This is a genomic window from Acinetobacter sp. ABJ-A23_2 (genome assembly GCF_044538765.1).
Lineage (GTDB): Bacteria > Pseudomonadota > Gammaproteobacteria > Pseudomonadales > Moraxellaceae > Acinetobacter > Acinetobacter nosocomialis_A.
In genome coordinates this window covers 1-57,671 of the sequence record NZ_JBIUCP010000018.1, presented here as the reverse complement: position 1 = coordinate 57,671, position 57,671 = coordinate 1, and the positions used below count along the sequence as shown (strand labels likewise).

General features: G+C 37.4%; 53 protein-coding genes and 1 pseudogene (1 of these 54 running past the window's edge). 23 read left to right on the top strand and 31 right to left on the bottom strand.

The annotated features are described in order from the left end of the window. Positions 1 to 835, bottom strand: partial view of an HlyD family efflux transporter periplasmic adaptor subunit gene (locus tag ACH63V_RS08410; RefSeq protein WP_396463231.1) — the 5' portion only. 185 nt of this gene lie to the left of the window's left edge; 835 of the gene's 1,020 nt are visible here — the first part of the coding sequence; the start codon lies at positions 833 to 835; the stop codon falls past the left edge of the window. 118 nt (positions 836 to 953) lie between these two features. Here ACH63V_RS08410 and ACH63V_RS08405 point away from each other — a divergent pair. Continuing rightward, positions 954 to 1,600 (top strand): annotated as a pseudogene (locus tag ACH63V_RS08405) (CerR family C-terminal domain-containing protein). Here ACH63V_RS08405 and lpxB read toward each other — a convergent pair. Continuing rightward, positions 1,597 to 2,772, bottom strand: coding sequence for a lipid-A-disaccharide synthase (gene lpxB, locus ACH63V_RS08400; RefSeq protein ID WP_396463230.1), 1,176 nt, complete (start codon positions 2,770 to 2,772; stop codon positions 1,597 to 1,599). The pseudogene ACH63V_RS08405 and the gene lpxB sit on opposite strands and share 4 nt — an antisense overlap. 220 nt (positions 2,773 to 2,992) lie before the next feature. Here lpxB and ACH63V_RS08395 point away from each other — a divergent pair, with 220 nt between their 5' ends. From ACH63V_RS08395 to ACH63V_RS08370, 6 genes are all read left to right on the top strand, one after another. Then, positions 2,993 to 5,128: a TonB-dependent siderophore receptor gene (locus tag ACH63V_RS08395; RefSeq protein WP_396463229.1), complete on the top strand. Its 2,136-nt coding sequence runs from the start codon at positions 2,993 to 2,995 to the stop codon at positions 5,126 to 5,128. A 62-nt stretch (positions 5,129 to 5,190) separates the two neighbouring features. Then, complete coding sequence (locus ACH63V_RS08390; protein WP_311087742.1) at positions 5,191 to 5,490, top strand: hypothetical protein; 300 nt, start codon at positions 5,191 to 5,193, stop codon at positions 5,488 to 5,490. Beyond that, positions 5,483 to 7,039, top strand: coding sequence for a PepSY-associated TM helix domain-containing protein (locus ACH63V_RS08385; protein WP_396463228.1), 1,557 nt, complete (start codon positions 5,483 to 5,485; stop codon positions 7,037 to 7,039). Before ACH63V_RS08390 ends, ACH63V_RS08385 begins: the two co-directional genes overlap by 8 nt. Beyond that, the gene (locus tag ACH63V_RS08380) at positions 7,036 to 7,332 is read left to right on the top strand and encodes a DUF1634 domain-containing protein (protein ID WP_396463227.1); all 297 of its coding nucleotides are present in this window, start codon (positions 7,036 to 7,038) and stop codon (positions 7,330 to 7,332) included. Before ACH63V_RS08385 ends, ACH63V_RS08380 begins: the two co-directional genes overlap by 4 nt. Positions 7,333 to 7,470: 138 nt before the next feature. After that, entirely contained in the window at positions 7,471 to 8,358 is an 888-nt protein-coding gene (locus tag ACH63V_RS08375; RefSeq protein ID WP_396463226.1) for a sulfite exporter TauE/SafE family protein, read from the top strand. 96 nt (positions 8,359 to 8,454) lie between these two features. Further along, positions 8,455 to 9,564: a 3-deoxy-7-phosphoheptulonate synthase gene (locus ACH63V_RS08370; protein ID WP_009504867.1), complete on the top strand. Its 1,110-nt coding sequence runs from the start codon at positions 8,455 to 8,457 to the stop codon at positions 9,562 to 9,564. A 69-nt stretch (positions 9,565 to 9,633) separates the two neighbouring features. On the opposite strand, the gene ACH63V_RS08365 is transcribed toward ACH63V_RS08370, so the two are convergent. The 8 genes from ACH63V_RS08365 to ybaK form a co-directional block, all read right to left on the bottom strand. Continuing rightward, entirely contained in the window at positions 9,634 to 10,383 is a 750-nt protein-coding gene (locus ACH63V_RS08365; RefSeq protein ID WP_396463225.1) for an adenosylcobinamide-GDP ribazoletransferase, read from the bottom strand. Positions 10,384 to 10,489: 106 nt separating this feature from the next. After that, positions 10,490 to 12,058, bottom strand: a complete 1,569-nt coding sequence (locus ACH63V_RS08360; protein WP_396463224.1) for a histidine-type phosphatase — start codon at positions 12,056 to 12,058, stop codon at positions 10,490 to 10,492. A 124-nt stretch (positions 12,059 to 12,182) separates the two neighbouring features. Continuing rightward, the gene (locus ACH63V_RS08355; protein ID WP_396463223.1) at positions 12,183 to 12,782 is read right to left on the bottom strand and encodes a histidine phosphatase family protein; all 600 of its coding nucleotides are present in this window, start codon (positions 12,780 to 12,782) and stop codon (positions 12,183 to 12,185) included. Further along, positions 12,775 to 13,830 (bottom strand): nicotinate-nucleotide--dimethylbenzimidazole phosphoribosyltransferase, encoded by a 1,056-nt coding sequence (cobT, locus tag ACH63V_RS08350; RefSeq protein WP_396463222.1) that lies wholly within the window; start codon positions 13,828 to 13,830, stop codon positions 12,775 to 12,777. The genes ACH63V_RS08355 and cobT overlap by 8 nt, the downstream gene beginning before the upstream one ends. A 1-nt stretch (position 13,831) precedes the next feature. Continuing rightward, positions 13,832 to 14,350: a bifunctional adenosylcobinamide kinase/adenosylcobinamide-phosphate guanylyltransferase gene (cobU, locus tag ACH63V_RS08345; RefSeq protein ID WP_039251341.1), complete on the bottom strand. Its 519-nt coding sequence runs from the start codon at positions 14,348 to 14,350 to the stop codon at positions 13,832 to 13,834. Next, on the bottom strand, positions 14,338 to 14,964 hold the full coding sequence (locus ACH63V_RS08340) for a 2'-5' RNA ligase family protein (RefSeq protein ID WP_396463243.1): 627 nt from the start codon (positions 14,962 to 14,964) through the stop codon (positions 14,338 to 14,340). Before ACH63V_RS08340 ends, cobU begins: the two co-directional genes overlap by 13 nt. A gap of 105 nt (positions 14,965 to 15,069) precedes the next feature. Continuing rightward, positions 15,070 to 17,217 (bottom strand): bifunctional mannitol-1-phosphate dehydrogenase/phosphatase, encoded by a 2,148-nt coding sequence (gene mtlD / locus ACH63V_RS08335; RefSeq protein ID WP_396463221.1) that lies wholly within the window; start codon positions 17,215 to 17,217, stop codon positions 15,070 to 15,072. A 430-nt stretch (positions 17,218 to 17,647) separates the two neighbouring features. Then, complete coding sequence (gene ybaK / locus ACH63V_RS08330; protein ID WP_396463220.1) at positions 17,648 to 18,112, bottom strand: Cys-tRNA(Pro) deacylase; 465 nt, start codon at positions 18,110 to 18,112, stop codon at positions 17,648 to 17,650. A gap of 191 nt (positions 18,113 to 18,303) precedes the next feature. Here ybaK and ACH63V_RS08325 point away from each other — a divergent pair, with 191 nt between their 5' ends. The 4 genes from ACH63V_RS08325 (at position 18,304) to ACH63V_RS08310 (ending at position 22,953) form a co-directional block, all read left to right on the top strand. After that, positions 18,304 to 18,606 carry a hypothetical protein gene (locus ACH63V_RS08325; RefSeq protein ID WP_039251345.1) on the top strand — a complete coding sequence of 101 codons (303 nt, stop codon included), beginning with the start codon at positions 18,304 to 18,306 and terminating at the stop codon, positions 18,604 to 18,606. 234 nt (positions 18,607 to 18,840) lie between these two features. Continuing rightward, complete coding sequence (locus ACH63V_RS08320) at positions 18,841 to 20,214, top strand: AarF/ABC1/UbiB kinase family protein (RefSeq protein ID WP_288421022.1); 1,374 nt, start codon at positions 18,841 to 18,843, stop codon at positions 20,212 to 20,214. A 228-nt stretch (positions 20,215 to 20,442) separates the two neighbouring features. Then, positions 20,443 to 21,726, top strand: coding sequence for an acyl-CoA dehydrogenase family protein (locus ACH63V_RS08315; protein WP_396463242.1), 1,284 nt, complete (start codon positions 20,443 to 20,445; stop codon positions 21,724 to 21,726). Between the two features lie 21 nt (positions 21,727 to 21,747). Beyond that, the gene (locus ACH63V_RS08310; protein ID WP_396463219.1) at positions 21,748 to 22,953 is read left to right on the top strand and encodes an acyl-CoA dehydrogenase family protein; all 1,206 of its coding nucleotides are present in this window, start codon (positions 21,748 to 21,750) and stop codon (positions 22,951 to 22,953) included. Positions 22,954 to 23,068: 115 nt separating this feature from the next. On the opposite strand, the gene ACH63V_RS08305 is transcribed toward ACH63V_RS08310, so the two are convergent. Then, a complete protein-coding gene (locus ACH63V_RS08305; protein ID WP_396463218.1) occupies positions 23,069 to 24,292 on the bottom strand; it encodes an alkane 1-monooxygenase in 1,224 nt (407 codons plus the stop codon). A 171-nt stretch (positions 24,293 to 24,463) separates the two neighbouring features. On the opposite strand from ACH63V_RS08305, the gene ACH63V_RS08300 reads away from it, so the two are divergent. Continuing rightward, entirely contained in the window at positions 24,464 to 25,429 is a 966-nt protein-coding gene (locus ACH63V_RS08300; protein WP_396463217.1) for an AraC family transcriptional regulator, read from the top strand. Between the two features lie 39 nt (positions 25,430 to 25,468). Here ACH63V_RS08300 and ACH63V_RS08295 read toward each other — a convergent pair whose 3' ends face one another. The 3 genes from ACH63V_RS08295 to ACH63V_RS08285 all read right to left on the bottom strand — a co-directional run bounded on the left by ACH63V_RS08295 (position 25,469) and on the right by ACH63V_RS08285 (position 28,363). Beyond that, on the bottom strand, positions 25,469 to 27,334 hold the full coding sequence (locus ACH63V_RS08295) for a SurA N-terminal domain-containing protein (protein ID WP_396463216.1): 1,866 nt from the start codon (positions 27,332 to 27,334) through the stop codon (positions 25,469 to 25,471). Between the two features lie 131 nt (positions 27,335 to 27,465). Then, a complete protein-coding gene (locus ACH63V_RS08290; RefSeq protein ID WP_001043034.1) occupies positions 27,466 to 27,738 on the bottom strand; it encodes an HU family DNA-binding protein in 273 nt (90 codons plus the stop codon). 169 nt (positions 27,739 to 27,907) lie between these two features. After that, entirely contained in the window at positions 27,908 to 28,363 is a 456-nt protein-coding gene (locus ACH63V_RS08285; RefSeq protein WP_304400635.1) for a phasin family protein, read from the bottom strand. Positions 28,364 to 28,573: 210 nt separating this feature from the next. Between ACH63V_RS08285 and ACH63V_RS08280 the strand changes: the two genes are divergently transcribed. The 8 genes from ACH63V_RS08280 (at position 28,574) to fdx (ending at position 34,687) form a co-directional block, all read left to right on the top strand. Continuing rightward, positions 28,574 to 29,221 (top strand): hypothetical protein, encoded by a 648-nt coding sequence (locus ACH63V_RS08280; RefSeq protein ID WP_311087750.1) that lies wholly within the window; start codon positions 28,574 to 28,576, stop codon positions 29,219 to 29,221. 110 nt (positions 29,222 to 29,331) lie between these two features. Further along, the gene (locus ACH63V_RS08275; protein WP_004701912.1) at positions 29,332 to 29,805 is read left to right on the top strand and encodes an Rrf2 family transcriptional regulator; all 474 of its coding nucleotides are present in this window, start codon (positions 29,332 to 29,334) and stop codon (positions 29,803 to 29,805) included. A 1-nt stretch (position 29,806) separates the two neighbouring features. Beyond that, positions 29,807 to 31,024, top strand: a complete 1,218-nt coding sequence (locus ACH63V_RS08270; RefSeq protein WP_002050229.1) for an IscS subfamily cysteine desulfurase — start codon at positions 29,807 to 29,809, stop codon at positions 31,022 to 31,024. Between the two features lie 66 nt (positions 31,025 to 31,090). Continuing rightward, positions 31,091 to 31,477, top strand: a complete 387-nt coding sequence (iscU, locus tag ACH63V_RS08265) for a Fe-S cluster assembly scaffold IscU (protein WP_002049835.1) — start codon at positions 31,091 to 31,093, stop codon at positions 31,475 to 31,477. A 30-nt stretch (positions 31,478 to 31,507) separates the two neighbouring features. Continuing rightward, positions 31,508 to 31,828, top strand: coding sequence for an iron-sulfur cluster assembly protein IscA (iscA, locus tag ACH63V_RS08260; RefSeq protein WP_002050042.1), 321 nt, complete (start codon positions 31,508 to 31,510; stop codon positions 31,826 to 31,828). 85 nt (positions 31,829 to 31,913) lie between these two features. Beyond that, positions 31,914 to 32,432: a Fe-S protein assembly co-chaperone HscB gene (gene hscB, locus ACH63V_RS08255; protein ID WP_151793645.1), complete on the top strand. Its 519-nt coding sequence runs from the start codon at positions 31,914 to 31,916 to the stop codon at positions 32,430 to 32,432. Between the two features lie 38 nt (positions 32,433 to 32,470). Further along, complete coding sequence (hscA, locus tag ACH63V_RS08250) at positions 32,471 to 34,330, top strand: Fe-S protein assembly chaperone HscA (RefSeq protein ID WP_396463215.1); 1,860 nt, start codon at positions 32,471 to 32,473, stop codon at positions 34,328 to 34,330. 18 nt (positions 34,331 to 34,348) lie between these two features. After that, entirely contained in the window at positions 34,349 to 34,687 is a 339-nt protein-coding gene (gene fdx / locus ACH63V_RS08245) for an ISC system 2Fe-2S type ferredoxin (protein WP_002049779.1), read from the top strand. Between the two features lie 50 nt (positions 34,688 to 34,737). Here the strand turns inward: fdx and ACH63V_RS08240 are convergent, their stop codons facing one another. The 8 genes from ACH63V_RS08240 to ACH63V_RS08205 all read right to left on the bottom strand — a co-directional run bounded on the left by ACH63V_RS08240 (position 34,738) and on the right by ACH63V_RS08205 (position 43,996). Next, positions 34,738 to 36,207 (bottom strand): adenylate/guanylate cyclase domain-containing protein, encoded by a 1,470-nt coding sequence (locus ACH63V_RS08240; RefSeq protein WP_396463214.1) that lies wholly within the window; start codon positions 36,205 to 36,207, stop codon positions 34,738 to 34,740. 52 nt (positions 36,208 to 36,259) lie between these two features. Next, positions 36,260 to 36,694 carry an HIT domain-containing protein gene (locus ACH63V_RS08235; RefSeq protein ID WP_004701924.1) on the bottom strand — a complete coding sequence of 145 codons (435 nt, stop codon included), beginning with the start codon at positions 36,692 to 36,694 and terminating at the stop codon, positions 36,260 to 36,262. Positions 36,695 to 36,895: 201 nt separating this feature from the next. Continuing rightward, positions 36,896 to 40,357, bottom strand: a complete 3,462-nt coding sequence (gene mfd / locus ACH63V_RS08230) for a transcription-repair coupling factor (RefSeq protein WP_396463213.1) — start codon at positions 40,355 to 40,357, stop codon at positions 36,896 to 36,898. 134 nt (positions 40,358 to 40,491) lie between these two features. Further along, positions 40,492 to 40,848, bottom strand: coding sequence for a hypothetical protein (locus ACH63V_RS08225; protein ID WP_396463212.1), 357 nt, complete (start codon positions 40,846 to 40,848; stop codon positions 40,492 to 40,494). Between the two features lie 83 nt (positions 40,849 to 40,931). After that, on the bottom strand, positions 40,932 to 41,864 hold the full coding sequence (locus tag ACH63V_RS08220) for a Dyp-type peroxidase (protein WP_396463211.1): 933 nt from the start codon (positions 41,862 to 41,864) through the stop codon (positions 40,932 to 40,934). A 143-nt stretch (positions 41,865 to 42,007) separates the two neighbouring features. Next, positions 42,008 to 42,787, bottom strand: coding sequence for a glutathione S-transferase N-terminal domain-containing protein (locus tag ACH63V_RS08215; protein ID WP_396463210.1), 780 nt, complete (start codon positions 42,785 to 42,787; stop codon positions 42,008 to 42,010). A gap of 24 nt (positions 42,788 to 42,811) precedes the next feature. Beyond that, positions 42,812 to 43,318, bottom strand: coding sequence for a ribonuclease E activity regulator RraA (gene rraA / locus ACH63V_RS08210; protein ID WP_311071290.1), 507 nt, complete (start codon positions 43,316 to 43,318; stop codon positions 42,812 to 42,814). A gap of 12 nt (positions 43,319 to 43,330) precedes the next feature. Further along, positions 43,331 to 43,996 (bottom strand): NAD(P)H-binding protein, encoded by a 666-nt coding sequence (locus tag ACH63V_RS08205; protein ID WP_396463209.1) that lies wholly within the window; start codon positions 43,994 to 43,996, stop codon positions 43,331 to 43,333. A gap of 212 nt (positions 43,997 to 44,208) precedes the next feature. Between ACH63V_RS08205 and rpsT the strand changes: the two genes are divergently transcribed. Further along, positions 44,209 to 44,475: a 30S ribosomal protein S20 gene (gene rpsT, locus ACH63V_RS08200; RefSeq protein ID WP_002117906.1), complete on the top strand. Its 267-nt coding sequence runs from the start codon at positions 44,209 to 44,211 to the stop codon at positions 44,473 to 44,475. 57 nt (positions 44,476 to 44,532) lie between these two features. Here rpsT and ACH63V_RS08195 read toward each other — a convergent pair whose 3' ends face one another. Together ACH63V_RS08195 and ACH63V_RS08190 are read right to left on the bottom strand one after the other, a co-directional pair. After that, positions 44,533 to 45,267, bottom strand: coding sequence for a phosphoglycerate mutase family protein (locus tag ACH63V_RS08195; protein WP_311071295.1), 735 nt, complete (start codon positions 45,265 to 45,267; stop codon positions 44,533 to 44,535). A gap of 57 nt (positions 45,268 to 45,324) precedes the next feature. Next, positions 45,325 to 46,182 carry a 3'(2'),5'-bisphosphate nucleotidase CysQ gene (locus tag ACH63V_RS08190; protein ID WP_396463208.1) on the bottom strand — a complete coding sequence of 286 codons (858 nt, stop codon included), beginning with the start codon at positions 46,180 to 46,182 and terminating at the stop codon, positions 45,325 to 45,327. A gap of 310 nt (positions 46,183 to 46,492) precedes the next feature. On the opposite strand from ACH63V_RS08190, the gene ACH63V_RS08185 reads away from it, so the two are divergent. Then, positions 46,493 to 46,861 (top strand): hypothetical protein, encoded by a 369-nt coding sequence (locus ACH63V_RS08185; RefSeq protein ID WP_263613610.1) that lies wholly within the window; start codon positions 46,493 to 46,495, stop codon positions 46,859 to 46,861. 53 nt (positions 46,862 to 46,914) lie between these two features. Here the strand turns inward: ACH63V_RS08185 and ACH63V_RS08180 are convergent, their stop codons facing one another. The 7 genes from ACH63V_RS08180 to ACH63V_RS08150 form a co-directional block, all read right to left on the bottom strand. After that, on the bottom strand, positions 46,915 to 47,574 hold the full coding sequence (locus tag ACH63V_RS08180; protein ID WP_263614969.1) for an SOS response-associated peptidase: 660 nt from the start codon (positions 47,572 to 47,574) through the stop codon (positions 46,915 to 46,917). 107 nt (positions 47,575 to 47,681) lie between these two features. Further along, positions 47,682 to 49,412, bottom strand: a complete 1,731-nt coding sequence (locus ACH63V_RS08175) for an ABC transporter ATP-binding protein (RefSeq protein ID WP_396463207.1) — start codon at positions 49,410 to 49,412, stop codon at positions 47,682 to 47,684. Between the two features lie 12 nt (positions 49,413 to 49,424). After that, a complete protein-coding gene (locus tag ACH63V_RS08170) occupies positions 49,425 to 50,567 on the bottom strand; it encodes an ABC transporter permease (RefSeq protein ID WP_068934581.1) in 1,143 nt (380 codons plus the stop codon). 7 nt (positions 50,568 to 50,574) lie between these two features. After that, entirely contained in the window at positions 50,575 to 51,513 is a 939-nt protein-coding gene (locus ACH63V_RS08165) for an ABC transporter permease (RefSeq protein ID WP_039251373.1), read from the bottom strand. Between the two features lie 12 nt (positions 51,514 to 51,525). Beyond that, positions 51,526 to 53,559, bottom strand: a complete 2,034-nt coding sequence (locus ACH63V_RS08160) for a M3 family metallopeptidase (protein ID WP_396463206.1) — start codon at positions 53,557 to 53,559, stop codon at positions 51,526 to 51,528. After that, a complete protein-coding gene (locus ACH63V_RS08155; RefSeq protein WP_396463241.1) occupies positions 53,560 to 55,383 on the bottom strand; it encodes an ABC transporter substrate-binding protein in 1,824 nt (607 codons plus the stop codon). It abuts the gene before it with no gap. A gap of 15 nt (positions 55,384 to 55,398) precedes the next feature. Beyond that, complete coding sequence (locus ACH63V_RS08150; protein WP_396463205.1) at positions 55,399 to 57,189, bottom strand: ABC transporter substrate-binding protein; 1,791 nt, start codon at positions 57,187 to 57,189, stop codon at positions 55,399 to 55,401. A gap of 142 nt (positions 57,190 to 57,331) precedes the next feature. Here ACH63V_RS08150 and ACH63V_RS08145 point away from each other — a divergent pair, with 142 nt between their 5' ends. Beyond that, positions 57,332 to 57,445, top strand: a complete 114-nt coding sequence (locus ACH63V_RS08145; protein WP_396463240.1) for a hypothetical protein — start codon at positions 57,332 to 57,334, stop codon at positions 57,443 to 57,445. Positions 57,446 to 57,671 lie beyond the last annotated feature (226 nt).

Below are 57,671 nucleotides of genomic sequence, written 5' to 3'. Positions count from 1 at the left end.
CATTAATGCGCTGATTAGGATCAGAATCACGAATAACTTGGGCCGTGCCACCCATTTTAATAGAGCTTAAATCTTGTTCGTTTACATACACACGAATCCATTTTGGATCTGTTAAAGCCAATGTATAAACGGCCTTTTGCGCAGTTGTCATATCGCCAACTTCTTGTAACCGCGCTCGTACCACTGCATTTACAGGAGACTTTAGTTCAGCTTGAGTAAGGTTATAGTTAATTAGATCTAAATTAGCCTTAGTTACTTCATACTGTGCTTTGGTCGCTTCACGATCTTCTTTTCTAGCACCTTTAATGATCAATTCTAAATTAGCTTGTCTTTCACGGACCGCTGCCTCGGCACTATCTTTATTACTTTTGGCATAGTCTAGCTCTTGTTGGCTAATGGCCCGACCATCCGTACTACTTACCAAAATTTGTAAGCGTTGCAAATTTTTGTTGGTTTTATCAAGCTCGGCTTGGGCAGATGCAAGTTGTGCTTTTGCTTGACTAATTTCTTCTGGGCGAGCTCCCACATCTTGTTTAACAATTGCCTCTTGTTGAGCTTTAAGTTGTGCTTGAGCTTGCTTTGCCTGAATGTGTAGTGCATTGGTATTAAGAGCCGCTAGTACTTGCCCTGCTTTAACTTTATCGCCCTCTTGAACTAACAGTTTCTCTATACGACCAGACTGTTCAAATGCAAGTGAAACTTGGCGAATATCAACATTTCCATATAAAGTTAATAAATTATCTTTTTGATTTTTATTATTATATTTCCATGCCCCAAAGCCGATGATAACCACAGCTATAACAACCAAGACGACGGCAATCACTTTTTTATTCATCTTATTAGCCTTCTTATTAAATTCAAATTTTATTAGTTTAAATTCAATTTAAATTAAAATTACTCCAATCTTTGAATAAAAGATATACTTTTATGGTGAGTGAAAATTAGGGTTAAACATGTCCAGATCTAGACGAAGTGATGGTGACTTAACCAAGTCTAAAATTATTGAGGCAGCAGGACCTTTAATTGCCCAATATGGTTTTCAAAGACAGCGAACAAAACAATTGCTAACGCTGCGAATGTCGATTTGGCTGCAATTAATTATCACTTTGATGGTCGAGACGGGCTATATCAAGCTGTGTTAGTGGAAGCTCACGCTCACTATCTAGATGAAAAATATTTACTAGAACTTGTTGAAAGCACTCGGTCACCAGAACAAAAGCTAAGCTTATTACTTGAGACCTTGCTGCATAAGTTAACTGAAAAAGATGTTTGGCATGGCAAAGTCTTTATTCGTGAACTCTTTTCACCTTCTGAGCATTTATTAAATTTTATTGAATTTGCAGGTATGAGAAAATTTTTTCTTATTCGTAAGCTCATTAGTCAAGTTGCTGGTTTAGATGAAAATGATCCAGCTGTTTTGCCTTGTATTTTAAGCGTGATGACACCTTGCATGATGCTCATTATTGCTGGACCAAATGCTCAAGCACCTGAGCCGCTTAAAAATATTGCCCAGATGCCATTACACGGTTTAGTTGAACATTTTAAGAAATTTTCTTTAGCTGGCTTAAAAGCAATTAGCCAAGCAAATATTAAAAATTAGCTATTTAAACATTGCAGAATTGCCTGTACTGGATCTTCTGTATTTCCAGAAATAAGTTGTTTATGCATGGTTAAATGTTGCATCACTTGAATTTGAGCTGTCTCAACATTCATTAGTTTTTCTATTTCACTTGCTAAATGTTCTGGTGTGGCATCAGCTTGAATCAGCTCTTCAATGACTTTCTTACCCGCAATAATATTAGGCAAAGAATAGTAAGGAATTTTCACCAAAAGCTTAGCAATTATATAGGTCAACCAATGCAATTTATAGAAAGTGACCATTGGTCTATGCATTAACATGGCTTCTAATGTTGCAGTTCCAGAAGCTAAAGCAATAATATCACTTGCATTCATGACCATACGGCCAACTTTTGATTCGCTGTCTGTATTTTCTAAAATATGAATTACAGTTTTCAAATTAGGTGCTAATTGTTCAACACCCTGCTCAATCTGTTGTTTTCGTGCATCGTTAATCGCAGGAATTAAAAATTGAATATCAGGATATTTCTTATGCAGAATATTGGCAGTTCCAAGCAACATAGGCAAAAGTCGTTCTACCTCACCTTTTCGGCTGCCTGGTAATAACGCAATATGTTTTTGATTTTCATTAAGACCTAATTGCTGTTTGGCAATTTGGATTGGATTTTCAAGTGGCAATTGTTTGGCTAATGGATGACCTACAAATGCTGCTGGAACTTCATATCGTTCATAAAAAACTTTTTCAAAAGGAAATAAACAAAGTACTAAATCTATGCTCTGCTTAATGCCATGAACACGTCCTTGGCGCCACGCCCAAACAGATGGACTGACATATTGAACTGTTTTTATTGGAAGATTCTTTTCCTTAATACTTTTCGAAAGTCTAAGATTAAAATCTGGTGCATCAATACCAATAAATATATCAACTGGATGCTGAGTCCATTGGTTAATTAGACCATCCCGCACAGCGAATAGCTTTTTTAAGTCTTTTAATACCTCAACAATCCCCATTACAGACAGAGTTTCCATTGGGTAATAACTGTTAAAACCTTCAGCAATCATTTGGGGTCCACCAATTCCTTCAAACTCAGCATCGATTCCTTGCTCACGGAAACTACGCATGAGTTTCACACCCAGTGTATCTCCAGAAACTTCCCCAACCACAATGCCTATTTTAAGTTTTCGATTTGCCAAGGCGAGTTACCCAAAAATTAGAAATAATGCATTCTAGCATAGAGGCTTATTAATCTTGAACTTGCTAAATACATGTGGCTATAGCCAATGAAAGCACACCACAATCTAAAATTACATTCATGCCCTATCTTTTAATCTAAATTAACAATGTGATTTGAATTGTAGCTTAGATTTACAAATAATAAAATAAATGAGAATTATTTACATTATCTTTACTATTATGACCATCCCACCTCGACCATTTAAACTTTCTGTAATCGCCTGCGCGATTTGTTATGTAAATCTCACTTATGCTCAAGACGCAGATATACAAGCTTTGCAGACGATTCAAGTTAAAGCGACAAGTACAGAACAATCTTCTGAACAAACCAAAGCATATAATGTTAAAAACTCGAGTAGCGCAACCAAGCTTAATATTGAGGCTAAAGAAACTCCTCAAACTATTAATGTCGTTACTCGTCAACAAATTGAAGACTTTGGTCTTACCAGCACCCGAGATGTTCTAAACAATACACCTGGGGTAACAGTAACCAATCAGGAAACAGAGCGAACTACTTATATGGCTCGTGGCTTTGAGATTTCAAATATATTGACTGACGGCGTAGGTTTCCCCCTCTCTGGTTATAACTATAACAATACCAATCCTGATACTTATTTTTATGATCGTGTAGAAGTCGTTAAAGGTGCTGACTCTTTAACGAACGCATTTGGTGACCCAAGTGCAACCATCAACAATATTCGAAAGCGTCCAACTCAAGAATTTCAAGCAAGCGGCGGTGTAAGTTATGGGTCTTGGGATACTCAGCGTTATGAAGCAGATGTATCTGGCTCAATTCTACCGAGTGGAAAAGTCCGTGGCCGTATTATGGGTTATGAGCAAACTGGTGATTCTTACCTTGACCGATATTCTTCAGAAAAAAATGGTTTCGCTGGTATTGTTGAAGCTGATTTAACAGATACCACGTTACTTACCGTAGGTTATAGCCAAGAAAAAAATAAACCGAATGCAAACAACTGGGGTGCTCTACCTTTATTGGATGCCAACGGCAAACAAATTTCTTATGATCGCTCATATAACCCAAACCCTGACTGGGCGCATTGGGATAATGAAACACAAAATGCTTTTGTTGAATTAAAGCAAAAAATTAATGAAAAATGGGCAGCTAAACTGACTTATAACTATCTGGATAACAAGCATAATAGTCGCCTCCTTTACTATTATGGTTATCCAAAAGCTGATGGTTCAGGAGTGTCTTTGACACCATGGGGTGGTCAAGAGCATCAAGAACAACATGCTGTAGATTTTAACCTTGAGGGAACTTATAAGCTCTTTAACCAAGAGCATGAAGCAACTTTAGGCTATAACTATGTACGTAGTCGTCAGCACGATAAACAATCTACAGGAACAATTAACGACAGTAATGTTATCAATTCGACCACTACAAATTGGGCCAGCTGGACGCCTCAATCTATAACGTGGTCAGATTTCACGGAAGCCGCGAACTATACGCAAAATATAGATTCAGTCTATGCTGCTACACGTTTACATCTTAATGAAGATTTAAAACTTTTACTTGGTGCAAACTATGTGAGAGCCGAGAGTAAGGGCGAAAGCTATGGTTCACCCATGGCATATAGTGAGAGTAAAGTTTCACCCTATGCTGGCTTAACCTATAACTTTACGCCTGAATATACAGGTTATATGAGTTATACCTCAATTTTCCGTCCACAAACTGGTATTGATCAAGATACCAACCAGGCTTTAAAACCTGTTGAGGGTAAAAGTTATGAAATGGGGGTAAAAAGCTCGTGGTTAGATGACCGTTTAACCGGCACTCTTTCAGTATTTAAAACCGAACAAAACAATTACCCACTACGTAACTCGGACGGAAATCCACTTAATCGAAAAGTACCAACCAGTGATTTAGAGTCACAAGGTGTAGAAGTCGGCTTATCTGGTCAAATCACTGATAACGTCAATCTTGCTTTTGGCTATGCTCAATTTAGTATTAAAGATATTAAAAATGGTGGTGAAGCGAGAACGTATAATCCGAACCAAACCCTTAACTTGCTGACGACCTATACACCATCAGTTTTACCTAAGCTAAAAGTTGGTGCAGGCTTACAATGGCAAGACGCCGTGAAACTGTATGACTCGACAGCAAACAGCACCATTAAACAAGATTCTTATGCTTTGGTGAATTTAATGGCGAGCTATGAAGTGAATGACCACATTACGCTTCAAGCCAACGGTAATAATATTTTCGATAAGAAATATTTATATAGTTTCCCTAATGGTCAAGGCTTTTATGGACCCTCAGCTAACTATACAGTTGCTGTAAAGTTTAAATATTAATCGCACAGCCAACTCCAGTTTAGGCGTTGGCTTTCTTTTTATTTTTTTATGTGCCAGTAAAGATGTCCAAAACTTTAAACCTCCCTATGTCATATCGCATAAAAGTTTTCTATCGATTCTTAGTCGTTTTCGGTATGGGTTATGCCTGTATGGCTTATTTAAGTCTTGGTCTTACTGGCATTTTTCATTTGACTCTAGACAAACCTGAAGCCATTTATTTGGCAGCATTTATCTCTATTTTGTTTTATGTACTTTTCGTGCTTTTAGGTTTCTGCATCCAATCATTATGGAAATTGACTGGACTATCAATTGCGCTATGCGCCCTTTTCTTTTTTGTGACACGGATGGTGAGTTATGCATAAAGGTATACGCCAATCTATGGCATGGCTCCACTCATGGACTGGCTTAATATTTGGATGGCTCGTATTTACTATTTTTTTAATGGGTAGTTTGTCGTATTACCGCCATGAAGTTAATTTGTGGATGCAACCACAACTTGCACAATATGAAATAAAACAAGATGTAGCAATTAAAACGGCATATCAATACTTACAGAAACACGCTCCAGATGCCAAATCTTGGTATTTAACTGTTGCTACCGTAGAAAGCCCCGTTAACACCATGTATTGGGAAAAATCTGACGGTGGTTATGGAAATGCCACACTCGATGCAAACACAGGTCAACAACTAAAACTTTCGGTAACCGAAGGTGGTGACTTCTTTTATCGTTTCCATTATCAACTTTTTGGTGTTCCGATATTAATTGGACGGCTAGTTGTATCTTTAGCAGCTTTTATTATGTTGATCGCCTTAGTCTCGGGCATTATTACCCATAAAAAAATCTTTACCGATTTTTTTACCTTACGCACCTTTAAGTCTCAGCGTTCATGGCTAGATTTTCACAATGTATCATCTGTTCTTGCATTACCATTCTTTTTGACTATTACTTTTACAGGCTTAGCTATTTTCTTTTATTTATATCTACCTTGGGGAATGCAAAAACTCTATCCAGAGAATCCATATCAATATTTTACAGAAATTCGCACAAAGACTGTCTCTGAGAACCAATCGATTCAACCTGCTCAAAACTTAGCGATTGAGAAGTTATTGAGTCAAGTTCAGCAACGTTGGGGAAATCAAACTTTAGAAACTATGAGCGTTAAAAACCCAAATACTAATCAGGCTCAAATTACGTTTATTCAGCAAGAAGATCGCTCTATTACCCGTAATCAAGCACAAATCACCCTAGACGCTACAACCGCTAAAGTCTTAAGTGATACGCGTAATCATAGTGCCGTTGCCACACTTTATGCGGGAGTATATGGTTTGCACATGGCAACTTTTGCTCAACCTTTACTTCGCTTAGGATTGTTTTTTTCTGGCATTTTAGGTTGTGTGATGATTGCGTCTGGCTTATTACTTTGGAGCCTTAAACGCCAACTTCAAAATAAAAATACTAAGTTTCATTTCGGGCATTATTTAGTTGACCGTTTAAATGTTGCCACATTTGTAGGCTTGCCTTGTGCAACCATTGCTTATTTATATGCAAATCGATTATTTACCATCACCACAACTACAATCAATTATGAAATTTATAGCTTCTTTTTAGTGTGGCTGATGAGCTTAGTTATTGCCTTAATCACTAAAACGCAGCATTTGTGGCGAACTCAACTGAGTATTTTTATTCTGCTTTGTATTGCACTTCCAATCTTAAATCTAAGCTATTTATTCAAATATGATTACATTCAAAGCCTCAGCGACTATTGGATCTTTGTGCGTATAGACGTATTTTTATGGATATTTGCAGCTTTGGCACTTTTCATATTCTGCAAAATTAGACCTATTCAGCATAAAGCTACAGAAAAAATTCAAAAAAAGCTGAATAAGTTAAATATTGAGGTGAATTCATGATGATCTTTGTTTTTGTCCTGACTTTGCTGGGTATGTATTTATTATTCATATCTAGCGAGAAATATCGATCACCGAAATCAACGGGTCATTTCAAATCGTTGGCTCAAAAATATTATTCATTTTTGAGGATATCGGCCTTTTTACTATTTGCGTTGAGCGGGTTTATTCTCATCAAAAAATATGGTTTTTCAATTGGTTTTGTCAGCTGGTGGATCTTTGCAACACCCCTTACTTTTTTACTCATACTTTGGCTTAACCCATTGAGAGCTTTGAAATCATCATCCAAGTCATGAATTTGAATAAAACTTCATCAAAATAGGCATATTTTTGATTGCTTAGCGTTTTTTTGCATAAGTAAATCATTATTCATGACAACTGTTTATCTCTAAAAGGAATAAGATATCTGCGTTTCGTGATAAGTGGCGATAAAGATGTCTGGTGCTTTTGAATTTATCTTAGCGGGTATGTTAGTTGGTTTCTGTGTAGGGATTACAGGAGTTGGTGGTGGGTCATTAATGACACCAATTTTAATTGGTCTTTTTAGAATTGAACCTCATATCGCAATTGGTACCGATTTACTTTATGCCGCAATTTCAAAGTTCTGTGGATCAATGGTTCACGCAAAAAAACTCAATATTGTGTGGCCTATCGTTTTATGGCTAGCAGTCGGTAGTATTCCTGCATCTTTCGGTACTGCTTGGGTATTGGAACATTATTTAAGTCAGTCAACACACTATAAAGCCGTTTTAACAATGGTTTTAGGCTTTATGCTGACCTTGACTGGTGTTTCTATTATTTTCCGTTCTCGTATTGAAAAGTTCTTCAGTAAATTCCGAAATAAAGAAATTACTCATGCTGAAAATGAGCAATTAGCTGTTCAAAACAAGCGTACCTATATTGTCATTATGGGCATCATTTTAGGTGTATTCGTAACCTTATCGTCTGTTGGTGCTGGTGCCTTTGGTATTATGGCACTTGTGATTATGTTCCCGAACTTACCAATGATTCGAATTATTGGGTCAGATGTAGTACATGCCGTATTACTTACCCTAGTTGCTGGTCTTGGACATATGAGTGCGGGTAACGTCGACTTTATGCTACTTATGTGGTTATTGGTGGGTTCTATTCCGGCAATTATTATTGGGACATTAATTAGCTCTCGTATGCCGGAACGCTTAATCCGAAAAATTCTAGGGATTACCCTATTTGCCCTCGGTGTTAACTTTATGGTTCACCCAGTCAAAGCCAAACCAAAAGCAGCTGTGGTACAACAACAAGCAGTAGTTGCCGAAAAAACAAGCAACTCGACTGAAAGATAGTAAAATCAATAGGATTTTTCCAAACTGAAATACCATGAGATGTAGCATTTTCATAATTATTTCATGGTATATTCAGTACACAAAACAACCTTTAGTATGATCGAACCAGTGACAGCAATGACTACACATTCAAATTCCGTTTCCAAGCCAGATATCGACGACGTTAATATTAAAAGCATCCAAACTCTTGTAACACCTGCCGAGCTTAAGTCAGAACTTCCTTTATCTGATGTTGCTTCACAAACTGTTCTAAAAGGTCGCGAAACTATTCGTAATATTTTAGATGGTTCAGATAAACGTTTATTTGTCGTTATTGGTCCTTGCTCTATTCATGATCCAAAAGCTGCTCACGAATATGCTGACCGCTTAAAAGCGTTAAGCGAAAAGGTTAAAGATACTTTATATCTAGTTATGCGTGTTTATTTTGAAAAACCACGTACAACAATTGGTTGGAAAGGTCTAATCAATGACCCAGATATGAATGACTCATTTAACATCGAAAAAGGTTTACGTATTGGTCGTAAGCTTTTGCTTGAGTTAAATGAAAAAGGTTTACCTTGTGCAACAGAAGCACTTGACCCTAACTCGCCACAGTACTACCAAGATTTAATTTCATGGTCTGCGATTGGTGCACGTACAACAGAAAGCCAAACTCACCGTGAAATGTCTTCTGGTCTATCATCACCAGTAGGTTTTAAAAATGGTACAGATGGCGGTTTAACTGTTGCAACCAATGCCATGCAATCTGTTAAATATGGTCACAGTTTCTTAGGTCTTAACGAAGACGGTCAGGTTTCAATCATTAATACAAATGGTAACCCTTATGCGCACGTTGTATTACGTGGTGGTAATGGTAAGCCGAACTATGACGCAGGCTCTGTTGCAGAAGCAGAAAATGCTTTAGCAAAAGCAAAAGTTAGCAATAAAATCATGATTGATGCGAGTCATGCTAACTCAAATAAAGATCCGTACTTACAACCACTTGTTCTTAAGAACATTACTGAACAGATTTTAGATGGCAATAAGTCAATCGTAGGTATTATGGTTGAAAGTCACCTAAAAGGCGGCCGCCAAGATATCCCTGAAAATCTTTGCGATTTAGAATATGGTAAATCAGTAACTGATGGTTGTATTGACTGGGAAACTACTGAAAAGACATTGCTTGAAATGCATGAAGCTTTAAAAGAAGTTTTACCAAACCGTTAATTCATCTTTTTAAGATTGAAAATTAAGCCCTCAAAAATGAGGGCTTTTTTTATTTTGTTTGATTAAAATTCAGTATCGAACTAAATAAAAATAACTTACGACAAAAGTAAACAGCAGTACAGTTTCACTAAGCTCAATCGCTGCACCGACGGTATCCCCTGTAATACCGCCTATTCTTTTTATAAACACATGTCTTAAATAAACAAGACTAATTAGAAAACCAATAATGGCAATAAGCCCTTGCAATTCCCAATACAAAGGTAGCAGCAGAACAAACCCAGTTATTATCCATGAAGCAGTTTTAGGCAAATGGTCTGTCAAAGAACGTCCTAAACCTTTTTCACGGACATATGGCGTAGTTAAAAACAAAATAGAAGGTACCACACGTCCAAGGATGGGAACACCTATTAAAAATAGAGTTTGCTGTTGTTCAATCAACACATAAATCAGTGCAAATTTGAGTAAACAAATAATAACTAGGCTGAGTACTCCAATTGGACCGCAACTTGGATCCCTCATAATTTGTAAAGTACGCAGTTTGTCCCCAAAACCACCTACCCACGCATCGGCTGTATCGGCCAGTCCATCTAAATGCAGCCCACCTGTTAGCCAAATCCATAAAGTGAGTATGATAGCTGCAAGCAAAAGAACGGGTAATTTGGCAAAAAGACAGGCAACAATAAAAAGCATACCGCCAATAATCAGCCCGACCAGCGGATAAAATAAAATAGCTCGACCATTTTGTTGCGCCGTTGGTAGTGCTTTTAGCTCAATGGGTAGAACAGTTAAAAATTGCAATGCAATCCAAAAAGGTGTCATATCCAAGTCTCTAACTGGTCTATATTTAAAAACAAATTGAATTATGAAGAAATAAAAATGGGAATAGCAATCCCTATTCCCATTAGAGACGTCAAAAACTGAAAAACTATTGCATTTGATAGCACTGTTTCAATTTGATGTAGTCGTAGTAAAAACTAGTTGGTGTATAACGTGCATAGTTACATGCAGATTTGAACAAAGTTTCTTTTTCGTTATAAAGCATTTTTACTAAAGTCGAGCCTTGGCTATTTTGGTAAATATCCCACTGTACATTTGCCGCCATAGGAGAAACTACTTCACCACGCCATGCACTTGTCGAGTAATTATAAGTCTCGCGTAGTGGTAACGGCTGCATCAGATTATGCAAATCTAAGCTAGTTGCCAGAGGAATAATAATTTCAGCATGGGCAAAACGTAAAACTGCTTTATAAGGTTGGGCTTTATTTACAACAGCATCAACTTGTTGGAACAGGTCTTGTTTAAGTCCTTGGGCGATTTCACTGGTGACTTGATTTGATTCTGTAAAGCTTGGGCCTTTTTCGTAAAAATCATTGGCATCATTAAATTCAGCATAAAATTTTGCGGCTTCCAAAGGCATATATTTATCAAAATCAATACCCTTTAACTCATATTTCATACCACCAGAAATTGAATAGAGTTCATAAATATAAGCTGCTGCATCTACTGCACTAGCAATCATATTTTTGCCCTTACCTTTTTCTGTAATTTGCTCACCTTTTGGTGAAGTTACTGTAAAAGATCCATTATTACTAAAGCTATAACTTGTTGTACCAAGTTTTTTAATAAAGTCTGCTTTAAAAATCGGAGTGAGTACGGTCTGGGCAATTTTTTCTGCCTGAGTATTTTTTGATAACTCACTCAACTTTTGGGCTAAATCTTTATTATTTGCTTCGAAATCTTGATAGGCCTGACTCGCATCATAAATTTTTTGTTGGCTAGTACTCAATGGCTGAGTCAAATCTTCAGTCGCATTTAGACTATGAAAATAAAGTTTAAAACGGTCAACACCACCATCTACAACACTTGGAACACTTGCATTCGATAAATTGGTATAAGACGTTGGCACAATTTTATCTTTAAGCTGCGGTTGCTGTTTTATCAGTTCAGCAGTAAAGAATTTAGCACTATCTACTGCACGATCCACTCCAGAACTTTGTACCAATATAGATGCTTGAGAGTTTACAAGTGTTGGTAAACGTTGTAATAAGCGATCGGCAATGCCACGGTGTTCTAAAATACCAGTCATGGTTTCATTTCCGTAACCATACTGGCGAATACCTTCAACACCATAACCTAACAGGATATTGGCTTTCATCATTGCTTCTAAGTCAACACCTAACTGCTCACCTAACGACGTTAAAGCATTTTCTGCTTTTGCCTGTTTCCATAAATTATAAAGTGCTAAATCATACTTAAGACTTGAGAGTCCTCGTGAACCGTGACGTGCAACTAGCTCTGTAAAAACTGGTTGGAACCCGTTGGGTGCTTGTTCATAGCTTTTTAAATCTTGTTGCGGTTGATAAGGTGTTTTGGTTTGATAATATTTCGATGAGTTTGTAGATGGTGTAGTTTGAACTTCTTGATCATCATTGTTATTGCAAGCCGCAAGCAATAATGAGGCGGTAAGTACAGTCGTTTTAAATAAAATATTCATAAGTCAGATGAGGTATTAATAAGAAATGTCCCTAGCTTAGTTTTTAGCAATTACAGTTCTATTAAACAGACTTAAATATCTTTATAAAAATAATAACTTACAATTGTATAAAAATATAAAACCACTATTTCAAGATAAAAGTTAATTGTTCTTCTTCTTCAAAAAATTCGAATGAGTATAATTTTCCAAGTTCTGCCTGCATTTTTAGCAAGTCATCTAAAGGCTGTTGCCGTGCTAAGCAAGACAATAGCTTAATCACGCCTCCATGCGTAACAACCAATGCACGTTGCCAGTTTTGTTTTCGCATCTCTAAGAGTAAATCTTGAAAGCCTTTCAAAATCCTCGTTTGAAATTGAATTAAGGTTTCTGCCTGTGGTGGACAATATTGACTCGGTTTCTGCCAGAAATTTGCAAGTAGTTCGGGTGAAGTTTCGTAAATTTGCTGAGTTGATACACCCTCCCACTCACCAAAATACATTTCCTTTAAGTCATGATTTAGAAGTAAAGGCAGCTGAGTTGTCTTTGCAAGTTGTTCAGCAAAACAAGCACATCGTTTTAATGAAGAACTTACAATGACATCCCATGTCTGGTCTGTAACTTGCTCAATGGTTGACTGCATTTGCTGCCAACCTTTTGCGGTTAACTCATCATCCAAATGGCCACGTAGAGTATGGCTATACTGACTTTCGCCATGTCTGAGTAAATCGATTCTAAATTTACCCAATTTTATCCCCGCTTACAGCAGCTTGGGCAAAGGTAGCCATTTGATTATGTAATACACATGCCATTTTAACTAATGCCAATGCAGCACCAGCACCACTACCTTCACCTAAACGCAAGTTCATCTTTAAAATCGGGTCAGCATTGAGTTCCTGTAAAATACGTTGGTGGCCATATTCAGCCGATTGATGACCGAATAACATCCAGTCACGTACTTTAGGGTTCATCCGCACAGCGCATAAAGCAGCTACAGAACTAATAAAACCATCTACAATGATAGGTAAACCCACTTGTGCACATCGAATATAAGCACCGGTAATTGCGGCAATTTCCAAACCACCGACGGCGCATAATGTTTTGAAGACATCACCAACGACATGTTTATGATGAAGTTCTATTGCTTTCTCAATGACTTCAATTTTATGCCTTAACTGATCGGCACCTATTCCTGTACCAACTCCCGTTAATTGCTCAGCAGTATCATTTAGTAAAAGACAAGCCAAGGCAGAAGCTGAACAGGTGTTCCCGATTCCCATTTCACCTGCAATATAAATATCTGCGCCGTCGGCTTTAGCTGTATCTACACTCTTTTTTCCCAACTCTAAAGCAGCACGGCATTCATCAGCATTCATTGCGGCTTGTTTAGCAAAATTTGCAGTCCCAGTACGAATACAGTGACGTTCAACACCTGCGTATTCATATGCTTCGCCCACTGTGCCACAGTCAATCACTTGTAAATGAGCTTCATGATATTTAGCAAGTACACTAATTGCTGCGCCACCCGTCGTGAAGTTTTGCAACATTTGACGAGTAACAGCTTGAGGATATGCAGAGATATTTTCTTCAACCACGCCATGATCACCGGCAAAAATTGTGATCCATGGATGGTTAACATGAGGATGTGCATTTGATTGTAAACTAGCAAGTGTAATTGCAATCTGCTCTAAATCACCTAAAGCACCTGTAGGTTTAGTGAGCTGGAGTTGATGTTGTTCAGCTTGTTGCTTTGCGTCCAGATTAGGTTGCTTTACAGATTCTAACCACCAGTTCATTTTACTTCTCACCTTTTAAAATCATTGGAAAACCAGCCACACAAAACACAACTTTATCTGCAATTTGTCCTAACGCTTGATGTAGTCTTCCTGCTTCATCGACAAAACGGCGACTAATTTCGCCGAGTGGCACAACACCAAGCCCTGTTTCATTACTTACTAAAATAATTTCTGACTCAAGTGTAGGTAAAACTTTTAATAGTTGCTCACACTCAAATTGTTGAACACTTTGATCTTCTAAAAGTAACAAATTGGTTAACCAAAGAGTTAAACAATCTACCAAAATAATTTGATTAGGTTGATCAATTTTTTTCAGAGCATTTGCTAAAAATAATGGTTCTTCAATTAAGGACCAATGTGCAGGACGCTGATTTTGATGATGTGCAATTCGACTTTGCATTTCTGGATCAAGCGCTTGCGCTGTCGCCACATAAGTCACAGGTAATTGTGTAGATATTGCCGTTTGTTCAGCGAGTCGACTTTTGCCAGAGCGGGCACCGCCCAAAATCAGTTGCAACATGAATCACCTAAAAACAAATGCTGATACGAAAACAGCTTACCTTGTAAAGTTTGAGCTTCATAAAAACCAAACGTTAAATGCTCAACTTTCAGTTCAAATTCAGCGTATTTGTATTGTACAGGTAATTGAGAAATTTTTTGCAAAATCAAATCACTACTATAGATGTTTTTATATAACCCTAGCGTGATGTGCGGACAGTAATTTAAAGCTGCAATTTCATTAGAAACTAAACCTAACTTTTGACGTATGAGAGATAAGACATTTTCTGTGTCTCGTATTTCTACAAATAAAGCACTACTAAAGCTATCAACCGAACCAATTTTTAATCGAAATGGTGCAATATCTTCTTTTCTTAAAATTTCCCTTTGTTGTGTAAACTCACTAAAACTAAAGTCATCACTATGAACTTTAATTTCATGGCTTAAGAACCCACATATAAATAGCGTGACATGATATTGCCGGTGATTAGGTTTTAATAGAAATTCTGAAAAATGCGCACGCAAAGTATCTAAATAATCAACTAATTTTTGATCATTAATTTCTAGATACCATAAAGCGTAATTTTGACGCCCACAGTGCCATTCAGGATAATCCCGTATTGGTGTCGGCACCATGAGTGTTGAGGGTTTTAACAGCACAGTTTTAATTTAAAATCATTCAAGTTCTGTATTAAAACATGTTTGCTTTTAAATTGTAGAGCCTTAATTTATTAAGCGAATTTAAACATATTGAGTACCTGTAGTTTTGGCGTTGGTAATACTCATGTTCAAGGGTTGTTTGTCTTGTTCAGAAAACAAATATTGAATAAGTTGAACCAACTCAACTTCAAGTTGTCTTCTTTGAGATGTACTCAGGTCTAAGGTCTGAATTTGCTGTTGCAAATGTTCAACCGCTTTAGTCTCTTCAATTTCTAAAAATTGAATTGCATAGGCATAACCTAAAGCAGCACCTTTTAATAAATTTTTATAAGGCAAATCATGACGAATATTCACTTCAATTGATGCCATAACACGTTCATTATGATTGAGTTTGCGTAATGGATCTCTAGCTACGCGTTGGCAAGGATCTTTAAATGCATATTCACATGAGTCTAAAAAACTTTGCGCTATTCGATCCAGATCTTTTGCATAGTTAGGTAATGCAATTGCAAGCCCTTGCTTCACTTCTGTAATTAAGTTCTCTGCAAATGCTTTAACGGAATGATCGCCCATGGCAACACCGATAGATTCATAACCCATTAAAGATGCATACCAAGCAAGCATCGCATGTACGCCGTTCCATAGACGGTTTTTAATGAGTTGAATATCTGTAATTTGGTCAACCAATACCACCTGACGCAACTTTTCAAGTAAAGGACTACCTTTCTCTACATATATTGGCATATCGGTTTCACTATGGAACAGAATTAAATCCATGCTTTGTAATATATGCCCCGGCTGGAAATTACGACGCATGTTATCAACATAGATAGAAGCCTGATTTTGCTGATCTTGAGTCAGTTTATTGCAGTCTTCAATTTCGGTTTGTTCTTCTTGCTCCACATCTTCTAAATGCTGTTCAAGAAAATTATGCTTAATACGGAGCTGACGATATAAACTCTGATTAGAAAGTTTTGAAACCATACGATTAACTACGGTGTCGCAAAAGTAATGCTCTTTTAAAATATGCTCCGTTACATCTTCATCGTTGGTTAACTCTAGTAGAGCTTCTCTCAGATGCTTCATCACTAAATATTTCGCACCGACTTTATTTAAAATAATTAGAAAGGTTAGCGGTTCTATACATGTTTCAAGTGGTGAGTTAAAACGTGCATATAACCCTTTTGCAATTATTTTTGCTTCAGCTTCGATGGCTTGTTCGGGTAAACAAAGTGCAATTAAGCTTGAATGAGTATACATTTCTAACATGTGTTGTTCATTGTCAGAATCAACAATGGTCATATTCTCAATACGCTCATCATAAGAAAATTGCCCATAACGAATACTGTAAGCTCCAAACGCATTTACAGCTTCGCGGAAAAGACTATTTCGTGTTGACGCAATTATACGTTTTGGTTTCGTATAACCATCCCAATGCGACAAGATCTGCGCTATATAACCACCGCCAATAGCACCGAAACCATGTATTCCAACAGTAAGCTGATTCAGACTTTGCGGAAAAGGTTCCTGTATCTCAGGCATATCCATAACGGGAATAAATTGGTCAAGATCAGTTAAAAAGTCGTACATCTGGTCATAATAAAAATGCGCTTTTTCCAGCATTTCATCATTTGGTTCTTTAATATCTTTTAATAAAATTGTGAGACCTTTCGATGTATGCGCTGAAGTTAAACCATTTTCCGAATCTTCAAAAATAAGACACTGGTTAGCATCTAAATGAAGTTGACTAGCCGCTTTTAAAAAGATTTCTGGATGTGGCTTCCCTTGTTCTACTTCATCTCCACAAGTAATCACATCAAAAAACTTATAAACATTCGCATTAATCAAATATTCTTCGGCAATTGCTCTACGGCTTGAAGTCGCAACAGCCATTCTTAAACCCGATTTTCGTAAACGTTCTAAAACTTGAACTAATCCCTTTTTAATAGGCACACCATGTTTACGAATATGTTCAAGCTCCATCTCATCGGCTCTTTTTCGTATTTCTTTATATGGCACATCTACTCCATATAAACGTTGTGCAAGCTTTTCCGCCGTTGTTGCACTTAAACCCAAACATTGCATTAAATATTCGTGAGAAAACTCCTGCCCAATGAGTTCTTGAGATGCCTGTTGCAATGTTTGAAACCGTAAACGCTCAGTATCAAACATTGTCCCATCCATATCAAAGATAGCTCCATGAACAGGTTTTCCATGAAAAATAAGCACGTTTTTACCTCTTCTTTTGGTCATGTTTTATTCAGGGTATACAAAAAAATGGTTAAAAAGGGATAACGATAATAAATGAAACATTAGTGGTTATTTTTTAATCAAAAATATAAGTACTCTGTTACTGAGCTAAGTTAAAAGCTCAAAAAAGTTGAATAATGAAAATAATTCTGAAACTGAATTTAAGTACAAAAGTAGCAAGCCATCCTCGCTTGCTACCTTTGCTTGTTCTTTTTATTGCGCTGATAATGTTTATTTTTCTTAGGTCCATTTACTGCTAAATAAACCTGCATTCTTTTTATTATGTCTTGCAGGCATACCAATACCAGAAGCGTTTATAATTCTTGTTATTTTCTGGTAGAACCAAACAATACATAATAATGATAATCATTTTCATTTAAGATGTCAACTTGTAATACCTTCCTTTTAATTAATCCAGTACATCTACAAATTGCGCCGTTAATACCTGCGCCAGATCTTTAGGATTTAAACCAATATCTAAACCTCTTTTACCACCACTTACATAAATTTTGCTGAGCTCTTGTGCAGATGCATCAATCACAGTTTTCAAACGTTTCTTTTGGCCTAATGGACTAATTCCCCCCACCAAGTACCCTGTCAAACGTTCGGCATCTTTTGGATTTGCCATCTGCAATTTTTTACACCCAACCGCCGTTGCAACCTTTTTTAAACTGAGCTGATGATTAACAGGTATGATTGCGACAAAATAATTTTTTTCATCGGTAACAAGAAGTGTTTTAAACACCTCATTTACATCAAGGTTTAATTTTTCTGCGGCTTCTAAGCCAAAACTTTTGGCGTTTGCATCATGTTCATATTCATGAACAGAAAATTCAATTTTATTACTTTTTAACAGTCTACATGCAGGTGTCATAGGATTTTAGATTTTAATGAAATGAGGTTGATTATATTTATTTTAAAGAAAAGTTTAAAATTTGCTTAGGCTATTTACATCATTTACATGAAAAATCAAACAGACACTGAACAAAAAACAATCTGAACTTGATATTGAGTGGATGACTCCAATATATTTAACTGAGATTTAAAGTCTGAACTGGCAAATTTATGAGTTATAAACACAACAATCTGATGGCAATGCGTCACCGTTTTTGGGATGAGTCGTCAGATCATGTATTAAATGAAAAGCAATTTTTACAGCAGACCTTAATCGAACAAGGCATTTTTAATAATGCGACTTTTGAGGATGTTAAGTATTTTTTCTATACATTGCCTAGCATTATCATTGTAAAGGCTCATGCACTTGGTTTTATGCATGATTCTGTCAAGCAAATGGTTATTCAACATATTCAAGCTAATCGTATCCACTTAATGCAAAAGGCTGAATTAAAAATTCAGTTTAAAATGTGAGTTAGCGGTTAATACCTAACGGCTTTTTAATCTAGCTTCTCTTTCTGAAAGACTTGTATTTTAATTTTCATTATACCACTTAGGCTATTTACAGAAAATTAAGATACAAAATGAGACTTTCAACTCACCATTCAGTCTGAGGGAACTATTTTAATACGTTCAAAACATGTAATATTCGTTACAATTTTAGATCACCAGCGTTTGGCTGCATGATGCGCATAGGATTCTATTTTCATGTCAAATCAGAACGATAAGCTTAAGAGTTTAAAAACTTCTTCCATGGATCGACGCTTATCAATCGCGAAAGCTTCTTTACTGGCAGGAACACGTTGGGCTACTGCGAGTGCCTCTACCCTCTTTTCTAGTGAAGAAGAAAAAGAGAAGAAGCGTAAAAAGGCAATGAGCGAGCAAGCTAATTATCTTGTTTCTGAAATTGGCAAACTTAAGGGTTCTATTGTTAAGATTGGCCAAATGATGGCGCTTTATGGTGAACATTTTTTACCAGAAGAAATTACTCAGGCATTAAATACGTTAAACAACCAAACCGTTGCTTTAGACTGGCCTGCAATTAAGCCGCATTTACAAGAACAACTCGGTTCAAAATTAAACGACTTAACGATTGATCATGAACCTATTGGTACAGCGTCTCTTGCACAAGTTCATCGCGCTATTCGCAAATCAGATGGCTTAGAGTTAGTTTTAAAAATTCAATATCCTGGCGTGGCAAGTGCAATCGACTCAGACATGAGTCTATTTAAAAACATGCTTAAGCTTACACGTATGGTGCCACAAACCCGTGAGTTTGATCAGTGGTTTGATGAAGTACGTGAAATGATGCATCGTGAAGTTAATTATGATGTAGAAGCAGCAACCACTCGCCGCTTTGGTGAGCGCTTGAAAGATGATGAGCGTTATATTGTTCCTACAATTGTAGATGAATATTGTACCGATCAAGTCTTATGTATGACGTTTGAACGCGGCGTACCTATTAATAGTCCGGTAATGCTCTCTCTTCCACAAGAACGTCGTAATCAACTTGGTGAAGCATCATTAGAGATTGCAGTTCGTGAAATTTTTGAATGGGGTGAAATGCAAACTGACCCTAACTTTGGTAACTACCTTGTTCGTTTAGGTAATGGCCAAGATGTTCAGGACAAAATTGTACTATTAGACTTTGGTGCGATCCGTCAGTTCGATGAACACTTACTCTCAGTTGCGCGCAATCTCATACAAGCGGGTTATCAGCATGATAAACATGCGATGGTCCAAGCAATGACTGGATATGAGTTTTTCGATGCGATGCCTGAAAGTATTAAACCCGGCATGGCCGATGTCTTTTTACTTGCGACCGAAGCATTCAGTACCCCTGCAAATAATCCAGATATGCCAGCTGGCCTGATGGATGAACATGAACGTTATGACTGGAAAAAAAGCCAGTTACATAGTCGTGTTATGCAACAAGCAAGCAAATCAATGGCTTCGCGCTATTTCTCAGTTCCTCCAAAAGAATTTATGTTTATTAGCCGTAAGTTTATTGGTGCATATACATTTATGACTGTTATTGATGCCAAAACAAATGTACGTCGTATGATTCGTAACTTTGCTTAATTTATCAAGACTAGAATGGCTCTATGTCATTCTAGTCAATCCAAACAAAATGATTCTTTTTAAAAATTAATTTTCATTTATAAAATCAAATACATAAAATCAAGTTTATTTTACTCTTACCATTTATCTACTCATTTTTTGAATGTCAGTAACGACATAGTTTTTTCTTATATAGCGTGTCAGCATAAAACAATAACAATGTGTTAGGACACCATAATCATGACAAATATGATCAATAAAGCCCAAGGGTTGGGTTTATCGCTGATCACAAAACTAGCTGGAAGCGATGTACTTGATCAACTCAAACTACGTAAATTTCTTGAAAAGTCTCTTTATCAAGGTTCAAAAGCTGGCTTCAGAGCACTAAGCCAAACTCAAAAAGCATTTAAACCAAAACAAATTTCACAACAACGCCTACCTCAACAGAAGAAAAACCTATTTGATTTAAGCCTGACTGAAGAACAACAAATGACTTCTGAAGCAATGTCTCAATTTGCTCAAGAAGTTTTACTAGGATTAGCTCATGATGCTGATCAGGCAGCTCAATTTCCAGAAAGCCTTTGGCAATATGTTGAAGATTTAGGGCTAAATTATTACGCCCTACCAGAAGCACTAGGTGGCGTAGCTGCTGAACAAAATATTGTCAGTAACTTACTCATCGCTGAAAAATTAGCTGAAGGTGATTTTAGTCTTACAGCGGGATTACTCAGTACATTTAGCGTTATTAATGCCATTACACGTTGGGGTTCGACTGAGGTTCAGTCAATGTATCTGCCTTGCTTTGCTGAAGACTCAGACATTACCGCAACCTTTGCAGTACAAGAGGCAACTCCAGCATTTAACCCTTATGTTTTAAAAACCAAAGCTTCTCTTGAAAATGATCAATATTTTATAGATGGTGAAAAAACTTTAGTCATTTTAGGTGACCTGGCTGATGTGTTCTTGGTGAGTGCTGACTTTAATGGCAAGCTGGATGTATTTGTAGTGCAAGTGGGTGACACCATTTCCATTAAGAACACTCCAGCAATGGGCCTCAAAGCAACAGAGACAGCTACTTTAAAATTCAGCCATACACCTGCTCTACGACTAGGTGCAACAGATTTTGATTACACCGCCTTTTTAGATTTAGGCAACTTAATGTGGTGTGCAATGGCTGTAGGAACCTGTGAAGCTGTAAAAGCCTACTGTATTAAATATGCCAATGAGCGAACTGCTTTCGGAGAACCAATTTCACATCGTCAAAGTGTCGCATTCATGATTGCAGATATGGCTATTGAAATTGATGCTATGCGTATGCTGATTCTAAATGCCGCAAGTCTTGCCGAAGCAGGTAAACCTTTCCATCGTGAAGCATATTTAGCTCGACTTCTTTGCGCAGAAAAATCCATGAAAATAGGAACAGATGGCGTACAAATTTTGGGAGGTCATGGTTTTACAAAAGAGCACCCAGTTGAACGTTGGTATCGTGATTTACGTGCAACCGCAATTTTACATTCTGGCTTACATGCTTAAGATCAATCAGAGGATATTTCCATGAATTTACAAAATCCAAAAAAATTCAAAATGATGATTGATCAGGCACATGATGTTGCGATCAATGTATTACGCCCTATTTCCCGAAAATACGATAAAGCAGAACATGCTTATCCAAAAGAACTCGATATGCTCGCTTCACTCATTGATGGTATGAATGAAGGTGGTGAAGGAATTAATGCAGGCGCAGCTGGTGCAGGTAAACGTGGTGAAACTGATAATGAAGGTGTCCGTAATGGCACTAACATGTCAACAGCGCTAGGCATCATTGAAATGTGTTATGGCGATACGGGTTTATTGCTCAGCATGCCACGTCAAGGTTTAGGGAATTCTGCAATTGCTGCAGTTGCAAATGATGAGCAACTAGAACGTTTTAAAGGTACATGGGCTGCTATGGCCATTACTGAACCCGGCTGTGGTTCAGACTCTGCTGCTATCCGCACTACAGCAACTAAAGATGGCAATGACTATATTTTAAATGGTGAAAAGATTTTCGTAACCTCTGGTGAACGTGCAGACTCTGTGGTCGTATGGGCTACCCTCGACCGAAAACTTGGACGTGCAGCAATCAAGTCATTTGTCGTACCTAAAGGCACACCTGGAATGAAGGTTGAGCGCCTTGAACACAAATTGGGAATTAAAGCTTCTGATACAGCAGTTATTAGTTTTACTGACTGCCGTGTGCCAGCTGAAAATCTCTTAGGTAATGCCGAAGTCGATGTTGCTAAAGGTTTCGCAGGTGTAATGGAAACTTTTGATAATACACGCCCACTGGTCGCTGCTATGGCGATTGGCTGTGCAAAGGCTTCTTTAGAACGTATTAAAGAAATTTTTAAAGACCAGTTAGATCCAGATTACTCAACTCCATATTTACAAACGTCCAATCTTGCGGCACAAATTTACCGTATGGAGGCCGAATGGGAAGCGGCACGGTTACTTATGTTGAAAGCAACATGGATGGCCGACAACAAAAAACCAAACTCAAAAGAAGCTTCCATCGCCAAAGCAAAAGCAGGCCGTATAGGTAATGAAATCACTTTAAAATGTGTCGAGTTGGCAGCAAGTGTTGGCTATAACGAGGATGAATTACTTGAAAAATGGGCACGTGACTCAAAAATTCTCGATATTTTTGAAGGTACTCAACAAATCCAGCAACTTATTATTGCTCGACGTGAGCTTGGTAAGTCTTCAAGTGAATTAAAATAAGAGCATTGCAAGGGAGTTTAAATTCCCTTGCTGTTTAGCACTACTCAATCTACAAAATAAAAACCCTCTAATCACCTGATTAGAGGGTTTGGTATTTCAGGAATATATTTTTTATTTATTTAGCTGGTGTAACTTCTAATGACTTATCAACTACACCGAATTTTTTAAAGATTTTTGCACGACGTTTTGGTGAAATATTTGCTTTATTTAAATCACCTTTGTAGTGATCAAATACACGCTTGTCCATCATTTTAAACCACAGTGAAGGAATCAATGCGGGTAGCAACATACTTGCATAACCACTTGGTAACTCAGGTGCTTCATCAAAATGACGCAGTGCCTGGAATGGACGAGTTGGATAAGCATGGTGATCTGAGTGACGTTGTAACTGATATAAGAACAAGTTTGTCACTACATTGTTATTATTCCAGCTATGCTCTGGCATTGTACGTTCATATTGACCATTTTCTTTTTTCTGGCGCAATAAACCATAATGCTCAATGTAGTTAATAATTTCGAATAGACTAACACCGTAAAATGCTTGTGTTGCCAAATAAGGAATTGTGCCTTTACCAAAAATGCCGACCATAGAAGCATGGAAAGCAGCACTCATACCCCAGCCTTGCAGCAATTCGTTATCGAGTGACCAGAACTCTTTACCTTTACGTTTTAAACGGTTTTTCTCAATTTCAATTGCTGACTTGAAAGAACCAATCACTGTACGTGGCCAAAATTCATAGAATGTTTCACCCATACGTGAAGATGCTGGGTCTTCAGGCGTTGCCGCACGTTTATGGTGACCATATGGATGCTCAATACGGAAATGGTTATAACCAGTAGGTACTAAAGCAAGATGAGATAAAATATGGTCGATACGATCATGTTTATGGCTTAATTCATGGGCTGTATTAATTGCAATACCATTAATTGCACCCATTGAAATACCAAGCAAAATTTTATCAATAAATGAAGTAGTTTTACGGCTTGTTAAATAACATGCATAAACATTTGCTGCATATTGTAATGGAATAAAGCTCTTCACCAAACGTGAATAATACGGATCTTTTTCTAGAAGTTTAATTTCTTCATCGGTTGGATTACGTGCATCTTTACCAATGATCGTATCAATTGCAGGAATCACAACGTGTAATAAAAGTGGGCCACCTAAAGCAAATACTTTCTTTAATGGGCGTGGACCAAAATGGTAACCAGCTAAAATACCTAAACCAATTACAGGTAGAGCCGGACTAATCATCCATAAATAGCGCTTACGATCTATCTCACGCATAGACGCTGGCACTGGCATAAGTTCTTGCTGAACATTTACTGGTGCATTCATAGTCATATTTCCTTTTTCTATATATCTATATAGTTAAAGAAATACCATTTGCTTAACAGTTGTAACCGTCCAAAAAACCTATTTCAAAGTCTTTGGCATTTTCTTCCACTTTTTTGTCCTAAAAACACATGTTGATCTATTCTTATAGCTCACTATAATTTTATTAAAATAATGATTGATCACGTAAATATGGATGCACTAAGTAAATTTTTTGATGATATCCACTTAAATAAGTCTGAATATATCTATATAAAAGCACAAGGTGAATGGGCCTTTAAAACACAAGATCAATCTGCTTTACTTGCTTATATTGTTTTAACGGGTTCTGTATATATTCACATAAATGCTTCAGAAAAAATAACAGCAAGAGCTGGAGATATTATTTTAATACCCTCTGGAAAAGCTCACCATGCTACAGACTCAAAAGCTACTGCGAGTAAACTTGTAGATCCTGTCGATATTACTCCGTTATTTAATGGGCATCGTCACGATCCAATTGAACTAGGTTCATCAGCATCTGAAAATACATTATTGCTCTGCCTACGCTGTCAAGTTGATACGTATATGGCTGGGCCACTTATTAATGCATTACCCTCTATTATGCATATTCAACATGAAAACCAAACAACTCCACCTGAATGGTTGCAAATAGGACTTTATTTTCTAGCGGTCGAAACACAGAAAATTCAACCTGGTCATGACAAAATTATTGATCACTTAGTTAGTATTCTTTTAATTGAATGTATTCGAGATCATATTCAACAAATGTCTGACCAACAAAACTGGTTAGGAGCATTAACTCATCCTGAGTTAAGTAATGCTCTATCTGCAATTCATAGCCAACCTGAAGCAAGCTGGACTGTTGAATCATTAGCTGAACAATGCTGCATGTCACGTTCTAAGTTTGCCAATCTTTTTAATAGTATTATTGGGGAACCTCCCCTTACTTATTTACAGCATTATCGCTTTCGTTTAGCAAGCCAATATCTGCGTACAAGTAATTTATCAATTCAACAAATTTCAAATAAAGTGGGCTATTCGTCAGAAACAGCATTTAGTCAGGCATTTAAAAGAGTATTTGATTTATCGCCTAAACAATATAGACAAAACTATATTGGCAGTAATCTAGATCAATAATAAAAAAAGCGCCGAAGCGCTTTTTTTATTACATAAGTTTTATTTAATTTTAGCGTGTGACTTTAAGTATTCACTGTAATCTTCGAGTATTTGCTGACCGCGAGATTGGCGATAAAGCTGTTGTAATTGCTTTAACTGGTCGGCTGGCATAGCGTTTACGGCAGCTGAATTTACATTAGAAACAGCAACAACGACTAACTCATTTGGTAAGTTCGCTGTTGTAACAGACCACATACCAGGTTTTGGCGTAGGAACACTAAATGCTGCACGCTCAATTGCACGTTTCAAGCCTTGTGAACGAGTAAAGACACCAGCAGATTCAAAAGGTACCTTATTTTTCGCAATAACTTGTTCAGCTGGCTGAGTTTTGAATTCAGTCAACATTGTTGCAATTTTAGCTTGAGCTGCTTTACGTGCTTTTTCATCGATCACTTTAGCTTTCGCTTCATTCATCGCTTGAGCAATTGGTTTAACACCAGCAGCATGATAATCACGTACTTTAATCCAGACTGTATCACCATTCGCTAATTGAATATTTGATGAAGCATTACGATCGCCATTTTTCACATCATCATTAAACAATTTAATTTTTACGTTTGGATCACTTAGTTGTGGATTTTGAGTCGCTAAAGTTACACCATTTAATGATTCAATTTTAGTACCTTTAACTTGCTGTACAACTGCATCTAAAGAGTCATTACCAACAATTGTTTCATTCAAACTATTTACAGTATCTGAATAAACGGTAGCAACTTTATTCTTTTCAACTTCAGCAGTTAAACGCGCCTTCTCAGCTTCAAATGAAGGAATTTGAGTCGCTGGGGTTTCTGCTTCAATAATATGATAGCCATATTGTGTTTTTACTGGCTGTGAAACTTGACCATTTTTCAAACTTAAAACAGTTTTATCAAATGCATCAGAGAAAACGCCAGGTGCATAAGCTTCAACTAAACCGCCTTTCGCTTTTGAAGTTGGATCTTCTGAGAACTGAGCTGCTGCTTGAGCAAATGAAAGACCGCCTTGAATTTTTGCGTATACATCTTTAGCGAGCTTTTGAGCTGCTGCATCATCACGAGCATCTGTCGTAATAAGAATATGCTTCACTACACGTTTAGCATCTTTTTGCTGAGTTTCTACAAACTTCGCATAAGCTTGTTTAAGCTCAGCATCTGTTGCTGGTGCAGGCTTCGCCATTAAAGACGGAGATAAAACAACATAATCCACATCAACAGAAGCAGGCTGTTTAAACTCATTTTGATGTTTGTTGTAGTAGTCAGTAGCTTCTTTATTAGATGCTGTTAAACCAGTTTTATAAGTGTCTAACTTAATGCTAGCCAAATGTAATGTACGTTGTTCAGTTTGCAAATTGGCAATTTGCATTAAATCAACTTTACTTACTAAAGAATAATCTGAAAAAGTTGAAGTCAACATTTTTAAAGCGTGATCTTGACGCAAGCTCGCAATTAAAGCTTGGCTTGTCATACCAATCGAACGCAAATAATTTTCATATAATTTTTGTGAAAACTGGCCATTTTCTTGCAAACTTGGCTGCTGAGCTAACATTTGCTCGATTTGAGCATCGCTCAAAGAAATACCCAGTTTTTCAGCTTGCTGAATAAGTAAATTACGAGATACCAATATATCAAGTGCTTTTGCTTGAATTACCGGTAAATTCAATAAACTTTCATCACCCTTTACAGCAGCTAAATATTGTTCTTTATACCTTTGCGTTAAAGTTTCAAGGTCTTTTTTTGATATGTCCTGTCCATTTACAGTTTTTGCGACATCTGCCTTGTTTCCCCTATTAAAATATCCATTAATACCTACAAGCGCTAAAGGGGTCAAAAACAAAATTAAAAGGACTTTGCCGAGCCAACCCTTAATGACTGTACGAAACGATTCCATAAGTATTCCAATATTTTATTTCGAGGAGAATTTTAACTGAAAAACCACAATGAATGAATGAGCAATATTGGTCAATTCAGATATTTAATAAAAAACGCGCCTATATCGGCGCGTTTAATCATCTTAAAAGATTAAGCAACTGAATCTTTAAGACCTTTACCAGCTTTAAAGCTAGGTACTTTTGTTGCTTTAATTTGAAGCTCTTCGCCAGTTTTAGGGTTACGACCAGTACGTGCAGCACGTTCTTTAACACTGAAAGTACCAAAACCAACTAAAGTTACTGTATCACCTTTTTTAAGTGCTTCAGTAATTGACGCAATTGTCGCATCGAGTGCCTTGCCTGCATCAGTCTTAGATACTCCCCCTTTTTCAGCAATTGCATCGATTAATTCTGATTTATTCATGAATAAAACATCCTCTTAATATCGTTTGTTTAAGGTCCAAGGCTATAGTTTAAAAGGCCATGACGCCTTTATAGCAATGCTTTGGGGGAAAACGCAATACTAGAGCAGAGCTTTTAGCAAAAATAAATGCTAAAAAACTGTTATATATTTGCTAAATCCCTACATTTTTTTACTTTTCATTCAATTTTGCCTTCAATTTCTGATTTTCTTCAATTAAAGCATCTACCTTTATATGCAGTTGAACTAGGAGTTGTTCAATGTGCTGCAAGTCCTTAGGAGTAACCAAACCAATTCGATTTAAAGAGTGGTTTACACTCGTATCTAAAATTTTTTCGACCTTGTCTTTTGTATCAGACACTGACTCTTTCGCTTTTTCGGTTACTTTACCAACAGTTGTATCGGCTAAATCACCAGTTTTAGACTCGAGCTCTTCACCTACTTTGACTAGAGAGTCAAATAGTTTATTGCCTTCTTCTTCTGCACGAGAAAAAGCACCTAAACCCGCTAACCAGATTTGTTTGGTATACTTCCTAAAATCTAATGCAGACTTCCTAGAACTTTTTGATTTTAATTTATTTTTTTCTCCTTGATCTTCTGCTTGTGTTTCTATATTTGCATTATCCATTGATCTAAGCTCCTGATCGGATGAGACAGACGAAGTCTTATTTAACCACAAAATATTCTTATAATAACAAAGTCAAGACTTGATACATTTATGAAACTGTTCTACAAAACAATCATGTCATGTAAATATATTTAACAGGACATTGTGTTAAGTTTGAGATAGGATGTCTCATTCTCTCAATTAATCTCTAATATTTAAGGATAAACTTTTATGAGTGAAACGCAACAAAGACAAAAACATCCACGTCTGTTGCTGAATATTGTTCTAATTATTTTAGAAACTTTTTTCTCATTTATTCTCACCCACGATGGTGTTCTTCGCTTGCAAGCGAAAAAGTTTATCGCCAACAAAATAACAATCCGTATTAATAGCTATTTGCCATTTTTTGACTTTTATGTGCAATTTACGGAAAAAGGACTGTTATTTGATATTCATTCATATGACCGTCGTATTGATCTAGAAATCAATAGTACACTCATCGATCTTATCAAAATTTTTGCTTTCTCAAACCAACGCAGTTTAAACAACATGCGAATTGATGGTGATGCAGAAACTAAAAAAGAACTTATCGATTTAATCTCACATCTCACTTTACCTAAGCTTCTTGCAGATTGGAAACAATGGTTCAACACACCAGATGATGAAGCCGAAGCCCTAGCTTCACGTAAAAGAATTGCACCTTTACTTGAAAAAATCGATCAACAACGTTCAGAGATAAATTCGTTGCATGTCGAAATTAAACAATATCAAAATCGAATTGCACGCTTACAACAGCGCCAACGCAATATTAACTTGTGCTTTGGTATAATTAGCCTAATATTTATTGCTTATTTCATATATAATTTGTGGGTGGCCTAACTTATTTTTTCTATCTTGATCCTACACTTGAATTAAAAATAAAAAAACTTGACTATTTTAGTCGGGATTCATAAAATCCTATTATCTAGTCTTAACATGTGTATCGAATCATGCGCCTTACAACTCGCGGTCGCTACGCAGTGACTGCTCTACTTGATTTAGCTTTGCAGCCAACTGAACAAACGATCACGCTCGCCGAAATTGCCGCACGTCAATCTATTTCAGTTGCTTATTTAGAGCAGTTGTTCGCAAAACTTAAGCGTCATGGGTTAGTTTCTAGTGTTCGCGGTGCAAATGGTGGTTACCATTTGGCTCGAAACGCTGATGAAATTACTGTGTTAGAAATCATTGAAGCTGTAAATGAAACTGTTGACGCAACACGTTGTGACCACAAAGGCAACTGCCAAAATGGTGCAATGTGTCTTACTCACGATTTATGGCAAGAACTCTCTCATCATATTGCCGACTATTTAGCCAAAATCACACTTGCCGACCTCATTAGCCGAGACAACGTTCAAACTGTTGCACTACGCCAAAATGTGACTGGCATAGATTCAGCTCTTTTATCGGGTACAGGTATTTGATATGAAACGTCCAATTTATCTTGATTACGCAGCAACCACTCCAGTAGATCCGCAAGTTGCAGAACGTATGATGGAGTGTTTAACTTTCGACGGTACCTTTGGTAATGCTGCATCTCGTTCCCACGCTTACGGCTGGCAAGCAGAAGAAAAAGTTGAATATGCACGTGAGCAAGTCGCAAATTTAATTAAAGCCGATCCACGTGAAATCGTTTGGACTTCTGGTGCAACTGAATCAGACAACCTTGCTCTTAAAGGTGTAGCTCAATTCTATGCATCTAAAGGCAAACACATCATTACAAGTAAAATTGAACATAAAGCCGTTCTAGATCCTTGTCGTGAATTAGAAGAACAAGGTTTTGAAATTACTTACCTAGAGCCAGAGCCACAAACAGGTTTAATTACTCCTGAGATGGTTAAGGCTGCCCTTCGCCCAGATACTATTCTTGTTTCCCTTATGATGGTAAACAATGAAATTGGTACAGTTACAGATGTAGCGGCGATTGGTGAATTAACACGTGCCAACAAAACATTTTTCCATGTAGATGCAGCGCAAGCAGCTGGTAAAGTTGATATCGACTTATCTACTATGAAAATTGATCTTATGAGTTTCTCTGCTCATAAAATTTATGGTCCAAAAGGTATCGGCGCATTATATGTACGTCGTAGTCCACGTGTTCGCTTAAAAGCACAAATTCATGGTGGTGGTCATGAGCGCGGTATGCGTTCTGGTACTTTGGCAACTCACCAAATCGTTGGTATGGGTGAAGCTTTTGAAATTGCAGGCAAAACAATGCATGCAGAACAAGAGCGTATTCGTAAACTTCGTGACAAACTTTGGAACGGTTTACAAGACCTTGAACAAGTGTTCCTAAATGGCCACCCTACTCAAAACGTTGCTAACTATTTAAATGTCAGCTTTAACTTTGTTGAAGGTGAATCTTTAATGATGTCGCTTAAAGATGCTGCTGTATCAAGTGGTTCAGCTTGTACTTCTGCAACTTTAGAGCCTTCATATGTTCTTCGCGCATTAGGTTTATCTGATGAGCTAGCACATAGCTCAATTCGCTTTAGTTTTGGTAAATATACCACTGAAGAAGACATTGACCACGTGCTTACAATTACCAAAGCCGCTGTTGAGAAATTACGTGAACTTTCTCCGCTTTGGGACATGTACAAAGAAGGTATCGATCTTTCTACAGTTGAATGGGCAGAACACTAATTATTGAAATTAGTGTTTTAACCCTCATATTAATATTAGGCTGACCCCGAGGTTTGGAGAAGCGAAATGGCTTATAGCGAAAAGGTAATTGATCATTACGAAAATCCACGTAATGTTGGTGTTTTAGATAAAAACTCTGAAAATGTTGGTACAGGTATGGTGGGTGCACCTGCATGTGGCGACGTGATGCGTTTACAGATTCAAGTAAATGACAGTGGCGTAATCGAAGAAGCACGCTTTAAAACTTACGGTTGTGGTTCTGCAATCGCATCAAGTTCCCTTGTAACTGAATGGTTAAAAGGCAAAACTCTTGATGAAGCTCAAGCAATCAAAAACATTGATATTGCAACTGAGTTAGCTCTTCCACCAGTAAAAGTTCACTGTTCTGTTTTAGCTGAAGATGCAATTAAAGCTGCGATTGAAGATTATCGTAGTAAAAAGTCAAAAGCTTAATTTGTTACCATTATAAACGTTGGAGTTTTCATGATTCATTTAACTGAAAATGCTGCGACTCATATTAGCAATTACCTTAAAAACCGAGGTAAGGGTGAAGGCATTCGCGTTGGTGTGAAAACTTCTGGTTGTTCTGGGTTGGCTTATGTTCTCGAATTTGTAGACGATATCGATGAGCATGATCAAGTTTTCGAACAATTCGGCGTTAAGGTTTTTGTAGATCCTAAAAGCTTAGTTTACTTAGAAGGCTTAGAAATGGACTATGTTAAAAATGGCCTTAATGAAGGGTTCGAATTTAACAATCCTAATAAAAAGGGTGAATGTGGTTGTGGTGAGTCTTTCACTGTTTAACCCTCTCCTTTCCTTTTTCTCATTAAAACAGTGTCTTTCAAAAGCACTGTTTTAATGTATTTAATTAACGTGGACCCCATTTCTAATGAATCATTTTGAGTTGTTCAATTTACCTGTGGCACTCGATATCGATTTGGCAAGCTTAAAATCAAATTTCTTGAGTTTGCAACAACAATATCATCCAGATAAAGCCGCAGATAAAGATCAAGCATTGATCAAATCAAGTGAAATCAATCAAGCTTTTAAAACGCTTTCACAAGTTGATAGTCGTGCTGCCTACCTTTTAGCACTTAAAAAGCAAGATCATCATCTTGACCAATCTATTAGTGATTTTGAATTTCTACAATCTGCATTAGAACTTCGTGAACAACTTGATGAAGCCACAACACCTGAACATTTACGTACTTTAAGATTAGAAGTACAACAATGGATTGATGGCTTAGTTCGTGAATTCAAAATTGATTACAGCGAAGAAGATTGGGCTGAAGCACGTGATACCGTACGTAAGTTGCGTTTCTTTCAACGTGTTTTAAACGATATTGATAAAGCAGAAGATCAACTGTTAGATGAAGAAGACAGCTTTGATTTAGACGATGATTTTTAATTTTGCTTTCTCTACTTTATTTTCAAGGGATTTAACTCATGGCACTTTTGCAAATTGCTGAACCGGGTCAATCCAGTGCCCCACACCAACATCGCATTGCGATTGGTATTGACCTAGGAACAACACACTCATTAGTTGCGACAGTGTTATCAGGCAAACCTAAAGTACTCAATGATGTCCAAAATAGAAGATTACTTCCTTCTATCGTTCATTATGGGGAAAATACAACTCATTATGGTGAAGAAGCCAAACCATTTATTATTGCAGATCCCAAAAATACAATTGTATCTGTTAAACGATTTATGGGTCGCTCAAAAGCAGATATTAAGTTTCAGCATCCTTATGAATTAGTAGGCTCAGAAAATGAAATGCCTGCTTTTGAAACACGTGCTGGGCGCAAAACACCAGTAGAAATTTCAGCTGAAATTTTAAAACAATTAAAAGATCGTGCTGAAGACAGCTTACAAAATCCTGTTAATGGTGCTGTAATTACCGTTCCTGCTTATTTTGATGAAGCTCAGCGTCAAGCAACTCGCGATGCAGCTCAACTTGCTGGTTTAAACGTATTACGTTTATTAAATGAACCTACAGCTGCTGCTGTCGCTTATGGATTAGATCAAGAAAGTAATTTAGAGACCGACCGTAATTATGTAATTTACGATTTGGGCGGTGGTACTTTTGATGTATCAATCCTACGTTTTTCACAAGGCGTATTTGAAGTTTTAGCGACTGGCGGTCATACAGCTTTAGGTGGTGATGACTTAGACCGTCTAATTGTAAAATGGGCAAAAAAACAGCTTAATATTGATGTATTAAGTAATGAAGACTATGCCGTGTTTATAGTTGCAGCACGTCAAGCTAAAGAGCAATTATCGACTCATGATGCTGTTGAATTAAAACTGCTTGATGCAACTCTTACTCTAGATCGACCTACATTTGAAAGCATTATTCAAGTTGCATTAGATAAAACGATCAGTGTTTGTAAGCGTGTACTGCGTGATGCAAAGCTCGAGTTAGGTGACATTCAAAATGTAGTTTTAGTAGGTGGTTCTACCCGCTCTTATGCAGTTCAAAAAGCTGTACGTGAAGTTTTTGACCAAGAACCTCTCTGCACAATCAACCCAGATGAAGTTGTGGCAATCGGTGCTTCAATTACAGCAAACCAGTTAATTGGTAATAGCCAAGATGGCTCACTTCTTCTAGACGTAACTCCTCTTTCTCTTGGTTTAGAGACAATGGGTGGCCTGGTTGAACGTCTCATCTCTCGTAATACAGCTATTCCTGTTGCACGTCGTCAAGAGTTCACGACCTACCAAGATGGTCAAACTGCCATGTTAATTCATGTGGTTCAAGGTGAACGTGATTTAGTTGAACATTGCCGCTCGTTAGGTAGATTTGTACTCCATGGCATTCCGCCAATGACTGCAGGTCAAGCACGTATTGAAGTCACTTTCCAAGTTGATGCCGATGGCTTACTCACCGTTTCTGCTCGTGAAGCAACTTCTGGTGTACAAGCTCATATCGATATCAAACCATCTTATGGTTTATCTGAAGCAGATACAGAACGCTTATTAATTGAAGGTTTCCAACATGCTGAAGAAGACAAAAATCTTCGTCATTTAAAGGAAACTAAAGTTGAAGCAGAACGTGAACTTGAAGCTCTAGAGCAAGCATTAAAAGTAGATGCAGATTTACTTGATGAAACGCAGCTTGCAGAACTCAATTCTGCAAAAGAATCATTAAAAGCTCAACTTGAAGGTAGTGATATCCAAGCGATTGAGCAAGCTGTTCAACAGCTTAAAGTACATAGTGACGCTTTTGCAGCATTACGAATGAATCGACATATTGACCATGCCTTAAAGGGCACGAAGCTCGACGATTGGTCAAAATCAAACTAAAAGGTATAGGTGATCAATATGCCACGTATTAAAGTACTTCCTCATGCTCAGATTTGCCCTGAAGGCGCAGAATTTGAGGTTGAACAAAATGCCAATCTTTGCCAAAGTCTGCTCAATAAAGGTATCAAAATTGAGCACGCGTGTGATATGTCTTGTGCATGTACAACTTGCCACGTGATTGTTCGCAAAGGTTTTGATAGCTTAGAAGAAATGAATGATGTTGAAGCTGATCTTTTAGACCGTGCTTGGGGATTAGAACCTGACTCTCGTCTTTCATGTCAGGTTAAAATTGTAGATGAAGATCTTGAAATCGAGATTCCGAAATATACAATTAACCATGCTTCAGAAAATCATTAAGATTTAATGGTAAAAAAAGCTGCTTAAGCAGCTTTTTTTATTTATATGATTTATACCGAATCTTGCTCTTGATCAATATTTATTGGCTTAACCTCATCTTCGAGTCTAAGCTGAGCAACACCTTGAGTATTAATTAAAGTTTGTTGAACTTTAATGCGTTGAATCATTTTTTCAAGCACTTCAACCAACTCTGGATATTCGTAGTTCTGTACTTCTTCTAAATTCAATACTAAATGGAAACCTTTATATTCATAATCAAACCATTGCTGATGATCTGACTTGTTCCCTGTATATTTTTCCATGACTTGCCATGTTTTTACTGCACCTTGAATACCTTTTAAATAAATTGGTGTTTTAGGCGCACATAGAAAATCACTTTTAATGAGTTGATAAGTATCATCAGAAATAAGTATTTCATCGATTTCAGCAGCATATTGTAAACGTGCTGCCAAATTTACATCACGACCTACAATCGTATAGGCCATACGATGTGTTGCCCCATAGTTCCCAACGTGGCAATAACCTGTACTAATACCCATACGGATATGTAAGGCTGAATATCCCATCTTTTTCCAACGTTCGCGTAGCAGCTTCATTTGCTGACGCATCGCAATTGCCATTTCTACACAAGATTTAGCATCTTGTTCAACACCTTGCGAATTTGGATCTCCAAAAAATATGAGAATGGCATCTCCCATAAATTTATCGACAGTCGCCTCGTATTGCTTCGCAATTTCAGTCATATGACTTAAATAGTCATTAAGCAAGAAAGCTAAGTCATCTGGAATTAAGGTTTCCGACAATTCAGTAAAACCCTGAATATCAGAAAAGAATACGGTCATTTTTTTACGTTTATATTCGATTTTTGCTTCAGCCTCACCACGCATAATTGACTGCCATAGCTGTAATGGTGCATAACGGCTTAACTGATTAGCAAAAGCGATATAACGTGTCATTTGGTCATAATAATGCTGACGTTGCTGACTAATTTTTTTAACCCAGCGATGTTGGTAATAATTTCCAATGGTTATAAACATCACTAAGCCAAGTAAAGTAATTACCGTTAATTCTTGGCTTGTTGCTTCAAAATATGGATGAAAACCAAATAGGAAAAAAGTGCTTAAATAAAAAATAATCGCACCAAGTAAACTCGTTAAACAAATCACTGCAAACGAAATACGACTATTAATTGCTGAGTAAAATAACGCAAAAAGCGCAATAAATGTAGGAACAAGATTGAGATGTACGCCCGCTAGAGTAACCGCCACCACAATTGCATCTATCGCAAAGAAAACACTTTTTTGGGTTTTCTTATCAAACTGGTATTGTAACCAGTGCTCTAATTTAGAACTAACAAAAAGTAAAAAGAGGAAGAAAGGAGGAATATAGATTTGATAATTAGTATCTGGTGAGGTAAAGGCATAGATCACTAAAATTAATGACAGAATTGAATACCCCATCAAACGATGAAAATATGCAAACTGCTTAGGTTCCCGATCTATAAACCTCTCTAATTGCACCCTATCCTCCACATTTCAATGTTGCCACACTCACATGTGGCATGACATTGATTTAATCCATACGCCAATCAAAAGGCATATCACCTTGACCACGTAAAGCAAGCATAAGGGTCTGACGCATGTGAGCCAAAACATCACTTGTGTATGGCACAGCTGGTGTACCCCACACTGGTTTAGGCCAAGCTACGTCATTTTGATAACGGACAACATGGTGAAAATGTAATTGAGGAACCATATTACCCAAAGCTGCAACATTCATTTTGTCAGCACGAAAAACGCGAGCTAACTGGCTAGATAACCAACTTGATTCACGTAAAAACTGTTCTTGGTCAGCTTGACTTAATTCGTATAATTCCGTGATCCCTGGTACGCGTGGTACTAAAATCAACCAAGGAAATTGCATATCATTCATTAAACGACATGTTGAAAGCGGAAAATCGCCTACAAAAAAAGTATCTTGAGCAAGTTGTGGATGCAAACTAAACATATCTTTTATAAATGACAATAAACAATAATGGCTAATACTATCACATCAGTTTTGATGTGAATATTATTAGTAGCCCGTTTGCTTACAAATAACAATGATTTTATGCACTTATTCATATCTCAAGGTATAAAAAAGTGCATAAAATCCAATCACAACAAAACAATTGTTCCGATCAGCTACCGCTTATTAAAAAAACAGAACTCAGGCATGTAATTCGCTCATCAATTTTTGTAGTAAATCATTGATAAATTGAATTCGTTTTTCATAATCTTCAAGCTGCACCATCACTTTTAAGCGCTGTCCACCTTCCATACGATAATACGTCGGGTTCTTTTGCATGAGTTGAATAATACTAATAGCCTGAACAGGAGTATCTGGTGAAAATTCAATGTTGCCGCCTTGAGTATTAATATCAATTTTTGTAATACCCAAATGCTCCGCTTTTAAGCGGATCTGATGTACGCTAAACAAGTGTTTAACTGATTGCGGTGGGACACCAAAGCGGTCAATAAGCTCCATGCGGATATTATCCAGTTTTTCTTGAGTATCTGTATTACTAATGCGTTTATAGAATAATAAACGTTGATGAACATCACCTAAGTAATCATCAGGAATAAGTGCAGGAATATGTAAGTTAATTTCGGCAGTTAACGATAATGGTGCATCGAAATTCGGTGTTTTACCCTGTTGAATTGCTTTGGTCGCTTTCTCAAGCATTTCCATATACAAACTATATCCGATCGCCTGCATTGAACCGCTTTGTTGCTCACCCAATAATTCGCCAGCACCACGAATTTCTAAATCTTCCGTAGCGAGCATAAAGCCTGCACCTAATGTGGAAGCGCGTTGAATTGCATCGAGACGTTTTTCAGCATCACCTTTTAAATGTTTGATTGAAGGCACCAATAAGTAAGCATAAGCTTGATGATGCGAACGTCCTACACGACCACGCAACTGGTGCAATTGTGCTAAGCCAAGTTTATCTGCACGCTCAATCAAAATTGTATTGGCATTTGGAACATCAATACCCGTTTCAATAATGGTTGAACACACCAGCACATTATATTCTTTGTGGTAGAACTGCTGCATAACTTGCTCAAGTTCACGTTCGCGCATTTGTCCATGTGCTACCGCCACGCGTGCTTCGGGCACAAGCATGCGAATATTTTCAGCCGCTCGCTCAATGGTATCTACTTCATTATGTAAGAAGTAAACTTGTCCACCACGTAATAACTCACGCAAAATCGCCTCTTTGATTGAAGCATCTGTATGTTCTTGTACAAAGGTTTTTACTGCTAAACGACGTGCTGGCGGAGTGGCAATGATCGACAAATCACGCATACCAGAAAAGGCCATATTAAGCGTACGAGGAATTGGGGTTGCGGTAAGAGTCAACATATCAACATCGGCACGTAAAGCTTTAATTCGCTCTTTGTCACGCACACCAAAACGATGTTCTTCGTCCACAACCATTAAGCCTAAATCTTTAAACTGAACATTTTCTTGTAATAGTTTGTGTGTACCTACCACAATGTCGACTTTACCATCTGCCAAGTCTTCAATATTTTTCACATGAGTTTTGTTTGAACCGAATCGTGACAACACTTCAATACGAACGGGCCAATCAGCAAAACGGTCTTTAAAAGACTCATAATGCTGTTGGGCAAGTAATGTGGTAGGAACTAAAACCGCAACTTGTTTACCATTTTGCACTGCAACAAACGCTGCACGCATGGCCACTTCGGTTTTACCAAAACCTACATCACCACACACCAATCTATCCATTGGTTTTGCTTGCTGCATATCATACAGTGTGGCTTCAATTGCATTGGCCTGATCAAGTGTTTCTTCATACGCAAAGCCGCTCGCAAATTGCATATAAAGCGATTGATCCAATTCAAAAGCAAAGCCGGGTTTTGACTGACGACGTGCCTGAATATGTAAAAGCTCGGCTGCAACATCATGAATTTGCTCTAACGCCTTACGCTTTGCTTTACTCCAAGCATCAGTACCAATTTTATGTAATGGTGCTAAATCTGGGTCACCACCACTATAACGGCTAATCAGATGCAAGTTTGTTACTGGGACATACACTTTCGCATCTTCAGCATAATCCAGTTGCAAGAACTCATAGTCTTGACCTTCGATAGCAAGTGTAATTAAGCCAGCATAACGCCCCACACCATGATCAATATGTACAACAGGAGCACCTATACTAAGCTCAGTTAAGCTTCGAATTAGAAACTCTTCCGAAACTTCTTGTTGACGCTTACGACGACGCTGTACAACTCGGTGTTCGTAAAGCTGATTTTCTGAAATAACTGTTAATTGATCAGTTATAAGTAAACCACGGTCTAAAGGTGCATTGGTAATCGCAATTGCAAATTGACTGGTTTTGAATTGCTCAAAATTCTCTACATTCGGAATTTCACCCAAACTTGAACGCAATGCATCTTTTAAACTTTCTCGGCGTCCTGCACTTTCCGCAACCAATAGAACAGGATGGTTTGCTTCATCAATATATTTTTTTACAGCTGCAAATGGTTTTTCTTTTTTTGGATCGACCGGTAATTTAGGTGGTTGTTCAGTTTTAAGGTTAAGTGCACCAGCTTTTTCTTCAATAGTTTCTGCACTCACAAGCATGCGCGGAAACTGATTTAAAGCACTCAGCAAATTATTTGGAGAAATAAATAACTCTTCAGGAGCAAGAATAGGTTGATCAATATTATGACGTCGATCTTCATAACGACGCATAACTTCTTTCCAGAAGTTAGTTAAATCGTTATCAACATCATTGGTTGTAATTACAATGCAATCCTTTGGCAAGTACGTTGTAAACATACTTTGCGATTGCATGTGTTCTTTATCAAAAAACAAAGGTAAATAAAACTCAATTCCTGGAGATGCGATGCCATCTAAGACATCTTGATAAATTGGATTTTTCTTAGGGTTTGCTGTCGGAAAAAATTCAGAATAACGATCTCTAAAAACTGACCGTGCTTCTTTTAATGGAAATTCCTTAGCAGGTAAAACTGTAAAACTTTTTAGCGTTGTAGTTGTTCTTTGGGTTTCGGGGTCAAAGAATTTTAAAGAATCAATTTCATCATCAAATAGGTCTATGCGGATAGGAGCTTCTTGCCCAGATGCAAAAATATCCATAATACTGCCGCGTACCGCAAATTCGCCATGATCATATACTGTATCTACCAAGTGGTAGCCAGCCTGAACCAGTCTTAACTTTTGCTGTTCTAAATCAAATTTTTGTCCCACTCTTATGTCAAAGTGCTTACCTAAAACCCATGAATAAGGTGCAACGCGTTGAGCCAAAGTACTTGCTGAAATGAGTAATACGCCTTGCTGCGGCATATTCGATAAAATCGCAAGACGTTCCGAGACAATATCCTGATGCGGAGATAACCGATCATAAGGCAAGATTTCCCAATCGGGGAAAATTGTCGGTTTTACTCCATAAAACTCAAGTTCACTTTCTAATTGTGCAACATGTTGGTTATTTCGAGCGACTAAAACTAATAAAGAAGAATGCTGAGTCGCAATTTCTTTAAGCAATAAAGCGGCTGATGAACCTAATAATGACCCCACCCAACGCTTTTCACCGGCCTTGAGCTGTTGCAAATTCAATTGAGAGATTTCTTGTTGAAACATGTATATGGCTTTTATGAGCTAAAAAGATATGAGGTTAATAGTAGCATGATGTTTTTATTGAATTGAGTTATTTTTCTGAAATCAAGCTACTACTTTACAATACTTTTTTATAGTTCTTAAACAAATGTTTGAACTTATTTATCACGTAGAAACATCACATAATATTGGTTCAATATTTGTATGATTGCTTTAAGTTCAAGTAACTTTTCTTGAGTATTACCCAACCTTTCGACATAGCGCTGATTTGCAATCTCTAAGTCAATTTTTTCATTAATTTGTGGCGTAATTTGAAATAACTTACGTAAATCATCAAAGTTCTGTAATTTTCGATTTGAAAAATACTCCATATGCTCTGACCATTTTTCATTAATCACAACATTTTTAATTACTGGACCACGCTCAGAATCAAAACTAAGTTGATTCTCTTGTAAATACAGCTGCTCTGGTGACTCTTTCGAGCCTTGAAAAAGCTGGCTTAACTTTTTAAACATTTCATCACATCATATTAGTTTCAATATAAATAATGGAGGCAACCTACTCGCCGCCACCACTTATATCTAATTATTTTTCGCGACTATTCGTCACCCAAATCATCGAGAAAATCTACAGTCGGTACAAAAAATAAAGTACCTGTTTGGGCAGTACTAAAGTCAAGTAAACGGTCAAGATGACCTTGCTCATTTCCTAGGAACATATTTTCAAGCATTTGGCGTGTCGTACTAAATTTTCGGGAATAACCAATAAAAAAAGTACCGTATTCATTTTTTGATGGGTTCGAGAAAGGCATATTGGCACGCATAATTTTTAGCTCATTACCTTCAGCATCATGCGCTTTACTTACCACATTATGGGCGGTTAAAGGCTTTTCATCATCACCGAGTTCAATATCATTAAACTTTTTGCGACCTATCACTTTTTCTTGTTCTTCATCGCTTAAAGCACGCCATTTTTCCATGTCATGGGTATATTTTTGAATAAACGCATAACTTCCCCCAATAAATTCGGAATCTTCACTACCCACTAGCGCCCATTGTGCAGCAATTACAGGTTCAGGGTTTTCTGTTCCATCAACAAAGCCAATAATCGCTCGACCATCAAAATAACGAAAACCGTGTACTTCATCAATTGGACAAGTTACTTTACCCAACTGTTCATTGATTATACTTCCCAATTCATAGCAGAGAGCTTGTCGATCAGCACGAATATGAAAGAATAAATCACCAGGTGTTGAAACAGCTGTGTACTTTGGGCCTTTGATTTCTTGAAATGTTTCTAATTCTTGAGGCTTTGCTTGCTCTGGAAATAAAACATCCCATGCATTTGAGCTAAAACCGAATGTGGCATTAAATTTACTTTCTGGATAACGATTAGACAAACTTCTAGTTAACGCTGAAAAATTAGCAGCAAAATCTTTTACTTTTTCTATAACAGAATCACCTTGAGCTAATCCCAATACAATAAATAATGCATTTTCTCCAGGATGACTCGTTACAGGCTGAATTCTCATACATTCCATAAAACAGGCCTTATTTTGGTAATTTACGGTAGTAATTTAGCATATTCATGTTTTTATCGTACGATTTCTTATTGTACTCATGTCTTAAAAAGAGACTGAATTTGCTCAATCTCTTTTAACTTTTCTAAATGATCTTAGCTGCCATACTGCTTTTTTAAGTATTTTACAATTTGAGCAGATTCAAACATCTTCACTCCCGTATTTGGGTCGACTAGATAAGGTACTTGCATTTTACCTTGCATAATCGGCAACAACTTTTCTCTTTTTCCATCTTTTAAGGGCATATATTTACCCGGTTTTAAGCGAAGAATAGCAGGTCCCATATCTTGCCATCGTTCTTTTGCCACATTGTGCAAAATATAAGGAATTTCAAGCTCACATAGTAGACTTCTTACTACTCTCGAATATGGGCTTGCTTCAAAACTCCATAGTTCAAGTTTTTGCTCAGGCGCAGCTCTATTTACTATTTTTTTATTAATCCATACTCCACGAGCACCGTTTAACAACGTTCCAGCAAATGCCAGATATGGTCTTTTTGGATAATTTGAAAACTTCTGAGGCGTTTGTCCTGTATTACCATAGTGTTTAAATAAGTGATGAATAATATCTTGCGATTCGTATAATTTATCACCTGTATTTTCATCAATTAAAAAAGGAAACTGTAACTTGCCGCCCGTTTCTTTGACAATAGAACGGTATTTCGATCCACCTTTGGGACATGGATAAATTTCCACATCCAAATTTAATAGCGTAATCACTTCACGAACACGTCGACAAAATGGCGAACCTTCAAATTCATAAAGTTTTAGAGCTTTAACAGGCTGATTAGGAAATGCTGTACCTGTAACCCCTCTACCACCTTGAGCAATTGCAGATGCTACTGCTTGCAGCACCTTAATTTGATGATTCACCATTACACGTTCCTTTATATTGTGGAGCTAAACTAATTTTTCCTTAGCAATCACAATTCCATTGTTATCTGCATAAATAAAATCACCAGATTGAATTGTGACTCCACCAAAATACAAAGGAATATCAACTTCACCAATGCCCTTACGATTACTTTTTTGTGGAATTGCAGCCAATGCATGTACACCTAAATCTAGAGTTGCAAGTGCATCAACATCGCGTACACAGCCATAAATAACCACACCATTCCAGTTATTTTTAACTGCCGATTCAGCAATCATATCTCCCATCAGTGCGCAGCGCATTGAAGCACCACCATCCACAACCAACACCTTCCCTGTACCATCTGTTGCTAATAACTCTTTTACACGTGAGTTATCTTCAAAGCACTTTACAGTTACAACCTGTCCGCCAAAGGTTTGACGCGCACCATAACTTTTAAAGAACTTACCATCCATTGATGGTATGACCACTTGTAAATCTTTTTCTGGGTTATCATCCAATAAATCACATGTCACAAATGGTACTGTAGACACTTTTATTCTCCCTTATCGAGTTTGTTGTATGCTGAGATTATCATATCGTTTAAATGCTTCAATTTGCGTTAGCGCCGCTACGACCATCGTATGAGCCAATTGCTCAGCTGTAACAGGTTTATATTTGAACGGTTTATTCCATTTATTTTCAATAAATTTAAAAAGACTTTGCCCCAAATCTTCCATAAAACGCACATCGCTACGCTTACCAATCAATAAAGATGGTCTGAAAATAGATAGTTTTTCGATACCTAAACTCTCAATATAGTCTTCTAACTGCCCTTTGACCTTATTGTAGAAAATTGGTGAATTTGCATTTGCTCCAAGTGCACTCACAATTAAAAAATGAATATGTTTATCTTGAACTAAGTCTGCAAAGTGGGCATTTATTTCGTAGTCCACTGCATAGAAACCTTGTTTTGAACCTGCTATTTTTAAAGTTGTACCTAAGCAGCTAAATGCGTGAGTATGATCATTTACGTCTTCATCATTGAGCAATAAAAAATCCTCAATCACCAACTGAGTAACTTTTTTATATGTATTAAGTAGTTGTGATTCTTTTCTAACAACAACCGTAATTGCTCCAAATTCTGGTGTTTGTTCAAGCTCTTCAACTAGAGCTAATCCAACGAGTCCTGTAGCACCTACTACAATTGCTTTTTTCGTGCTTATAGTCATTTTTTATTCAACCCTCTTTAAGTTTGTATCAAATTTAACCTTTTCTTACGGTTTTAGCAGCCCCTAAAACGGCTTAAAATGCTCGCAAGGCTTGACTTCACGGTATTGATTCATCACAATATGGCACTTGTTTACGGGCTGGTGATGGTTACACCAGTTTACTGGATTGACCACAGCCCGCCCAGACCAACTTATTTTCAAGGAGTGCAAGAGTGGCAAACTCTGCTCAAGCTAAAAAACGTGCGCGCCAAAACGTAACAGCGCGTAAACACAACGCAAGCTTGCGTTCTATGGTTCGTACTTACATCAAGCGTACTTTAAGTGCAATCGCTGGTGGTGATTATGCAGTTGCTACAGAAGCTTATAAAAAAGCTGTTCCTGTAATCGACCGCATGGCTGATAAAGGCATCATCCACAAAAATAAAGCTGCTCGTCATAAGAGCCGTTTAAATGCTCAAGTTAAAGCGTTAGCTAACTAATTTGAAGTATGTAAAAAAAGCCCAACAGGGCTTTTTTTATTACCTATAATTTTATAATTACTCTACTTTATGAAATTTAGATACATCCAACTCGTAAGCTTCGCCTCTCCAAATCCATTTCAATTTACAATTTGGAAATTCATCCCCTTCAAACCATACAAATAGACCTTCCATCATTTCTGGCCAATCTGCCTTTTGTATTTGATTATTACCTGAAATTACGGCAACTATGGCTGCAATAATCGTGTCGTGACTTACAGCTAAACTTAGCCCACTTTTTGTTTTAGGATGAGTTCGATAAATCAGTTCTAATACATCTAAAACACCAGTAATTGGATGTTTCATGCCTGGCAAAGCATTATTCACAAAACTATTAATAAACCCGAGTGCCCCTTGTTTACGAAAATAAGGAGCAGCTTGTTGAATATCGAGTACAAAACTTCCCGGCTCTACCAATAAGCCTTGCTCAACAATTTCAATCGTATGCGTATTAGGTTCAGGACTTACACCGTCTGCACCCTCAATCATAAGTGCAGCCGTATCGACACAACGTTGAATTGGACTAGAAATACAGTGTTGAATCACACGATCCGTATTTTTAATTAAGTAGCTACCCCATGCTTGTGCAAGCTCACGGCCTTGAGGAGTAAGTTGAAGGTCGTATCCCGCCAAGCCTTGCCCATCTACCAGCTCTCTTAAAGAGTGACGTGTAAAAAGGGTTACAGGGGTTGAAGCATCAGGCAATAAATCAATTGCTTCAAACATGCTTTTAGGCAATAAATCGAGTGCCATTTTGATCGTGTCATCTTTTCTCAATATTTTGCCACTATAGCATGTCTACAATAACTCTCAATCCAAAACACCCGATTGAGCCAAAGCTTCAAATGCTATTTTTTTGCTTTCCTGATCACGAAATGCGATAAAGCCCCCGTTTAATACAGTATCACGCTGATTATATTCAAAGGGTTTACCTTTTAGGGTTAGTAAACCGCCACCAATACTTTCTAATAATCCCTGACCGGAACTGGTATCCCACTCAGATGTAGGATGAAATCTAGGGTAAATATCAATCTCACCCTCTAACATCATACAAAACTTATAAGCGCTGCCCGCTTCACGTCGAATTACAGTACGTTTTTTTTCAATAGGTTCAATAAATTTATGATATTTTGGATTTTTACTACTATGGCTTAAACCAATTTGTACAGGTGCTTGTGTTGAATAAGACTCTTTCTGATATTGGTACCATTGTTTTTGGCTAAAGCTATATTTAAAAGGCAAATCTTTTAAATAACCTAAATAAACAACCTGTTCACAAGGCACAACGATCACAGAAAATACTGTTTCGCGTCCCTCAATCAAGCTCAAGTTTATCGTGAACTCATCCCGTTCATGTATAAACTCTTTGGTACCATCAAGCGGATCAAGCATCCAGCAAGAAGACCAGTCATGGCGAGCGCTATAGTCACTTTCTTCCGATAAAACCGGTAAATCCGGTGTGATTTCTGCAAGATGCTTTAATAAAAATTGATTTACCTTTAAATCTGCTTGAGTTACAGGTGAATCATCATGTTTTTCTTGAATATTAAACTCATATCCTGCTGAATAGTTTTGATATTCTTGTAATAAGATCTGACTAGCCTCTTCCAAAATTGGTAGCAGCTGTTCAATTAAGGCATCGTTGGGACGAGTTGTTGTTATAAACATAAATAAGCTCTATTTACTTTCCTTTTCATTATAAGTGAATTATGACAAATTCAGTATTCACCAACAGTCTAGTATCCTTATAAAAATGCTTTATCTTTAATTAAGAACACGGTTATTTCTTCAAAAGCTCAGTCTTTATATTTTAACTGGGCAAGATGCTTATAATTCAAGAGAAACTAACGTTAAATTTTGTATAAAAAACATGCTATAACTTATGAAAAATAAACAACTTAATGTGAAACCAACCATTTTCTTTTCACACTTTTCTTGCTATGTTCATTAACACAATAACAAAATGGAAGACTAAATAATGATGCTATATGGATATCACTTCTCAACAATTGAAAATAACTGGGAAGACTTAACCCCATTAAATGAGTTTTTACAAACATTTGCAGATGATGACGGCGATGTTTCCCAAAGAGACAAAGAATCGCTTAAAGAAATTATTGCTAAATCAGATACGGCTTTGACTTTGGCTAAAGAAATGGGTTGGGACGGTAGCTATACTGGTTGCCCTTACTTATTTTGGTTACCGAGTAAAAATACGCAATCATTTGAATATGGGTTTGTTTTTAAACAAACTTCAGATAACTCAACTTTTGTAATTTCACCCATTGAATTGGCTTATCTAGCACAAGATAATCAGGTACAAACTTTAAGTAAAAATATTGATTAAATATAAAGGGTTATTGACTTAACAATTAAGCCAATAACCTTGCTCTACTATTGCTATTCAAACATACTTAATTGAGGCGTAGGTTTTATAATTTTCTCTTTGGGAACATGTAAACATTCAAACTCCTCAACAGGGAAACCCTCAATAAAGCTTGAAATATCTGGTTTTTCTAAACTTAACCATTCATCTAAACGGTCATGCGGAATCACAATGACTGATCTTTTGACATCGCCCGGTTCGTGGAAGTCTTTCATCATCGGATGATCAATCGCGTCCATGGTTAACATACTTGCAGATCGGACAATCGTTTCATTCATTTTGCAAATTTCATAAATTGCTGCAATGAAAAATGCCTGCCCATCTTTACGGCGTACAGCCCATCGCTCAGGTTTATCATTTATATATTTACTTTCATAAAACTCAGTCACAGGGATTACACCGAACTTACATTTAAGAGCAGCTTCTTGAAAACTCGGTTTTTGGAAAATTGTTTCGTGACGAGCATTATAAGTATGTTTTGCTATGTTTGTATCTTCCGCCCATTTGGGAACTAATCCAAACATGACTTCACGCCATTCAAGACCTTGCGGTGATTTAAATAATAACGGCATTGTTCCAGCAGGATAAACCTCATCGGCATAGCTAAAGCCGACCACAGGCAACTGAAGTTGCTGCAATTGGGCAAGAGTTAAAGGTTTAAAGTTGGCACACATAGCAAGAATAAAATACTGTAATTTTACTTCTCTTATTTTATAAGTATTTATTCTATAAACCAAATAAAAAGGCACTCGAAAGTGCCTTGAACGACGCAACTTTACGCTTATGAAACGTGTTGAATGCCTTGTGGAATCGCCTGCAATAGTCGTTTAGTGTAGTCATGTTGAGGATGTGCATAGAGCTCATCTGAGTTAGCGATTTCAACAACCTCACCATGATTCATGACCATGACTTGATCCGAAATATATTTCACAACCGATAAATCATGTGAAATAAAGATATAACTGAGTCCAAACTCATCTTGTAAGTCCTGTAATAAGTTAAGTACTTGTGCTTGTACAGACACATCTAGTGCCGAAACAGACTCATCACATATCAAAATTTCAGGCTTTAGGGTTAAACAGCGTGCAATCGCAATACGTTGGCGTTGACCGCCAGAAAACTCATGTGGGTATCGATAATAAGCTTGTTCAGGTAAATTGACTCGTTCAAGCAACCCAAGTGCGATTTGTTTACGCTCAGCATCATCTTTACCAATACCATGAATTTGCATAGGTTCTAATAAAATCTGCCCAATCGTAAAGCGTGGATTTAGCGAAGCATATGGGTTCTGAAAGATGATCTGAATCTTTCGTTGATATTTGGCAAATTCTTTTTCAGTTAATGAAAGAATATCTTTACCTTCAATGAAAGCTTCCCCACCTGTTGCTTCATGTAAACGCATAAGCAACAAGCCCACAGTGGTTTTACCTGAGCCTGACTCTCCCACTAAACCAAGCGTTTTCCCTTTAGCCAGTTTAAAAGAAACGCCTTTTACCGCCTGAAATTCTTCTTTGCCAAACAATCCTTTACGACTATAAAAACTTTTTTTCAGATCTTTTACTTCTAAAATAATTTGCTCATCGCCATTTAAACCGCGTTTACGCTGTGGAATTTCTGAAACATCAAAGCTTTGTTCGACTAATATATTGTCTTCTTGACGCATAAAGTCGCTGGTCACAGGCAAACGATAAGGTCGCTGTGACATTTGAGGACGACAGTAAAGTAAAGCACGGGTATATACATCTTTAGGCTGTTCTAGAACTTGTTCTGCAAGACCTTGCTCTCTAATTTCACCATGACGCATCACAATGACTTGATCTGCAATTTCACCCACCAAAGCCAAATCATGCGTAATAAAGAGCATCGACATTTGACGGCGCTGACGCAACGATTCGAGTAAATCAATAATTTGCTTTTGAATGGTGACATCAAGCGCTGTAGTCGGTTCATCAGCTATCAGTAGTTTAGGCTCACAAGCAATCGCCATTGCAATCATGACACGTTGCTGCTGACCACCGGAAAGTTGGTTAGGATAAGCATCAATTTTTGTTTCCGGTGAAGGTATCCCGACCTCTTTGAGTAACTCTAAAACACGTTGACGGGCTTGTTTACGGCTCATGCCCATGTGTATGCATAATACTTCTGCAATTTGATTGCCAACTGTAAAAACCGGATTTAATGATGACATCGGTTCCTGAAAAATCATGGCAATGTCTTTACCACAAATTTTTCGCATATCTTTCCGGGATAAGCTGAGTAAGTCTTTACCCTCAAAAACAATCTTACTTTTTTCATCAATTTTACTTTGGCCTATAGGTAGTAAACCCATAGTTGCCAAAGAAGTAACTGACTTGCCACTACCCGACTCGCCAACTAAAGCGACAGTGGTATTTGCTGGAATATCAAAGGAGATTCCTTTAACAGTTTCGATATACTGCTTGTCTTCACCTTTAAAGCTTACACGTAAGTTTTCAATGTGGAGTAAAGGGACACTTTTTTGTTGTTCTGACATTAAGTTTTCCTCTTATTTTAGTTTTGGATCTAATGCATCACGCAGTGCATCAGTAAACATTGAAAATGCCGTAACCAAAACAGCCATTGCGACAGAGGCTGCGACAAGCTGCCACCATTTTCCTAAAAGAAGTTCACTTTGTGCTTCATTTAACATACTGCCCCAAGACACTACACCTACAGGTACACCGAAGCCTAAGAAACTCAAAATAACTTCCGATTTAATAAAAGAAACCACCAAAATTGACATTTGAACCAAAGCAATATGGCTGACATTAGGAAAAATATGAATGAACATACGGCGAAAATGTCCAACACCAATTGCCTTGGCAGCCAGAACATATTCACGTGAGGTATGTTTCATATACTCAGCACGAATTAAACGGTAAACACCTGTCCAGCCCGTTAAACCTAAAATCAGAACAATAGATAAAATGCCCTTTTGTTGCAGCACGGCAGCTATCGCAAGAACTAATAATAAATATGGAATAGAAGTAAAAATGTTATAAAACCAGTTAAGGATGTCATCTACCCAACCACCAAAGTAGCCTGAAATTGCACCTAATAATGTGCCTAAGGTCACTGCGAGTAATGCTGAAACTAGCCCTACAATAATTGAGGTTTCTGCACCTTTAATGGTCTTTTTAAGAACATCTTGTCCCCATTTGTCAGCTCCAAATATAAGGGTACTTTTTAGCTCACTTTGCTGATCAAGTAAATGTCCACCGAGTTGCTGATCAATAGCTTTCATATCATCCGCTAACGGATCAACTACACCATAATAATCAATTGCACTTCCAGAGCTCTTTTCTTGTTTAATTTCAGCCTTGAGTTGGTGAATGACATCTTTTAAGGGATCGACTGGATTTTCTGGTAATTCCTCATCTACAGCGGCTGTCTTTTGCAAAGCTTCAGTTGTTTTATCTGCACCTATAAATGTAGGGGGTGCATAACTGACAGCAACTTCTTTGTTCCAGTCCGATGCAATCACTCCCGTAAATGATAATAGCAATACGACCAAATAGAACAGCACAACAATGAGCGATGCGATTGCAATTTTATCAGCCCGAAGACGGCGCATTGCAAGGCGCCATAAACCCGCTGAAGCAGGCGCTGTCTGGGTTTGTAATTTTCTTTTTGATAGAACACTTAGCATAACCCACCTACTTCAACTGTACACGTGGATCAACCACTTTGTAGACTAAATCGGCAATCAAGTTAAAAATCATGGTTGCAGCTGCGATATATACTGTAATTGCTTTAATCACAGGAAAATCACTTCGCTCAACCGCAATAATTACTTCTCGACCAATACCGGGAATACCAAAAAAACGTTCAATTAAAAATGCACCTATGAGCAGCGCAGGCAAAGTCGCCATCACATCGGTAATAATAGGAATTGAGGCATTACGTAAAACATGCACACCTAAAATTCGGCTTTCACCTACACCTTTCGCACGTGCCGTTCTAACATAATCTTGGTTAATCTCATCGAGCACAAAACTACGGTATAACCTTAAAGTAGGTGCAATACTCACCACTAACATAATTAAAATTGGAAGCAGGGCGAACTTAAATAAATTATCGGTAAAATTATCGCTCCAGCCCTGCACTGGAAACCAACTTAACTGATAAGCCAGGACATATTGAAAAACAATAATATAAACCAAGATACTAATCGACATACCAATGGTACATAACATCATGACCATACGATCTGTTAAAGTGCCACGTACTGCCGATACAGCCAAAGCTAAGCCAATTGAAATAACTGTTTGTAAAATAGTGAGTGGAATTAACAGCGTTAGCGAAGGCCCTAAGCGTGTTAAAATAATTTGTGAAACAGGTTCCCCCGTACTCCAACTTGCGCCATAGTCAAAAGTGAGAATCTGCTTAATAAAAATCCAGAGCTGAACGTAATAAGGCTGATCGACACCTAGTTGTTTACGAATATTTTCAATCTGCTCAGGATTAGACATCTTACCTGCCAGAATATAGGCTGGATCTCCACCCACCCAGTTAAAAAGAATAAAGATAAACAGCACTACTCCCAACATAGTTGGAATCATCTGCCATAAACGCCGAATAACATATGCCAGCATAGTGATAATTCCTTATTTAACCCGTTGTCCAGTAATTTCATTAAAGAACGCTTTGTTATCAGGTTCACGGCCAAGGAAATCTTTAACCAGCTCAGCTGCCGGTTTTTGGCTACCCTGGGATAAAATCGTTTGACGGTAACGTTGTCCTACTTGTGGGTTATTTAGGTTGTCACCATAAGCAGAAAGCATGTCTAGAGCTAAAACCTCAGACCACATATAACCGTAGTAACCTGCTTGATAGCCACCCATTAAGTGTCCAAACTGTCCTGGAAACTCTGTTGTTGGTACATATCCTAAAGCTGTAGCCGCTTCCATTTTTTGCCAAGTTTCTAAAGGTTTTACTTTTAAGGCATCAGCCGTATGAAGCGCCATATCGTACTGTGCATAAAGCGTCTGACGTGCATAACGTAAACCGCGCCCATAGTTATGTACTGCTTTTAAACGGGCAATTAGTTCATCATCAACTCGTGGGCATGCTGGATCACAATAATCGGCCACTTTAGATAAGGTTTCTTTACGGCGTGCCCACTCTTCATACATTTGAGATGGTGCTTCTACAAAGTCACGCTCTACAGATGTTCCAGACTGACTTGCATAGCGGGTATTAGATAAAATGCCATGCAAGGCATGACCAAATTCATGCACAAAAGTTTCGAGCTCATCACTATTTAAACCTTTACGGTTAAAGTTTGTGACGAGTGCTGAAACCGGTAAGCGGTTGGTTAAAGTGCTACCACCATATACTCCCCAAACAGCGGCATGGCCATATTTCCCTTCTCGAGGGAATTTATCCATATATAGACCGCCTAGAAGTTTTCCTGTCTTTTTATCGACTACATCGTAATATTCAACTTCGCTCTGCCATGCTTTCACTTTGACAGGTTTAAAATCAATACCATAAAGGTCAGATGAAATAGCAAATAACCATTTTTGTGCCGCTAAAGTCGGGAAATAATCACGAAGCTTTTCCTGATCAATTTGATATTTGCTCTTACGAAGTTTTTCACTCCAGTAAGCTTCACTCCAACGTGTGATTTCGGTTTTATCTAATGGTGTTTTTAAAGTTTGTGCTTTAAATGCTCGGAGCTCTTCTACTTCTTTGCGCTCAAGTGGTGCGACCGTTTTCTGTACTTCTGCCAAAAACTGATTTACAGCTTCGGGCGTTTTTGCCATACGGTCTTTTAACACCCAATCTGCATAACTTGCTTTTCCAAATAACTGCGCAAGCTCATAACGTAAATCTACTGCCTGTTTGAGTAGTTTTAAGTTTTGTTCAGTACCACGTCGTGTAAAGGCAATCTGGTATCTTTTTCTGGCATCATCATTATCTGCCAGTTCCATAAATGGACGATATTCCGGATACTCAAAACCTAATAGATAGTTACCTTTAGCATTTTTCTTTAACCCTGAAATATAACTTTCCGGTAGTCCTTTCATCTCTTCAGGAGTAAATTCAAGTTTTTCAGGGTTATCACGAATATTGCGGTTATATTCCTGTTCGAGTTTAGTCAACTCATCCAGAATGGCTTTCATTCTTGCACGTTTTGCTGGTTCTAATTGAACCCCCGTGTCTTCAAACTGATCGAGAATATCCTGACGGTATTTTTTATCTATTGGATCAGTTGCTTTTGTATTTTTAATTACGTTATATAGTTTTGAATTTTGGAATATATCAGTATGAAACTGATTAATTTTAATTTCGCAGTCTTCGGCTGCCTTACGTAATTTCGCATCCGGATCTACGTTACTATATAAACCTATGGGTCCTGAAAAATCTTCAAGATGAGCAAAAATTTTATCCCACTTGGCTAATATCGGAGCGGCAGCAGCATCGGTTTTAACAGGTATTTTTTCAAAACTTGAAATCTCTTGCTGGATTTTTTTTAAATTAGAATCGCACCATGTGGGAAGTTGCTCTGCTTTAAGTAATGGTAACGTCGCACGTGTCGCCTCTGCCGATGCAAACTGACTTATACCTATCGTCAACATACATAAACTAGTCATTTTCAGTGTGTTATTTTTCATCATATCTCCAATTTTTTTCATTTAATGATTAGATTTCGTATTTGTATCAATATCGAAGTACATCCATTCAGCATGTAAAATCGGATGCTTCTTATATCCAATGATTCTTGGTTGAGCCAACATATTTCTATAACGTGCATACAACACTTGCACTGGCATATACACTTCTAACAAACGTGTCATTTTTCGATAAATCACATCTCGTTCTGGGCCAGGCTTAATCTGTTGAGACTGACGGTATAATTGATCAAACTCTGGTATTGAACCGCAAGACCAGTTGGTCATATGGGTGTTCGGGCCATAAAAATTCTGCATAAAATTATCGCCATCTGGATAATCGGCAATCCATGCAGAAGAACCAAACATTCCGTCACACTGTTTTTGTGCCCGAATGAGGTCTGAAAAGAGCATAGGCTTGTAAACCATACGGATATTCAAACTGTCAAAGTTCTTTTTCCAAAGCTCAGCACTTTGCTGACCAATACTGTCATTGCGTGCCATATATTCAATGACCAGAGGCTTGCCATCTGGCTGTGTACGCCATCCTGAAGCATCTTTTTTATAGTTATATTTATCTAATAATAGATTTGCTGCTTTTACCGAATATGGGGTACTGCTTCTATATTGCGGATCAGAACCCACCACACCTGGCGGTACTGGAAAATGTAGACGCTCAGCATCACTATTACGTACTAATTTAATTTCTTGATCTATTGAACGAGACATTGCAATTGCACGGCGTAAAGCAATTTTTTCTTTACTCATTCCTCCAACAACAGGATTCTTAAGATTCCAATAGTTGTAACTAATTTCCGGATCAACAATACGAGATAAATGCACACCATCTTTTGCAAGTTCAGGTCTTAACTTGCCGTCTTTAATGGCTTTCGAGACTAATTGCCCTTCTAGTTGAATAATATCAACTTCACCACGCTGGAATGCCAACCATCGTGACTGGTTTTCTTCCATTACCTGAATATCAATTGTGCCGATTTGAGGCATTTGTTTACCTTTGAGCCGTTTCACAATTACTTGGTCCTCAGCGCTACTGGCTACAAAGTTCCAAGTAAAACCGCGATAATCAGGATTCGCTTTTAAAACAATACGCGAAGCAGGCACCCACTTACTGAGCATATAAGGTCCTGTTCCTACTGGATGCCCCATAACAAAGCCAGCTTTATCTTTATATTTTTCGATAACTTCACGCGCTACAGCCCCTGTAGGGTCATGTGCCAGTAATAAAGGAAAGTTATAATCAGGCTTAACTAACCGAATAACCAAGGTGTACTTATCAGGTGTTTGTAAACCGCTCACACTTTGATCGTAGTTAAACTTTCCTGTTTTACTGGCTGATTGTACTAAAGCATCCATACCTTCAATTTTGTTCTCCAACAACCAACTATTTGGCGAACGTAAATTTGGGTCTAATAAACGCTTAAAAGAGTACGCATAATCGTAAGCCGTTAACTCTCTAGGTTTACCTTTAAAAACAGGGTCCGGTGTAAAATAAATACCTTTTTTAATGTGAATCGTATAAGTCAGACCATCTGCACTCACTTCTGGCATAGCGGTTGCGATTTGGGGAATAAGCTTTGCTGGCCTTGCTAAATAGTCATAGGTATATAAAGTTTCAAATATCGAAGTGGTTACATGTGCTGAATATAAGTCATGGATATAAGCTGGGTCGAAACCTGTTTCAGCTGTTGGGAACGTATAATGTAAAACTTTATTCGGATCGGCTGGACTTTTTGCAAAAATAGTCGTGGTACCCGTTAATGCCATACTGGCAAATAATAGACCTACACTACAGTGCTTGAGCTTTTGTTTTAAATTTTCAGTCATGATGATCTTTATCTAAAATTATTTTTTAATAGGGGTAATATCAAGATATTGCCAGTTTGTATTCATCATCGGGTGAGGTTTAAAACCCTGAACTTGTGGTCGTATCAACCAATTACGAATTCGAGTTACATGAATAATCCAAGGATTGTCAGCTTCAATCTGGCGATTAAGCTTTTCATAATATGGTAGACGTTGTTGCGGTGGTAAATGAATGGCCTGAGTATAAAGAGCATCATATGTTTTAGACTGATAACAGGCATGGTTTCCCTGCCCAGCATTTGGTCCATATAATAATTGTGCAAAATTATCTCCTTCGGGATAGTCAGCAATCCATGCCCCGCTCCACATCATATATTTACATTGTGTTGCGGCTTTTAAGTTATCTGCAAAATTACTTACTTTAAAGTCAGCACGAATGCCAATCGCGTCTAGATTTTTTTTCCAGAGTTCAGAATGAATAACTGATGCTGAGCTATTTTCATTATTAATTTTTAAAACTAAAGGTTTGCCATTTGGTAAGGTTCGATAGCCATCAGCCCCTTTTTTATAACCATAATAATCAAGCAGTTTATTTGCTAGCCGCGGATTATATCCTACGCTACTTTTATACTTCGGGTTATATCCGTTTACACCTTCAGGTATAAACATTTCTGCTCTCACTGCCTGACCTTTATATGCCTGTTTTATGCTTTCTTTTTGGTCATAGGCCAAAGTAATTGCGCGACGAAGCGCAATTTTTTCTGGACTAAAACCACCAATGACAGGATCACGCATATTCATCATGGTATAGGTCATTTCAGGTTCTTTATATGGAAAATGTTTAATGCCTCTTTTTTGAAAAGAAGCTTTAAGTTGATTTCCATCTAACGCTTGAGGAACGGCATCTGCTGTAAGTTTGTCAAAATCTAATTGACCTGATTGAAAAGCTAACCATCTTGATTGTTGTTCTTCAATGATACTGACCACCACCTTGCCAACTTGCGGCATTTTCTTTCCAGACATTTCCTTAACAAGTTGGTTGTCCCAAGGCGTTCCTGTTGACTTAAAATTCCAGACGAAACCACGATAATCAGGATTGGCAACCAATTCGACCTTACTTCTTGGAACATATTTACTTAACATGTACGGTCCGGTACCTACTGGATGCATGCCAATACGATCACCGTAATAATCAACAACCTCTTTAGCAACACTACCAAACGTAATATAGGCAAGAATATAAGGAAAATTAAAATCTTGGCGAGTTAAGGTAAACTGTAGGGTATATCGATCAGTAGCTTTAAGCCCTGCAATTGGCGCGGCATAATCAAACTTTCCAGTTTTCTTTGCTTGAGCTACAACTGCATCAGCACCCACTAATTTTCCATCCAGAAAAGAAACGGAAGGTGCTCTATTTTTAGGGTCTAAAATACGTTTAATTGAATAAACATAATCTTCGGCCACCAATTCACGGCGCTTGCCTTTAAAGGCAGGATCATCCGTAAAATAAATACCTGGCTTAATTTTAAATATATAAACTTTACCGTCTTGCTCAACCTTCGGCATGCTTTCAGCCGTATAAGGAACTAGTTGTAGTGGACGTGCTAAATAATCGTATTTGAGTAGAGGTTCAAAAATAGCTTCTGCAATACTTGCACTATAGAAATTGGTGGTTTTAACCATGTCAAAACCGTCATCAGGTGCTTCATAGGCAACATGCAAAATCTTGTTTGGTTGTGCTGGCGTAATTGCATAAGCACATGGAATTGATGTAATAGCCAAACTTAAAATGGCGAGCTTAAAAAATTTTAATTTCAAGTTCATATCCACATAACTAATTTTTTTAAAAGATATTAACCTTTTGAGTAACATCTAAATCCGCATAAGAAAAGTTCTTTTTTCAGCAGATAGGCCTATTTGGGATTTGGAATTCACTTTCCTTTATCATCTTTTTATTTGATCAAATGGAAAAATAAATTCAAGTACCCAGTATTTTGTAACTACTGAATATAAAGCGAATTTCATGCCATCTATGAGTATTCATAATAAAATATTTAAGAATATTAGAAATTCATATTTTTATTAGGTACTTAAATCCGTTTGAACTATATAAATAAAAGTTACTTTTTGCCAAATATTATATTTGTATATGTTAATCATTTAACACCTTAAATGCACAAAAAAAATACATTGATGATTCATTATGCATCATATTAATCCATGTATACTTAATTAAAAATATCAACTTAATCTACTGATATTTAAATAAAATTATATAAAAAAATCTTACAACAAATAGTATAACATTACAT

Bases quoted from the DNA above. Each gene is read 5' to 3' on its own strand.
- ACH63V_RS08395 (WP_396463229.1), top strand. From the start codon at position 2,993: ATGACCATCCCACCTCGACCATTTAAACTTTCTGTAATCGCCTGCGCG.
- ACH63V_RS08390 (WP_311087742.1), top strand. From the start codon at position 5,191: ATGTCCAAAACTTTAAACCTCCCTATGTCATATCGCATAAAAGTTTTC.
- ACH63V_RS08385 (WP_396463228.1), top strand. From the start codon at position 5,483: ATGCATAAAGGTATACGCCAATCTATGGCATGGCTCCACTCATGGACT.
- ACH63V_RS08380 (WP_396463227.1), top strand. From the start codon at position 7,036: ATGATGATCTTTGTTTTTGTCCTGACTTTGCTGGGTATGTATTTATTA.
- ACH63V_RS08375 (WP_396463226.1), top strand. From the start codon at position 7,471: ATGTCTGGTGCTTTTGAATTTATCTTAGCGGGTATGTTAGTTGGTTTC.
- ACH63V_RS08370 (WP_009504867.1), top strand. From the start codon at position 8,455: ATGATCGAACCAGTGACAGCAATGACTACACATTCAAATTCCGTTTCC.
- ACH63V_RS08365 (WP_396463225.1), bottom strand. From the start codon at position 10,383: ATGACACCTTTTTGGATTGCATTGCAATTTTTAACTGTTCTACCCATT.
- ACH63V_RS08360 (WP_396463224.1), bottom strand. From the start codon at position 12,058: ATGAATATTTTATTTAAAACGACTGTACTTACCGCCTCATTATTGCTT.
- cobT (WP_396463222.1), bottom strand. From the start codon at position 13,830: ATGAACTGGTGGTTAGAATCTGTAAAGCAACCTAATCTGGACGCAAAG.
- cobU (WP_039251341.1), bottom strand. From the start codon at position 14,350: ATGTTGCAACTGATTTTGGGCGGTGCCCGCTCTGGCAAAAGTCGACTC.
- ACH63V_RS08340 (WP_396463243.1), bottom strand. From the start codon at position 14,964: ATGGTGCCGACACCAATACGGGATTATCCTGAATGGCACTGTGGGCGT.
- ybaK (WP_396463220.1), bottom strand. From the start codon at position 18,112: ATGACACCTGCATGTAGACTGTTAAAAAGTAATAAAATTGAATTTTCT.
- ACH63V_RS08325 (WP_039251345.1), top strand. From the start codon at position 18,304: ATGAGTTATAAACACAACAATCTGATGGCAATGCGTCACCGTTTTTGG.
- ACH63V_RS08320 (WP_288421022.1), top strand. From the start codon at position 18,841: ATGTCAAATCAGAACGATAAGCTTAAGAGTTTAAAAACTTCTTCCATG.
- ACH63V_RS08315 (WP_396463242.1), top strand. From the start codon at position 20,443: ATGATCAATAAAGCCCAAGGGTTGGGTTTATCGCTGATCACAAAACTA.
- ACH63V_RS08310 (WP_396463219.1), top strand. From the start codon at position 21,748: ATGAATTTACAAAATCCAAAAAAATTCAAAATGATGATTGATCAGGCA.
- ACH63V_RS08305 (WP_396463218.1), bottom strand. From the start codon at position 24,292: ATGAATGCACCAGTAAATGTTCAGCAAGAACTTATGCCAGTGCCAGCG.
- ACH63V_RS08300 (WP_396463217.1), top strand. From the start codon at position 24,464: ATGATTGATCACGTAAATATGGATGCACTAAGTAAATTTTTTGATGAT.
- ACH63V_RS08295 (WP_396463216.1), bottom strand. From the start codon at position 27,334: ATGGAATCGTTTCGTACAGTCATTAAGGGTTGGCTCGGCAAAGTCCTT.
- ACH63V_RS08290 (WP_001043034.1), bottom strand. From the start codon at position 27,738: ATGAATAAATCAGAATTAATCGATGCAATTGCTGAAAAAGGGGGAGTA.
- ACH63V_RS08285 (WP_304400635.1), bottom strand. From the start codon at position 28,363: ATGGATAATGCAAATATAGAAACACAAGCAGAAGATCAAGGAGAAAAA.
- ACH63V_RS08280 (WP_311087750.1), top strand. From the start codon at position 28,574: ATGAGTGAAACGCAACAAAGACAAAAACATCCACGTCTGTTGCTGAAT.
- ACH63V_RS08275 (WP_004701912.1), top strand. From the start codon at position 29,332: ATGCGCCTTACAACTCGCGGTCGCTACGCAGTGACTGCTCTACTTGAT.
- ACH63V_RS08270 (WP_002050229.1), top strand. From the start codon at position 29,807: ATGAAACGTCCAATTTATCTTGATTACGCAGCAACCACTCCAGTAGAT.
- iscU (WP_002049835.1), top strand. From the start codon at position 31,091: ATGGCTTATAGCGAAAAGGTAATTGATCATTACGAAAATCCACGTAAT.
- iscA (WP_002050042.1), top strand. From the start codon at position 31,508: ATGATTCATTTAACTGAAAATGCTGCGACTCATATTAGCAATTACCTT.
- hscB (WP_151793645.1), top strand. From the start codon at position 31,914: ATGAATCATTTTGAGTTGTTCAATTTACCTGTGGCACTCGATATCGAT.
- hscA (WP_396463215.1), top strand. From the start codon at position 32,471: ATGGCACTTTTGCAAATTGCTGAACCGGGTCAATCCAGTGCCCCACAC.
- fdx (WP_002049779.1), top strand. From the start codon at position 34,349: ATGCCACGTATTAAAGTACTTCCTCATGCTCAGATTTGCCCTGAAGGC.
- ACH63V_RS08235 (WP_004701924.1), bottom strand. From the start codon at position 36,694: ATGTTTAGTTTGCATCCACAACTTGCTCAAGATACTTTTTTTGTAGGC.
- mfd (WP_396463213.1), bottom strand. From the start codon at position 40,357: ATGTTTCAACAAGAAATCTCTCAATTGAATTTGCAACAGCTCAAGGCC.
- ACH63V_RS08225 (WP_396463212.1), bottom strand. From the start codon at position 40,848: ATGTTTAAAAAGTTAAGCCAGCTTTTTCAAGGCTCGAAAGAGTCACCA.
- ACH63V_RS08220 (WP_396463211.1), bottom strand. From the start codon at position 41,864: ATGAGAATTCAGCCTGTAACGAGTCATCCTGGAGAAAATGCATTATTT.
- ACH63V_RS08215 (WP_396463210.1), bottom strand. From the start codon at position 42,787: ATGGTGAATCATCAAATTAAGGTGCTGCAAGCAGTAGCATCTGCAATT.
- ACH63V_RS08205 (WP_396463209.1), bottom strand. From the start codon at position 43,996: ATGACTATAAGCACGAAAAAAGCAATTGTAGTAGGTGCTACAGGACTC.
- ACH63V_RS08195 (WP_311071295.1), bottom strand. From the start codon at position 45,267: ATGGCACTCGATTTATTGCCTAAAAGCATGTTTGAAGCAATTGATTTA.
- ACH63V_RS08190 (WP_396463208.1), bottom strand. From the start codon at position 46,182: ATGTTTATAACAACAACTCGTCCCAACGATGCCTTAATTGAACAGCTG.
- ACH63V_RS08185 (WP_263613610.1), top strand. From the start codon at position 46,493: ATGATGCTATATGGATATCACTTCTCAACAATTGAAAATAACTGGGAA.
- ACH63V_RS08180 (WP_263614969.1), bottom strand. From the start codon at position 47,574: ATGTGTGCCAACTTTAAACCTTTAACTCTTGCCCAATTGCAGCAACTT.
- ACH63V_RS08175 (WP_396463207.1), bottom strand. From the start codon at position 49,412: ATGTCAGAACAACAAAAAAGTGTCCCTTTACTCCACATTGAAAACTTA.
- ACH63V_RS08170 (WP_068934581.1), bottom strand. From the start codon at position 50,567: ATGCTAAGTGTTCTATCAAAAAGAAAATTACAAACCCAGACAGCGCCT.
- ACH63V_RS08165 (WP_039251373.1), bottom strand. From the start codon at position 51,513: ATGCTGGCATATGTTATTCGGCGTTTATGGCAGATGATTCCAACTATG.
- ACH63V_RS08160 (WP_396463206.1), bottom strand. From the start codon at position 53,559: ATGAAAAAAATTGGAGATATGATGAAAAATAACACACTGAAAATGACT.